Here is a 55,179-nt window from a genome sequence, read left to right as displayed (position 1 = left end):
GGCGCAGACGAGGGCGGTTGCGGTGGCGAGGAGGGGCGCGGAGGGGGCGTACGGCTGGTACGACGTGACGGGCACGCGCCCCTCGGCTCCCCCGCGTTCGCCCACGCGCGCGCACTCCGCGCACCGGACCCCGCCCAGCCACCCCTGGACGGGATGGTGGCCGCCGGGGCAGCGGTCGCGCCACGGCTCGCCGGGCGGGACGGCGAAGCGGTAGGCGGCGCGGGGCAGCAGGGCCCCCGCCGACGCGCCCCACAGCAGGGCGCCGAGCACCAGCACCCCCGTGGTCACCCCGCCCACGCTTCCCCCCTCGGTCGGCCCGCCCCGGGTTCCTACCCCGTTCAGGGCTGGAGCAGTTCCACCTTCACGTCGGCCGGGAAGCCGGTCGTCGGGCCGACCCGGCGGGCGAACTCGGCGACGGCCTCCAGCTGCGGTGCGCCGAAGCTGAAGTCGAGGGTGGTGAAGTACTGCTCCAGGGTGGCCTCGTCGAACTCCTCCCACCGGGCGGCCTGTTCGGCGACCTTGTGTACCTCTTCCAGGGAGAGGTCGCGGGAGGCGAGGAAGGCCTCGTGGACCTTGCGGGTGATGAACGGCTCGTGTTCCAGGTAGTCCCGGCGGGCCGCCCACACCGCGAAGACGAACGGCAGACCGGTCCACTCCTTCCACAGCGCGCCGAGGTCGTGCACCTGGAGGCCGAGGCGGGGCCCGTCGAGGAGGTTGGCGCGCAGGGCGGCGTCGCCGATGAGGACGGCGGCCTCCGCCTCCTGCATCATCAGGCTGAGGTCGGGCGGGCAGGTGTAGTAGTCGGGCTGGACGCCGTACCGCTCGGCGAGCAGCAGCTGGGCGAGCCGGACCGAGGTGCGCGAGGTCGAGCCGAGGGCGACCCGGGCGCCGTCGAGCCGCTCCAGCGGGATCTGCGAGACGATCACGCAGGACATCACCGGGCCGTCGCAGCCGACGGCGATGTCGGGAAAGGCCACGAGGTCGTCGGCGTTGCGGAGGAACTCGACCAGGGTGACGGGGCCGATGTCGAGGTCGCCGCGCACGAGCCGCTCGCTGAGCCTCTCCGGGGTGTCCTTGGTGAGCTCGAAGTCGAGGAGGGTGCCGGTTCTCGCGAGCCCCCAGTAGAGGGGCAGGCAGTTCAGGAACTGGATGTGGCCGACGCGCGGCCGGGTGCGAGAATTGTCCACATCGCGAGACTAGACCCCGTCGGGTACGGTGCTGGGACCGGCCCCACCCTCAAACGGCCTAGCGGGCGTTCAAACATCTGGGTGACGTGATCTTGATCCCTATTGCTTTCGGCTGCCCGGATGCTAGGCTTGCCGCAAGTTGCAGTTTGGTTTCCCTTGCAGTACAGAGCCTGCGGAGCATGTAACCGCAGGCTCTCGTCGTTTTCAGAAGTATGCAGTTGTGCAGCACCGCATCACACTTGCAGGTTCTGGAGCAGGGCAACCCTTTGTGAGCCCAAGGAGGGCTTATGGCTACCGGAACCGTTAAGTGGTTCAACGCCGAAAAGGGCTTTGGCTTCATTGCCCAGGAGGGCGGCGGCCCCGACGTCTTCGTTCACTACTCCGCGATCAACGCCACGGGTTTCCGTTCCCTCGAAGAGAACCAGCAGGTGAGCTTCGACGTGACCCAGGGTCCGAAGGGCCCGCAGGCGGAGAACGTCACCCCGGTCTGATCGACCTGGGAGAACTGATCGCAGCCTAGCGCAGTACCCAAGGAGCCCCGCGCCGTTCGGCGACGGGGCTCCTGCCTTTTCCCGTTCACTTTCCGTTCACGGCCCCTCAGATGTGCTGCATGACCAGCACGAACTTGGTACCGGCCGAAATCGCCTCGTACGAGTGGGATACGTCACCCCGGTACGACATGTAGTCCCCCGGCCCCAGTTCCACGGCCTCTCCGCGCGGCCCCGCCTTCACCGTGCCCTCGCTCACCACGATGTGTTCCACCGTGCCCGGAATGTGCGGTTCGGAATCCCGTACGGTCCCCGGCTCCAGCCAGACGAAATAGAGATCCCGGCGGGCGCCCGGCGGGCAGGCCGAGAGCAGCGAGGCCAGGTAGCTGGACTGGTCGGAGTGGACCATGGGCCCCTGCCCCGCCCGGATCACCTGGACCGCCGGCGCGGGCGGCTCGACCAGCGCGCTGAACGGCACGCCGAGCGCCACCGCGAGCGCCCAGATGGTCTCCATGCTCGGGTTCCCGCCCGCGGCCTCCAGCTGGGACAGCGTGGACTTGGCGATTCCGGCGCGTTTGGCCAGCTCGGACAGGGACAGGCCGGCACGGCCGCGCTCCCGCTTCAGGGACGCGGCGATCCATTCCAGGGGGAGCCGGGCGGGCACCTCGGACATGTGCGTTCGCTCCATCGGTACGATCGTTCGCCTTGACGGACAGGGCGCTCACTGTCCATCGTAGAGAACATGCGTTCGCCACAACGAACACCGCCCGACCGGGACACGGACCGCTCCCTCCTCCGCGACAGCTCGCTCGTGTGGCTGGCCAGCGGCATCGTCGGCGTCTCCTTCGGCGCCGTCTCCGTCGCCGGCGGGCTGCCGCTGTGGGTGCCGGTGCTGATGTGATGTCGCTGGTGGTCTACGCCGGCTCGGCCCAGTTCAGCGCGGTGGGCGTGCTGCTCGCGGGCGGCGGTCCGGTGGCCGCAGTGGCCACCGGGCTGCTGCTCAACACCCGCACGGCGGCCTTCAGCCTCGCCGTGGCCGAGATCATCGGCACGGGCCGCGCGACCCGCTTCCTCGGCGCCCATCTGGTCACCGACGAGACGGTCGCCTTCGCCCTCGCCCAGTCCGACCCGGTACGGCAGCGCCGGGCGTTCTGGAGGTCCGGGCTCGGCCTGTTCGCCGTGTGGAACACCGGCGTCCTGGCCGGCGCCCTCGCGGGCACCGCCCTCGGCGACACCGCCCGCTACGGCCTGGACGCCGCGTTCCCCGCCGTCCTCGTCGCCCTGGTCCTGCCCGCCCTCCGCGCGGACGCGACGGTACGGCGGTGTGCCCTGCTCGGTGCCGCCCTCGCCCTGGCGGCCACGCCCGTCGTCCCGGCCGGGGTCCCGGTCCTGCTGGCCCTGACGGGTCTTCTTCTGCACCGCCGCCCGACCGACCGGGGAGCCGCCGCATGAACACCACGCTCGTCGTGATCCTCGCCCTGGCCGCCGGCACGTACGCCTTCCGACTGGTCGGCCCGGTCCTGCACGGCCGGGTCACGGTCCCGCCCCGCGTCCAGGAACTGGCCTCGGCGGGCGCGGTGGTCCTCCTGGTCGCCCTGCTGGCCACGGGCGCGCTGACCGAGTCCGGCGGCTTCGCGGGCTGGGCCCGCCCCACCGGCGTCCTGGTCGGCGCCGTCCTGGCCTGGCGCCGGGCACCGTTCGCCGTGGTGGTGCTGGGGGCGGCTGTGACTACGGCGGTGTTGCGGATGGTGGGGGTGGCTTAGGCGGCGTGCCGCCAGACCGTCAGGTCGCCGGTGAGGAAGGCGATGTCGGGCATCGCGGTGGACTTCGTCTGGATCACGTACAGCCCGATGTTGCCCTCGTCGTCCTTCATGCAGAACTCGGTGCCGGCCGCCGCGCTGCTCAGCGTCCAACTGTGCTTCGTCGCGTGCTTGAGGAGGAGCCGGCACTCGTCGAGGGTGGTGCCGGGTCGGCCGTAGATCTGAAGGAACACCACGCTGTCACTCTTCAGTTCGCAGCTGTTCGTCTGGCAGTCGAAGCGGATGTCTCCTTTGCGGTTCCTCCGCTGGGGTTCCCGGTCCTTGAGGCTCAGCGAGGTCTTCGCGTCCAGCCAGAGCTGGGTGAACCCTTCTGGCCGCGGGTCCCGCGGAGAGGCCGAGGACCCAACGTCACCGGCCCCCGGGGCGGACGCGCCTGAGGAGCTGGACGAGGAATCCGACGAGGAGACCGGCGCGGACGCCGACGAGGAGGACTGTGGGGCAGATGCCGTGGCGGACGTCCGGGAACCGGCCGTGTTCCGCCCGCTCGCCCGGCCCTTCGCGTCCATCACCGACCACGCCAGGAGCGCCACCAGCAGCGCGCCGCCCGCCACACCCGCGACCGAGATCAGCGCGGCGCGCCGGCGGCGGGCCTTCCGCTGTTCCGGCGTCGGCTGCGGCCAGCCGACCGGCGCGATGAACGGCTGCTGCGGATAGGGCGAGGTGGGCACCGGCGGCTGCGGGTAGGCCGGGGTCGGCTCCGGGACGGGCGCCGGGACCGCGACCTCCGGTCCGGTGATCTCCCGCCACACGGCTGGTCCCCCGCCCGCGTCGGCCTCCGCGCCCAGCCGCTGCCGGCACCACTCCACGACCTCCGCCGGAGTGGCCCGCTCCGCCGGATCGGCGGCCAGGCACCGGGCGAGCAGCGGACGCAACGGCTCGGGCAGCAGGTCCAGGTCGGGCTCCGAATGCACGATCCGGTACAGCACGTTGACGGCCGGACCGTCCCCGTACAGCGGTCTGCCCAGCGCCGCGAACGCGGCCGTCTGCCCGAGCGCGAAGACATCGGTCGCCGCCGTCACCTCGCCCCCGGACGCCTGCTCCGGAGCCATGAAGGAGGGCGTGCCGATCGTGCCGCCCGTCGCCGTGTACGAGGTCCCGTCGGCGGCCAGCGCGATACCGAAGTCGATCACCCGGGGCCCGTCGGCGGCCAGCAGCACGTTCGACGGCTTCAGGTCCCGGTGCACGATGCCCTCGGCGTGGATGGCCTGGAGCGCCTCCGCCACCCCCGCCATCAGCCACAGCACGGCCGGCACCGGCAACGGCCCCCGCCGGGCCACGGCCTCCGTCAGGGACGGCCCTGGCACATACAGCGTGGCCAGCCACGGCGGTACGCCGTCGGCATCGCCGTCGATCAGTTCGGCGGTATACGCCCCCCTGACCCGCCGAGCCGCCTTGATCTCCCTGCCGAACCGCCGCCGGAAATCCGGATCGTCCGCCAGCTCCGGCCGTACGACCTTCAGCGCGACGGGCCGGCCGCCCTGCGTGTGGGACAGGTAGACCCGGCCCATACCGCCCGCGCCCAGCCGCGCGGCGAGGCGGTACCCCGCCACCACGGGTGGGTCGTCCGCCTGGAGTGGCTGGAACACCTCCGTCGACTGGTTCACCGGCCCGTACCCCCCAGTAAATGCGTTGGCCAACGACAGCAGCCTAAGCGGAGTGTCAGAGCGGGCCGCTACGGTCCCTCCCCATGACCGACACCCGCGCCTTCTACGACACCATCGCCGAGGACTACGCCGACCACTTCCGCGACCCCCTGGCAGAACGGCCCCTGGAGCGGGCCCTGCTCAGCGCGTACGCCGAACAGGTCGGCCCCCACGGCACGGTGGCCGACCTCGGCTGCGGCCCCGGCGACGTCACCGCCCACCTGGCCGGCCTGGGCCTGTCCGTCTTCGGCCTCGACCTCTCGGACGCCATGATCGCCATCGCCCGCCGCCGGCACCCCGCCCTGCGGTTCGAACAGGGCTCCATGCGGGAGCTGCCCGTCGCCGACGGTGCGCTGGCCGGGGTGGTCTCCTGGTACTCCAGCATCCACACACCCGTGGACGAACTCCCGGACCTCTTCGCCGAGTTCCACCGCGTACTGGCCCCCGGCGGGCGCCTCCTGCTCGCCTTCCAGGTGGGCGACGTACCGCTCCGCCTCGAACGCCCCTTCGGTCACGACGTGGCCCTGGACTACCACCGGCGCCACCCCGAGCACATGGCAGAGCTGCTCTCCGACGCCGGCTTCACCCTCCGCTCCACCACCGTGCGCGGACCCGAGGTGACCCGAGGCGAATCACCCGTCCCGCAGGCGTTCCTTCTCGCCCAGAAGGAACGCTGACCAAGCGGAAGGGGTCACGGTGAGGTGGGCGGCGAGGGGTTGCTTCGAGTCTCGGATGTGGATGGCGGTGGGGTGGGGGGCCACTTCCACGCAATCGCCGCCTTCGCCGCCGCTGTGGCTGGATTTGAACCAGGTGAGTTCCGCGCTGCTCATAGCGTCTCCAGCTTCTTCTCGATCAACGCTCGCGTTTCCAGGGGCGGAAGTGCCACGGCCCGCATGATCCCATAGCGGTCGGCGATCTTCCGTACCTCCTCGCGATCCGTGATGAGTCGGGGGAACCCTTGGATCTCCGTGTACGCGACCTGCGAGTGCCCCCTGGGAACAAGGAGGTTGAACGCGCCGTCCATGTTGGGGTGCTCCTGTAGACGCGTCGGCATCACCTGAATCTCCACGTTCCTCATAGAGCCAACGTCCAGCAGGCGGCGCAGCTGCTCGGCGTGAACGCGTGGCCCGCCGATCGGTCGGTCGAGCACAACCTCTTCGAGTACGTAGCTGACCACGGGGGCCGGTACGCGCTCGAACACTTGCTGACGTGAGAGTCGGTCGGCGACCCGCTTCTCGATGGTCTCCTCACTGAGGAACGGCCGGCGTTTGGTGAACACCGCCCGCGCGTAAGCCTCTGTCTGCAACAACCCCTGCACCGCGTGGTTGGAGTAGTGGTGCAGCTCCACAGCCTCCGCTTCCATCGCCGCGTAGCTCCGGTACCACTCCGGGTGCCGGGTACGCGCCTTGGCCATCGCTTCCTCGACCTCCGGGATGACGTCTGTGAACAGCCCGTCGGCCTTGAGGATTTCGTCTGCCCTCCGCAGGAACTCCGGCCTCGGCGTCCGCACCCCCCGTTCGATGGCCGAGATCAGATCCGGGCCGTACCCCGCCAGCTGACCGAACTCCCTCTGGTTCAGCCCGGCCTTCTCCCGCAGCAGCTTCAGCTGCTTGCCGATGAGGACGAACACCGCATGCGACCCGTTCGCCTCCGCCGGTGTCTCCGGCCTCCGCTCCTCCATCACGACACCCTCCACGACACCCGTACACCAGACGATCCGCACCCGTACGACTACGCAGAGTCGCCCAGTTTCCCCTGGTCAGGGTAGAGAGAAGTGACCACGCTCGGTGATGTGAACGTAGAAATCTCCACCCCCCAACCGAACTCGTCCAACGGCTCAGTTCGACGCCCCGAGGCGCCCGACTGGCCCGTCGGCTCACCAGTACCTCGCTCGCCACCTGGGGGTATCCCCACGACGGCGACCTCAGCCACACCGCCCAGCTCATCGTGGCGGAGCTCGCCGCCAACGCCGTCACCCACGGTCGCGTACCGGGCCGCGACTTCGAACTGCGGCTCGCGCTGCTCCCGGCCAAGGACACCTTGCGTATCGAGGTGAGTGACGCCCGGGGCGACCGCGCCCTGCGGTTCCTGGACGGGCGGTTGGAGGACGAGAACGGCCGGGGTCTCGTCGTCGTACAGGTGCTGGCGAAACTGTGGGGCGTGTCCGAGCGGGACGTCGGCAAGACGGTCTGGGTGGAGCTGGCGCTCAGCGGAGGGCGGCGACCGTGTCCGCGAAGGCCCGGGCCGGCGGGCTGAGCGCGTCCCAGCGGCGGACGGCCCAGCCGACGGGGAGGGGACGGAGTCCGGGCAGCGGGATCAGGCGCAGCGGGCCGTCGCCGGGGACCGGCAGCCCCGGTACGGCGGGTACGACCGCCCGTCCGATCCCCAGTTCGGCGAGCAGCAGGGCCGTGTCCCAGTCGGCCACGTTCGGCTCGTAGGCGAACCGCACACCCCGCTCGGCGCACGCCGCTTCCAGGTGGGCGGCGGACGTGGAGTTCGGTGGGAGCCGGATGACCCGGGCACCGGACAGCTCCGCCGGGTCCAGGTGCGGGCGGTCGGCCAGCGGGTCGTCCGCCCGGACCGCGAGGAGCCAGGGCAGTTCCACGACCGTCCGCTGTTCGATGCCCCGGACCGGTGGGCCGATGGTGATCCAGGCGAGGTCCAGCGTGCCGTCGGCGAGGGCGTCGAAGCTGCCCCGGCCCGAACTGACCGTACGGAACTCCAGGTTGACCTTGGGGTGTCGGCGGCGGAACGTGACGACCGCGTCGGACATGAAGTGCCGGACGGTCGTCGCGCCGGTGGCCACGCGGACGTACCCGCTGTGGCCGTCGACCAGGTCGCGCAGCTGCCGTACGGCGACGTCCAGGGCGTTGACGCCCTCGGCTGCCGCGGCTTCCAGTATCCGGCCGGCCTGGGTCGGGACGACTCCGCGCGGCTGGCGTTCCAGCAGGGCCACGCCGGTTTCGCGCTCAAGTCGCTTGACGTGCTGGCTGACGGCGGACTGGGTGCGGCCGAGGTCACGGGCTACCGAGCTGAGGCTGCCCGCACGGCACACGGCGATGAACACGCGGAGGTCTTCCAGGGTCACAGGACCCAAGCTAACACTGGGGGTTGATGAGGAAACCCAAGGATTGACTGGGCTCAGCACAGCGCGCGAGGATCGTGAGCGGGCCGCGACCGACCCAGGCGGCAACCCGCTCCCCGCCCCACCGAGTCCGGAGGAGGTGGGACCAGCGAGGAGCGGGTGCCGACCCTCGCGGTGCCGTGAAGTGACCGTCGGGCAACCGTTTCAGCACCGGGGCAGATCACCCCCCTCCCCACCCCGGTCCCCCTTCCCTCAGCCCCCGTACAACCCCTCCACCTCCGCCGCGAAGTCCCGCAGGATCTGTTCGCGCCGTAGCTTCATGGAAGGGGTCAGGTGGCCTGCCGACTCCGTGAAGTCGACCGGAAGTACGGCGAAGCGGCGGATGGACTCGGGGCGCGAGACCATCCTGTTGGCCTCGTCCAGCGCTCGTTGCAGGACCGCACGCAACTCCTCGTCGTCGATCAGGAGTTCCGGCGGTACCGGGTGCTTGCCGATCATCTGGCGCCAGTGCGTGACGCCGTCGCGGTCCAGGGTGATCAGGGCCGCTACGTAGGGGCGGGCGTCGCCCACGAGCATCACCTGGGAGATCAGTGGGTGCTGGCGCAGCCAGTTCTCCAGCGGGGCCGGGGCCACCGACTTGCCGCCCGCCGTGATCAGGAGTTCCTTCTTGCGGCCGGTGATGGTCAGGTAGCCCTCGTCGTCCAGTTCGCCGAGGTCGCCCGTCGGCAGCCAGCCGTCGCGGGTCGCGGGGACCACTCCGCCCGCCTGGGGGTCCCAGTAGCCGCGCAGCACGTGGTCGCCGCCGATGAGGATCTCGCCGTCCGCCGCGATCCTCACCCGTGTCCCGGGCAGCGGCCAGCCGACCGTGCCCAGGCGGGGTTTCAGGGGCGGGGTGACCGTGGCGGCGCCGGTGGTCTCCGTGAGGCCGTAGCCCTCGAAGATCTCGATGCCCGCACCGGCGTAGAACGCGGCGAGGCGCCGGCCGAGCGGGGAGCCGCCGCAGATGGCGTACCGGACGCGGCCTCCCATGGCGGCGCGCAGGCGGCGGTAGACGAGGGGGTCGTAGAAGGCGCGCTGTGTCTTCAGGGCGCGCCCCGGGCCGTTGCCCGCGCCGGTCTGGCGGGCCTCCAGCGCCTCGCCGTAGCGCTCGGCCACGGCCGCCGCGCGGTCGAAGACCGACGCCCGGCCGCCGGCCTCCGCCTTGGCGCGCGCCGAGTTGTACACCTTCTCCAGCATGTAGGGGATGGTCAGCAGGCAGGTCGGCTTGAAGGCGTCCAGGTCCGGGAGGAGGTCCTGCGGGGCCAGGCTCGGGGCGTGTCCGAGGCGGACCCGGGCGCGGACGCAGGCGATGGCCACCATGCGGCCGAAGACGTGGGACATGGGGAGGAAGAGCAGGACCGACGGGTCTTCGCCCTTCGCCTTGAAGACGGGGTGGAGGAGTTCGATCGCGTTGTCGACCTCGGCGAAGAAGTTGCCGTGCGAGAGGGCGCAGCCCTTGGGACGGCCGGTGGTGCCCGAGGTGTAGATCAGGGTGGCGAGCGTGTCGGGGCCGAGCATGCCCCGGCGCACGCCGGTCTCGCCTTCGGGTACGAGTGCGCCCGCCTCGGCGAGCCGGGACACGTGGTCCTTCTCCATCACCCACACGTGGCGCAGATCGGGCAGGTGGGCCAGTTCGGGCCCGATGGCGGCGGCCTGGGAAGCGGTCTCGGTGACCAGCGCGACCGCGCCGGAGTCGTGCAGGATCCAGCGGGTCTGGAAGACGGAGGAGGTCGGGTAGACCGGGACCGTGACCAGGCCGGCCGCCCAGGCGGCGAAGTCGAGCAGGGTCCAGTCGTACGTCGTGCGGGACATGACGGCGATGCGGTCGCCGGGCATCAGTCCTTCGGCGATCAGGCCCTTGGCCACGGCCTGCACCTCGGCGGCGAAGCGGGCGGCCGTCACGTCCGTCCAGCGGCCGTCGGGGAGCTTGCGGCTGAGGACGACCTGGTCGGGGTCGGTCTCCGCGTTCTCGTACGGGAGGTCGGCGAGGGAGCCGTGGGTGACCGGGGGTGCGAACGGGGGGACGGCCACCTCCCGTACGGCCCCGTCGAGCCGGCGTATCTCGGGTTCGACGAGGACCGGGCGGCCGTCGTAGTCGGTGGCGGAGACCGGGGTGCCGGAGGAGGTGGGCGGGGTCGGGTACGACGTGGACACGGGCGGCTCCTCTGGCGTGCGTGCACCTGCGGTGAGCCTTTCACGGAAAGGGGTTACCGCTGGTTAGGCAGGTGATCGTACGGCTCCGCTGTGAGGGGGTTGTGCGGGTTCGGGGATGATCCGGGGCCGGGGATGTGCAGCCTCGGGGGTTATGTGACGGGTGCTCACCTTTGCCTGGCGCCGGTCTTCCTCGCGCTGCGGCCCGGCCTCAGGGGCGTTCCAGGATCGCCGTCACGCCCTGGCCGCCCGCCGCGCAGACCGAGATCAGCCCCTTGCCCGGGCCCTCCCGTTCCGCCAGCTGCTTGGCCAGGGTGGCCACGATACGGGCGCCCGTCGCCGCGAAGGGGTGGCCCGTGGCCAGGGAGGAGCCCGTGGCGTTCAGGCGCGCGCGGTCCACGGGTGGCAGGCCCCGCTTCTCCCAGGCCGCCAGCGTGGCCAGCACCTGGGAGGCGAAGGCCTCGTGGATCTCGATCAGGTCGAAGTCGGCCAGGTCCAGGCCGGTGCGCTCCAGCAGGCGCGGGACCGCGTACGCCGGTGCCATCAGCAGGCCGTCCTCACCGTCCCGCACGTCCCCGTGGACGAAGTCGACGGCCGCCGTCTCGTACGCGGTCAGGTACGCGAGCGGTTCCAGGCCGCGCGCCTCGGCCCACTCCTCGCTCGCCAGCAGGACGAGGGCGGCGCCGTCCGTGAGGGGGGTGGAGTTGCCGGCCGTCATGGTGGGGTCGGGGTGGTCCGTGCCGAACACCGGCTTCAGGGCGGCCAGTTTCCCGGGGGTGGAGTCCGGGCGCAGGTTCTGGTCCCGCTCCAGGCCCCGGAAGGGGATCACCAGGTCCGTGAAGAAGCCCCGCTCGTAGGCGGCGGCGAGGCGCTGGTGGCTGGTGGCCGCCAGTTCGTCCTGGGCGCGGCGGTCGACGCCCCAGGCGCGGGCGGTGACCGCCGCGTGCTCGCCCATCGACAGGCCGGTGCGCGGCTCGGCGTTGCGCGGGATGTCCGGGACCAGGTGCGCGGGGCGGATGCGGGCCAGCGCCTTCAGGCGGGCGGACGCGGACTTCGCCCGGCGGGCTTCCAGGAGGATGCGGCGGAGGTCGTCGTTGACGCCGAGGGGCGCGTCGCTCGCCGTGTCGGCACCGCCCGCCACCGCCGACTCGGTCTGGCCGAGGGCGATCTTGTTGGCGGCGGCGATGACGGCCTGGAGTCCGGTGCCGCAGGCCTGCTGGATGTCGTAGGCGGGGGTGCGCGGGTCCAGCCGGGAGCCGAGCACGGTCTCGCGGGCCAGGTTGAAGTCCCGGCTGTGCTTGAGGACCGCGCCGGCGACGAACTCGCCGACGGCGCCGGGGCCATGGAGGTCGTAGCGGTCGGTGAGGCCGTTCAGGGCGGCGGTCAGCATCTCCTGGTTGCTCGCGGTGGCGTAGGGGCCGTCGGAGCGGGCGAACGGGACGCGGGTGCCGCCGAGCACCGCGACCCGGCGTGCGCGGGGTGGCTCCAGGGGGCTCATGCCGATCTGCTCCTCACTTGTGCCGGTGGCTCACCCGGTAGTGGCCCACCTTGCCTTACCTTCGGTAACGTTACTCCAGAGTAAGCACATTCCAGCTCTTCGGAACCGAACCGCGCGGGAGCCGCAGATGGCCGACCGCTACCTCAGCCTCACCGGCACGGCCCCCGGCCGTTTCCTCACCCGGCGCCTGGGCCTGCCCCAGCCGGCCGAGCTGATCCGGTGGTCACCGGGGCGGCCCGCGCTGCCCGGCCCGCTGCTGCACCTGACCGCCGGGAAGTCCGCCCTCGATCTCGCGCCCGTCCTGGGCCGTACCGGCCTGGCCCTCGGGGACCGCGAGCCCGCCGCCGTCGTCCTGGACGCCACCGGGGTCGGGGACGTCGACACGCTCGCCGAGGTGCACGCGGCCCTCCACCCCGTCGTCCGGTCCGTCGCCCCGAGCGGCCGGGTGCTGGTGCTGGGCGCCCCCCTCGACCCCGCCGACCACCACCAGTCGGCCGCCCAGCAGGCCCTGGAGGGCTTCATCCGCTCCCTCGGCAAGGAGATCGGGCGGGGCAGGACCGTCAACCTGGTCCGGCTGACGGACGCCGGCGCCGCGGAGTCCACCCTGCGGTTCCTGCTCTCCCCCCGAGCCGCCTACGTCAGCGGCCAGGTGATCGAGGTCGGCGGCGGAGAGGCCACCGCACCGGCCGACTGGGAGCGGCCGCTCGACGGGCGGACCGCGCTGGTCACCGGGGGCGCCCGCGGGATCGGCGAGTCCGTCGCCGGGACGCTGGCGCGGGACGGCGCCCGGGTCGTCGTACTCGACGTGCCCGCCGCCGAGGCCGATGCCCGCCGGGTGGCCGAACGGTTCGGCGGCACCGCCCTCGCCCTCGACATCACCGCCGCCGACGCGGGCGAGCGCATCGCCGCCGCCCTCCCCGACGGGCTGGACGTCCTCGTCCACAACGCGGGCATCACCCGGGACCGGCGGCTGGCCAACATGCCGGCGGACCGGTGGCAGGCGGTCCTGGAGGTCAACCTGGGCAGCGTGCTGCGCACCACCGACGCGCTGCTCGCGGCCGGCGCCCTGCGCACCGGCGGGCGGATCGTGGCCACCGCCTCCATCGCCGGGCTCGCGGGCAACGCGGGCCAGACCAACTACGGCGCGAGCAAGGCGGGGATCGCCGGTCTCGTACGGTCCCTCGCGCCCCGCGCGTCCGCCGAGCACGGGGTGACCGTCAACGCCGTGGCGCCCGGGTTCATCGAGACGCGGATGACCGCCGCGATCCCGCTGTTCATCCGGGAGGCGGGCCGCCGCATGAACTCCCTCGCACAGGGCGGTCTGCCCGTCGACGTCGCCGAGACCACCGCCTGGCTCGCCCACCCGGCGTCCGGCGCGGTCAACGGCCAGGTCGTCCGCGTGTGCGGCCAGAGCCTGCTGGGGGCGTGATGACCGCCGTCACCCTGACCGCGCCCCCCGCGCTGGCCCCGCTGCTGGCCCGGGGCGCCCTGCGCTCGCCCTTCAAGCGCCCCGCCCCCGACGCGGCCTTCCCGCGCACCCGCCTGGTGCTGCCCGGCCTCCGCGTGGACCTGACCAGGCTGGCGGCGTACGAGCGGGTCTGCGGCTTCCCGACCGGCGAGCCCGAGCTGCCGGTCACCTACCCGCACGTCCTGGGCTTCCCGCTGGCCATGCGGCTGATGAGCGGACGGGACTTCCCGCTGCCGCTGCTGGGGCTGGTGCACACGTCGATCGAGATCACGCGCGGTGCCCCGCTGGCGGCCGACGGGGAGTACGAACTCGGCGTGTGGATCGCCGGGTTGACGGCGCACCGGCGAGGGACGGAGGCGACGGTGACGACGGAGCTGCGCTCGGGCGGGAGCGTGGTGTGGGAGTCCCGCAGCACGTACCTGGCCCGGCACCGCACCGACCCGGTCACCACACCCGCGCCCCGAGAGCACGCGGACGCCGTGCTGCCCGCCGTCGCCGAGTGGAGCCTCGCCGGGGACGTGGGCCGGCGGTACGGTGCCGCGTCCGGCGACCGCAACCCCATCCACCTGCACCCCCTCACCGCCCGCCTCTTCGGCTTCCCGCGCGCCATCGCCCACGGCATGTGGACCCTGGCCCGCTGTCTGGCGGCCCATGGCACGGACGGCTCCGCCGTGGTGCGGGCGCGGTTCCGGGCGCCGGTGCTGTTGCCGGGGACGGTGGTGTACGGGGCCGACGGGAGCGGGCGGTTCGAGTTGCGGGGTGCCGAGGGCGGGCGGGTGCACGTGGAGGGGGACGTGCGGGGGAAGTGAGGGCCGTTGCCGGGTGCGGCCCGGCGGGGGTCGCTCGCGCAGTTCCCCGCGCCTAGGCCGGATCGGCCGGCGGTGTCCAGACCTGACCGCGCATCAGGTTGCCCAGGCCCGCCCACGCGAAGTTCATCAGGGTGGCCGCTGCCTGGCGGGCCGTCGTCCCCGGGGTTGCGTTGGCCCAGGCGGCCAGGGACTCGGCGGCGCCGACCAGGGCCTCGGCCAGGCCCGCCACCTCGTGTTCCGGGAGGTCGGGGTCGCGGTGGGCCTCGCGGGCCGCGACCGCGACCAGCCGGGTCACGAACGCGACGATCTCCGCGCGCATCGCGGCGACCTCGGCCGCGAAGGGCTCCCCGTGCGTACGGGCCTGGAGGTGCAGCACCGACCAGCCGTCGGGGTGCTCGGCGGTGTGCGCGAAGAACGCCCGCAGACCGTCCCAGAGTTGCCGGTCGGCGGGCAGCCCCGGCCGGACACCCGCGCGCACGGCCTCCGTGAGCGCGGCGGCCTCACGGCGGATGCACGCGGTGAAGAGGTCTTCCTTCGAGTTCAGGTACAGATAGACCAACGGCTTGGACACGCCCGCGAGTTCGGCGATCTCGTCCATCGACGCGGCCATGTACCCGCGCTGCCCGAAGATCCGTACGGCAGCGTCGAGCATCTGCTGCTCCCGCACCGCCCTCGGCATCCGTTTGGTCTTGACGGCACCCATGAGGGCAAGCCTAGTTGGGCCGGCGGCGGGGCTAGCTGGACGCGGTGGCCCCGCCCTGTGCCCGCGAGGTGTCGTCGGCGATGTCCTCCTGGCTGCGGTTGGCGTCCAGGTTGGCCTTCATCCGGTCGACCCTGTGCACGATCTGCACGGAGGCCCGGTCCCGCTCCTTGCGCAGCACCACCCAGCTGATCGGTGCCGAGAGGACCAGGGCGAGCAGCAGGACCCACAGTCCGTTGGACTCGCCGAAGCCGCGCGGGAAGATGCCCGAGTAGACGGCTCCCCAGACGATCAAGAGGCAGCCCGCGAAGATACCGAGGCGCATCAGCGTGTAGCGGAGCATCTCAATCCACTCGTCCGATTCCAAAAGGGGTCATCGTCCAGTGAAGCACGAGCGGTGGGCGATCACGCAGGGGGGTCGGGCTCAGCGGAGCGGGAGCAGCATGATGATGTCGTCGCGGTCGTCGCCGGGCGCGACCCGGATGGCGCCCGGGACGCGGCCGACCTCCTTGTAGCCGCAGGAGCCGTAGAACCGCTCCAGGCCCAGCCCGCCCCGGCAGGCCAGCCGGACCGCCTCGATGCCCTCCATCGCGCGCGCCGCGTCCGCGGCGGCGGCCAGCAGGTCGCGGCCGTAGCCCCGGCCCTGGTGGCGGGGGTGGACCATCACCGTGTACAGCCACAGCCAGTGGGTCATCAGCCGGTGGGTGTTGCGGGTGAGGAAGGCGGCCGCGGCGACCTCGCCGGCCTCGTCGTGACCGACGAGCAGCCGGGTGCGGCCCTCGGCCATCTGCACGAAGTGCCGCACCAGCTCCGGGCGTATCTCCTCGCGGGTCACCGGCGGTACGAAGCCGACGGCCCCGCCCGCGTCGGTGACGTCCGTCCACAGGTCGAGGATGCCGTCGCGCAGGGCGGGGGTGATGGCGGGGTCCACGGTGAAAGTAAGAGGCACATCGGCAGTTTACTTATTACCCAAGGGCGCGTGCAGCCACTTTCAGGTCGGCCACCAGGCCCTGGTACGCCTGCTCACGGTCGTCCGCGCGCAGCACGGCCGACGGATGCACGGTCGGCACCAGCCGCTCCGGCCGGCCGTGGATCTCCTCCTCCAGTACGGTCCCGCGCACCTGGCTCACCCGGAACGACGACCCCAGCAGCGCCCTCCCGGCCGTCGCGCCCAGGATCACGATCAGCTCCGGCTCCACCAGCGCCAGCTCCGCCGCGAGCCAGGGGCCGCAGGCCGTCATCTCGCGCAGGCTCGGCGCCTTGTGGATACGGCGCTTGCGGGGTTCGGCCTGCGTGAACTTGAAGTGCTTGACCGCGTTGGTGACGTAGGCCTCGGAGGGGTCGATGCCGGCCTCCGCCAGGGCCCGGTCGAGCAGCTTGCCGGCGGGCCCGACGAAGGGCCTGCCCTGCCGGTCCTCCTGATCGCCGGGCTGCTCCCCCACGAGCATCACGCGGGCGTCGGTGTCCCCGGCGCCGAAGACGGTCTGGGTGGCGGCGCGGTGCAGGGGGCAGCCGCGGCAGCCTCCGGCGGCTCGGCGGAGGGCCTTCAGGTCGGCGCCGTCGGGAACGAAGGGAGCCGCGTTGTAGGCGTCCTCGGGGGCCTTCGTTGCTGGCATGCCGGGCGAGTACCCCTCGTTCCGGCGGGGAATCGAGGGGTCGTTCAGGCCGTCGCCCGGCTGCGGTGCTTGGGGGTTCTCGCGCAGTTCCCCGCGCCCCTGGTCGGCTCAGCCGGCCCTCGCCGGGAAGTCACACCCGCATCGGCTGCGGCGACTCCCGGCGCGCCGGGTCGGGACCCTCGTACTCGCGGATGATCTCGTACCGCGTGTTCCGCTCCACCGGGCGGAAGCCCGCGTCGCGGATCAGTTCCAGCAGGTCCTCGCGGGTCAGCTTGTTCGGCGTGCCGAAGTTGTCCGCGTCGTGGGTGATCTTGTACTCCACCACCGACCCGTCCATGTCGTCGGCGCCGTGCTGGAGGGCGAGCTGGGCCGTCTGCACACCGTGCATGACCCAGAAGACCTTGACGTGCGGGACGTTGTCGAACAGCAGCCGCGACACCGCGAAGGTCTTCAGCGCCTCCGCGCCGGTCGCCATCTGGGTGCGCGCCTGGAGGGTGTTGCGTACCTTGCCGTCCTTCATGTCCACGAAGTCGTGCTGGTAGCGCAGCGGGATGAAGACCTGGAAGCCGCCGGTCTCGTCCTGGAGCTCGCGCAGGCGCAGGACGTGGTCGACGCGGTGCCGGGGCTCCTCGATGTGGCCGTACAGCATGGTGCACGGGGTCTTCAGACCCTTCTCGTGCGCCAGGCGGTGGATGCGGGACCAGTCCTCCCAGTGGGTGCGGTGGTCCACGATGTGCTGCCGGACCTCCCAGTCGAAGATCTCGGCGCCACCGCCCGTCAGCGACTCCAGGCCCGCGTCGATCAGCTCGTCGAGGATCTCGGAGGCCGACAGACCGCTGATGGTCTCGAAGTGGTGGATCTCCGTCGCCGTGAAGGCCTTCAGGGAGACGTTGTTCGGCAGGGCCTTCTTCAGCTCCCGCAGGGAACGCGGGTAGTACCGCCACGGCAGGTTCGGGTGCAGGCCGTTGACGATGTGCAGCTCGGTGAGGTTCTCCGACTCCATCGCCTTGGCGAGCTTGACGGCCTCCTCGATGCGCATCGTGTACGCGTCCTTCTCGCCCGGCTTGCGCTGGAACGAGCAGTAGGCGCAGGAGGCCGTGCACACGTTGGTCATGTTCAGGTGCCGGTTGACGTTGAAGTGGACGACGTCACCGTTCTTGCGGGTCCGCACCTCGTGGGCGAGCCCGCCGAGCCAGGCCAGGTCGTCCGACTCGTAGAGCGCGATGCCGTCCTCGCGGGTCAGCCGCTCACCGGAGCGGACCTTCTCCTCCAGCTCGCGCTTGAGCCCGACGTCCATACCCACACCTTTCCACGACAACTCGACCCACCGTATCCCTAGACCTCTTCCGGCAGTTCCCCGACCCGGTTCTCCCACTTGGTGGACAGCACGATCGTGGTACGGGTGCGGGAGACGCCCTTCGTCCCGCTGAGCCGGCGGATGGTCTTCTCCAGGCCGTCCACGTCGGTCGAGCGGACCTTGAGCATGAAGGAGTCGTCACCGGCGATGAACCAGCAGTCCTCGATCTCCGGCAGGTCCCGCAGCCGCTGGGCGACGTCCTCGTGGTCGGCGGCGTCGGAGAGCGAGATGCCGATCAGGGCGGTGACGCCGAGGCCGAGGGAGGCCGCGTCCACCGTGGCGCGGTAGCCGGTGATGACACCGGCCGCCTCCAGCCGGTTGATGCGGTCGGTGACGCTGGGGCCCGACAGGCCGACCAGGCGCCCCAGCTCCGCGTACGAGGCCCGGCCGTTCTCCCTCAGGGCCTGGATGAGCTGCCTGTCCACCGCGTCCATGCGATCGAAGCCTTCCGGTGAAAGTCCGTGGAGTGATGAGGGGTACTGCTGCTTGCCTTACGTGCCGGGAGTGCCGCCGCCCAGCTCGCCCTTCCAGCGCCGGTACAGGCCGTGCGCGACACCGGCCGCGTCCAGCACGCGGCCGGCGACGAAGTCCACCAGGTCCTGGATGTGGGTGGCGCCCGCGTAGAAGGCGGGCGAGGCCGGGACGACCGTGGCGCCGGCGTCGTCCAGTGCGACGAGGTGGCGCAGCGTCTGCCCGTTCAAGGGGGTCTCCCGTACGGCGACGACCAGCGTCCGGCGCTCTTTCAGTGTGACGCTCGCCGCGCGCTGGAGCAGATCCTTGGACAGGCCGAGCGCCACACCGGCCACCGAGGCGGTGGAGGCGGGCACGACGATCATGCCCTTCGCCGGGTACGACCCCGAGGACGGGCCGGCGGCGAGGTCGCCGGCGCTCCAGTACCGCACCCCGCTGATGTCCACGTCGAAGGTGCCGGGCTTGCCGTCGGCGCCACGGGCCAGCCATTCCCGCAGGTCGTCCTGCCAGTGCGCGTCCCGGAAGGAGATGCCCGTCTCGTCCAGCAGCGTCAGCCGCGAGGCCCGGCTGACCACGAGGTCCACCGTTTCCCCGGCCTCCAGCAGCGCCCGCAGCACGGCAGCCGCGTAGGGCGTCCCGGAAGCTCCGGACACCCCCACGATCCAAGGCACACGCTGCGTTTCTCCTGCGTTCACACCTTGAGCGTACCGGCGCGCCCGACCGCCCTCAGGCCGGGTGGTGCCGGGGCGCTCACACGGTCAGACCGCGTACGAGGAGATCGAGCAGCGCGCACACGAACAGGGCGATGCCGATGAAGCCGTTGACCGAGAAGAACGCCCTGTTCAGGCGGGACAGGTCGTGGGGCCGGACGATGGAGTGCTCGTAGAGGAAGGCGCCCGCGACGACCAGCAGGCCCAGCCAGAAGAACGCTCCGGCGTGGGTGGCCAGGCCGTACCAGACGAACAGGGCCGTGGTGAGGGTGTGGCAGACCCGGGCGCCCCAGATCGCGGCGGGGATGCCGAAGCGGGCCGGGACCGACATCACGCCGATCTCGCGGTCGGTCTCGACGTCCTGGCAGGCGTAGATCAGGTCGAAGCCGCCGATCCAGACGCCCACGGCGAGGCCGAGGATCACCGCCGTCCAGGACCACTCGCCGCTGATGGCCAGCCAGCCGCCGATGGGGCCCATGGACTGTGCGAGACCCAGGATGGCCTGCGGGAAGTTCGTGAACCGCTTCCCGTAGGGGTAGACCACCATCGGGATCACCGCCACCGGCGCGAGCGCCAGGCAGAGGGGGTTCAGCAGGGCCGCCGCGCCCAGGAAGACCACCAGGGCGATCAGGGCGCCCGTCCAGGCGTGCCTGACCGACATCGCGCCGGTGACGAGCTCGCGGTGGGCGGTGCGCGGGTTCCGGGCGTCGATCTCGCGGTCGATGATCCGGTTGACCGCCATCGCGAAGGTGCGCAGGCCGACCATGCAGATGGTGACCAGGAGCAGACGGCCCCAGTGGATGTTCCGGTCCCACTCGTACATCGCCGTGAGGGAGGCGATGTAGGCGAAGGGGAGCGCGAAGACCGAGTGCTCGATCATCACCAGGCGCAGGAACGCCTTGGTGCGGCCGGGCTGGGGGATGGCGGCAGAGGCCGACGTCACAGTCCGTACTCCTTCCAGCGGCGGTCCACCAGGGCCGCCGTATCCGGGTCCGACAGGACCATGTCGGGCCAGCCGCCGTCGCGGGTGTAGCCCTCCTCGGGCCACTTGCGCGTCGCGTCGATGCCCGCCTTGCCGCCCCAGAACTGCTGGTAGGAGGCGTGGTCCAGGTGGTCGACGGGGCCCTCCACGACCGTGAGGTCACGGGCGTAGTCGGTGTTGCCGAGGGCCCGCCAGGCGACCTCGTGCAGGTCGTGCACGTCGCAGTCGGCGTCCACGACCACGATCAGCTTGGTCAGGGACATCATGTGCGCCCCCCAGATCGCGTGCATCACCTTCTGCGCGTGCTTCGGGTACTTCTTGTCGATCGAGACGATCGCGCAGTTGTGGAAGCCGCCGGCCTCGGGCAGGTGGTAATCCACGATGTCCGGGACGATGATCTTGAGCAGGGGCAGGAAGAAGCGTTCCGTGGCGCGGCCGAGCGGGCCGTCCTCCGTCGGGGGGCGGCCGACGACGATCGACTGGAGCAGGGGGCGCCTGCGCATCGTCACGCAGTCGATCCTCAGGGCCGGGAAGGGTTCCTGCGGGGTGTAGAAGCCGGTGTGGTCGCCGAAGGGGCCCTCGGGCAGCATCTCGCCGGGCTCCAGCCAGCCCTCCAGGACCACCTCCGCGTTGGCCGGGACCTGGAGCGGGACCGTCTTGCAGTCGACCATCTCGATCCGCTTGCCCGCGAGGAACCCGGCGAAGAGGTATTCGTCGATGTCGCCAGGGAGGGGGGCGGTGGAGGCGTACGTCACGGCGGGCGGGCAGCCGAAGGCGATGGCCACCGGGAGCCGCTCGCCCCGGCGCGCGGCCACCTGGTAGTGGTTCCGGCTGTCCTTGTGGATCTGCCAGTGCATGCCGATGGTGCGCTTGTCGTGCCGCTGGAGGCGGTACAGACCCAGGTTCCGGATGCCGGTCTCGGGGTCCTTGGTGTGGGTCAGGCCCAGGTTGAAGAAGGAGCCGCCGTCCTTCGGCCAGGTGAACAGCGCCGGGAGCCGCTCCAGGTCGACGTCGTCGCCCCGGAGGACGACCTCCTGCACCGGAGCGTTGTCGGGCTTCACCTTCTTCGGCGGGACGTGGGCCATCGCGCCCAGCTTGCCGAAGGCCTCGCGGACGCCGACGAAGCCGTGCGGCAGCTCGGGCCGCAGCAGGCCGCCGATCTTGTCGGAGATCTCGCCGTACGACTTCAGGCCCAGCGCCTTCAGCAGCCGGCGGTCGGTGCCGTACACGTTCATGGCGAGGGGCATGTCCGAGCCGCGCACGTTCTCGAAGAGCAGCGCCGGGCCGCCGGACTTCTGCACCCGGTCGACGATCTCCCCGACTTCCAGGTACGGGTCGACCTCGGCCTTGATGCGCTTGAGGTCGCCCTCGCGCTCCAGCGCCCGCAGGAGGGAGCGAAGATCGTCGTAAGCCATGTGCCCAAGTATCGCCGACGTACCGCTTTGTCCCTGCGGCCACCCCCATGAAGGCGGGTCCGCGCGGCGCCGAGGAGTGCCAACATGGCTGGTGTGATTCCCACCATCGATCTGCGGATCTGGACCGAGGGGGACGCGATGCGGCGGGCCGTGCTCGCCCGCACCGTCGACCAGGCCCTGCAGTCCGCCGGCTTCCTGCTGGTCACCGGGCACGGCGTGGACCCCGCGCTGCGGGCCGGGATCCGGTCGGCCGCCCGGCTGTTCTTCCTGCTGCCCGCGGAGGTCAAGCAGCGCTACGCGGCGAGGGTCGGCGGGCGCGGCTGGCTCGGGCCGGGTGCCGAGGCCAACGGGTACGCGGAGGGCACCGAGACCCCGCCGGACCTGAAGGAGTCGCTGACCTTCGCCACCGCCGAGCCGTTCGAGGACCCGGTCGTCAACGCGGAGTGGTACAAGCCCAACGTGTGGCCGGCGGAGGTGCCCGCGCTGCGTTCGCTGTGCGAGGAGTACCTGGGCCGGATGGTCGCGCTGGAGAAGGAGCTGCTGGCCCTGCTGGCGTGCGCGCTGGGGCTCGGCGCCGACTTCTTCACCCGGCACATGGACCATCCGACGTACGGCTTCAACATCAACTGGTACCCGGGGACGGAGGTCGTCGGCGCGCCGGCGCCCGGCCAGTTCCGGATCGGGCCGCACACCGACTTCGGGACCGTCACCATCCTCGACCGGCAGGCGGGCAAGGGCGGGCTCCAGGTGTACACCGACGCGGACGGCTGGCAGGACGCGCCGTACGACCCGGCCGCGTTCACGGTCAACATCGGTGATCTGCTGGCCCGTTGGACCGGTGACCGGTGGCGGTCCGGGCGGCACCGGGTGCTGCCGCCGCCCGTCGACGCGCCCGCCGAGGAGCTGATCTCGCTCGTCTACTTCGGCGAGTGCACCCCGGGCACGCTGGTGGAGTCCCTTCCGGCGCCGGTGGGCCGGGTGGTGTACCCGCCCGTCGACTCGCACGTGTACCTCCGCGAGAAGCTGGACTCGATCACCGTCGAGTGAACCCCCGACCGGTCACCGACGGTTATTCACTTCCGCGTTCGGCTCGCCACCCGTTCCGTTGAAATGAACCGGCCGGGCATGTCCCGCCCGCGTCCCACGGCATTGGCTTCCAGGGGGCCCGTATCCAGGGGCCCCTTCTGCGATGGGAGACGCGTGCGAATCACTGACATCCAGCGCTGCGAGATCCGGCCGGGACGGCTCGTCGAGTGGACGTTGAGCCCGGCGACCGTCGCGGCGGCGACGGCGCTCCCGGAGGACTCCCGGCCGCCCGCCTACATCCAGGAGTCGCACATCAGGACGGCCAAGTCCGTCCGGGAGGACGGGCTCTTCGTGCCGACCTGGCTCGGCACCGCGTTCGACCTGCCCGGCCCGGTCGACCTCGACGTGCTGGAGCGGGCGCTGCGGGCCTGGACCGTACGGCACGAGACGCTGCGCAGCGGCTTCCGCTGGGCCGGCGACGAACTACGCCGGTTCACGCTCGACGCGGCCGACGTGTCCCTGCGCCGGGCGGAGGCGGGCGACTTCCCCGACGCCGGCGACCTCGTCCGCCACCTCCAGGAGCGCTTCGACACGGTCGCGGACGCGCTGCGCTGGCCCAACCTGATCTACACGGCGGTCGTCCGGGACGACGGCGCGAGCGTCTACATGGCCTTCGACCACAGCAACGTCGACGCCTACTCCCTGCACCGGCTGGTCGCCGAGATCCACGAGCTGTACGCGGCGGGCCTGACCGGCGTCGAACCGGACTCCGCCACGCCCGCCGCGAGTTACGTCGACTTCTGCGAGATCGAGCGCGCGGACGCGGACGGCATCGACGGCCGGCACGCGTTCGTGGACCGCTGGCGGGAGTTCATCCACCGCTGCGACGGCACGCTGCCGGGCTTTCCCGTGGACCTGGGCCTGACCCCGGGCGGCCCGCTGCCCACGCAGCGGATGCTGTGCGAGCCGCTGGCGGACGCGGACGCGGCGGCGGCGTTCGAGGCGTACTGCAGGCCGTACGGCGGCAGCCTGGTCGGGCTGCTGGCCGCGACCGGGCTGATCGTGCACGAACTCGGCGGGCAGCCGGTGTACCGGACGGTGGTGCCCTTCCACACCCGGGTGAAGTCGCGGTGGACGGACTCGGTGGGCTGGTACGTGGGCGGCGCCCCGATCGAGGTGCCCGTGGGCCGCACCCGTGGCTTCCCGGACGCCCTGCGGGCGGTCCGTGCCGAACTCCAGGCGAACCGGTCGCTGGCCCGGATGCCGCTGGCCCGGGTGCTGCGCCTGCTCGGCGCGGACTTCCGGCCGACCTCCCCGGACCTGTACTCGATCGTGTCGTACGTCGACGCCCGCGCCATCCCGGGCGCCGAGCGGTGGGCGGAGCTGAAGGCGTACGGGCTGATGCGGGTGTCGTACGGCGACCAGGTGTGCGTGTGGGTGAACCGGCTGCCCGACGGGCTCTGGCTGGCGAGCCGGTACCCGGACACGGACGTCGCGGCGAAGAACATGCGGCTGTACGTCGAGCGGCTGCGGGACCGGATCGCCTCGGTGGCCCACGACAGCCTGCCCGCGGTCTCCTAGAGGCTCAGCCCCGCCCCGGCTCCAGCGCCTCGATCAGGCGTTCGAAGCGGCTCCGCCAGCGCTGTTCCGTCTCCTCCTCGCCCTGGAACTCATGGGTGAAGCGGAGCACGCTGCCGTCCTCCCCGTCCCGCTCCAGATGGAACCGGAGCCGGCCGCCGCCCCCGACCGTGTACTCCGCCATCCGGTCCACGTCCCACGCGGTGACCTGCCCGTCGCCCAGGTCGCGCAGGGTGACCGCGCCGCCGAGCCGGGGTTCGAGCACGTCGGCGGCGGTGAACCAGGACGCCAGCCCCTCGGGCGTGGCCAGCGCGGCCCAGACCTCCTCCATGCGCCGGGGGAGCCGCACCACGAAGTGCAGGATGTGCGTGTTCCCGTGCGTCTGGCTGGTGCCTTGTGCGATGGAACCGCTCATGGAACCAGCCTGCCCCCGGGCCCGGGGATGCGCACGTGGTCACGGCCGCTCCCCCGGGCGGTCCACGACCGCCCGGCGCAGCACCGCCGTGTCGCTGGTGACCTGCCCCTTCTTCCTACCCGTGTAGTCCTCGGTGGCCACACTGCGCTCACCCAGGAACTCATGGGTCCTCCGGTCGAAGATCCACTCGTCGCGGGTCGGGTTGTCGGGGTCCTTGCGGGCGATGGCGACGCCGTGCCGGCCGGCCGCGTCGACGGCGTCCGGCACGACGGTCACACCGGGGATCCGGGCCACCGCCCGGTACAGCGCGGCGCTCCGCCGCGGGGGCACGATCGCGTCCTGTAGCAGATCGCCGACCAGCACGAACATGGCCTGGTTCGGTTCCTGCCCGGTGTACTTCGGCGCGGTCTTCCGCAGCCAGGTGTACATCGCGCCGGCGTCGGCGGGTAGCTTCTCCACGTGCCGGTAGAACGCGGAGACCTCCCAGCGGGGGCCGCCGGGCCTGAGGTCGGGTTCGATCACCATGGGCTTGCTGCCGGCCTCCCGGAGCAGGCCGTTGTGCCGGCCGTCGACGGACATCCAGACCTCTCGCCGGTGCAGCGGCTGGACGGTCGTCGTCTCGTCGGAGGTCTTGGAGTACGACACCTTGCTGTCCACGTAGACGAACTGGTCGTCGCGGACGGTGCCGTAGGCGGTGTCGTGCTCGGCGGCCAGCGCGATGTCCTCCAGCAGCGCCACCGTCGCCCTGCTCGGCGGCCGCGTGCTCGCGCCGCCGCCGGCGGAGGAGGACGGCAGGACGACGAAAGTGACGGCCGCGACCGTCGCCACGGCCGCGGCGGCCAGCGCCGGACGCAGCCACTTCCTGCGCCGCGGCGCGGACTGTTCGCCGGTGCGCCGGATCTCGGTCATCAGATGCTCCTTGCGGAGTCGGTCACGGGCCGGCGGAAGGTCGTGGTCCGGGAACTCCGGAAGCTGGGTCATCGGCGTGCCTCCCTCTGGGGCCCGACCGCGGTGCCGCGGTCACCTCCCGGCTCGGCCCCGCAAGCCCAACGGCGCTACACCGCTTCCGTCGGCGGGGCCGGGACGCGCTCGGCGTGCCCGTCGGCACCGTTCGTTCGCGGCTCTCCCGCGCTCGGACGAAACTCGCAAAGCATCTCGAAACCCCGGAACTCCCCGAGTCCCGCGGACAGATGATGTCCACGCCCTGTTGCCTGTCCGCACGGCGAAGGCCGGTTCCCGTGACCCGTGTCACAGGAACCGGCCTTCCGGTCACGGCGGTCACACGCCCGCGTAGGAGTGCTTGCCGGTGACGAAGATGTTGACGCCGTAGTAGTTGAACAGCCAGCAGCCGAAGGCGATCAGCGCCAGGTAGGCGGCCTTGCGGCCCTTCCAGCCGGCCGTGGCCCGGGCGTGCAGGTAACAGGCGTAGGCGATCCAGGTGATGAAGGACCAGGTCTCCTTCGGGTCCCAGTTCCAGTACCGGCCCCAGGCGTCGCCCGCCCAGATCGCGCCCGCGATGATCGTGAACGTCCACAGCGGGAAGACGGCCGCGTTGACCCGGTAGGCGAACTTGTCCAGGGACGCGGAGGCGGGCAGCCGCTCCAGCACCGAGGAGGCGAACTTCCCGGGCTTGCCGCCGAGCTGGAGCTTGTTCTCGTACGAGTCCTTGCACAGGTACAGGATCGTGGCGACCGCGCCGACGTAGAACACGGCACCGCAGAAGATGGCGGTGGAGACGTGGATGTACAGCCAGTACGAGTGCAGGGCCGGCACGAGCTGGTCGCTGGCCGTGTACAGGACGGTGACCGCGAGGCCCAGGTCCAGCAGGACCGTCGTGACGAGGAACAGGCCGAGCCAGCGCACGTTCTTCTTCAGGGCCAGCAGCGCCAGGTACACGCCGACGGCGACCGTGGAGAAGGTGATGTTGAACTCGTACATGTTGCCCCACGGCGCCCGCTCCACGGAGGCCGCGCGGGCGACGACGCCGCCCAGCTCCACCAGGAACGCGAGCACGGTGAGGGAGATGGCGATCCGGCCGTAGAGGTCGCCCTGCTCGTCACCGCCGTGCGCGCCGGGCCCGTCCGGCACGTCCCGCGCGCCGGACGCCGAGCGGACGACGACCTTCGGCCGTTCCAGCACGGCGGTGCCGCCGGCCCGCTTCACGGTGAGGGCGGGCCCGTCCGCCCTCCGCTCGCTGTCGGCGGTGAGCGCGGCGGCCGTACGGGCGACCTTGCTGCGGCTGCCGAACAGCCACTCGGCGATGTAGGCGAAGAAGGCCAGGGTGTAGACCGCCATCGACGAGTAGATCAGCGTGTTGCTGATGCTCGCGAGGTGTTCGTTGGTCGCGGCGGCGAGATCGGTTGCGGCGGCGAGAGTCACTTCTCAGCCCCTTCGGCAGGTACGACTTGGGGGTCGGGGGTTGCTGCGGAGTCGTCGTCGGGGTCGGGTGCCCCCGGCGCCTGGTCGTAGAGGATTCCGGCTAGGTCGCCCAGTTCCTCGGGCACCTTCGCGGACTCGCTGCGGCCGAGCCCGGCCATCTCGACCACCGTGACGCCGTCGGCACCGCGCACCGCGCGCACCCAGACCCGGCGGCGCTGGATGAACAGGGAGGCGGCCAGGCCGAAGATCGCGGCGAGGGCACCGGTGAGCGCCCAGCCGCCGCCCGGCTCCTGGACGATCTCGAAGCCGGCCCACTCCTTGATGTCCTTCTCGAAGGTGATGGAGCCGGCGCCGCCCGGCAGCGCCATGGTGTCGCCCGGCTTCAGCAGCTTCTTCAACAGCTGGCCCTTGGCGTCCTTGAACGCCGTCATGTGCTTCTTGTCCAGCTGGTACACGCTCTGCGGGATGCCCGAGTTCACGCCCAGGTCGCCGTGGTAGGCGTTCACCGCGAGCACCGGGTTCAGCAGGGCCGGGAACTGCGAGAGCATTGTCCCGCTCCGCGTGTCGAGCGTCGGCGCGAAGAACGCCTGGAAGCCGAGCTGCTCCTTCTTGCCCTGGGGGTCGCGGTAGCCGTCCATCACCTTAACCACGCCGTTGGAGCTGACGTTGCCGTCGAGCGGCAGCAGCGGTACGGCGTCGTGGTAGACGACCTCGCCCTTGCCGTCGCGGACCGTGATGACGGGCGCGTAGCCGTGGCTGACCAGGTAGACCTTGGCGTCGTCGATCTTCAGCGGCTCGTTGACCTTGACGGTCGTCGACCGCTCCTTGCCGTAGGCGCCCTTGCTGTAGGTGATCTTCGCCTCGTAGGTGCGCGGGGTGCCCCGGTTGGGGCCGCTGACCTCGTAGGTGCCCTTGAAGTCCTTCAGGTCGAAGCTGAACGGCACGAGGTCGTCGTTGCGGAACAGGCTGCCGGACTTGAAGTCGTCGTACATCGGCAGCGCGTTGGAGAAGCCGTCGCCCTCCACCATCAGCTTGGTGCCGTCGGACTTGTAGAGCTGGCCCGAGGCGAAGGCGACCAGCAGCACGATCAGGGCGATGTGGAAGACCAGGTTGCCCAGCTCGCGCACATAGCCCTTCTCGGCGGCCACGGCGTCACCGACGACGTGGGCACGGAAGCGGCGCTTCTTCAGCAGCGCGAGCGCGGCCTCACGGACCCGCTCGGGGTCCTCGGTGGTGCGCCAGGTGGTGTGGGCGGGCAGCCGGTTCAGCCGCTTGGGCGCCCCCGGCGGACGGCCGCGCAACTGGCCGACGAACTGCCAGGTGCGCGGGACGATGCAGCCGATGAGGGAGACGAACAGCAGGATGTAGATCGCGGAGAACCACACCGAGCTGTAGACGTGGAACAGGCCGAGCTTGTCGTAGACGGGCGCCAGCGTCTTGTGGGCGGCGCGGAAGTCCTCGACCTTGCTCGCGTCGGCGCCGGTCTGCGGGATCAGCGAGCCGGGGATCGCGCCGAGCGAGAGCAGCAGGAGCAGCAGCAGCGCGACCCGCATGGAGGTCAGCTGCCGCCAGAACCAGCGCGCCCAGCCGATGACGCCGAGGCCGGGCAGGCTCGTCTGCTCCTCCTGCGGCGCGGTGGACAGCTGGGAGCCGGCCGCTCCCAGCTCCTCCCGGTCCTGGCTCGTGTCGGTGTCGGTCTTGCTCATCGGTCAGATCCCCACATTGAAGCCGCCGGACCAGGTCTGCATCTGCTGCACCAGACTGTTCCAGGCGCCGGTCAGCAGCAGCACACCGGTCACGATCATCATCGAGCCGCCGATGCGCGTCACCCACACATAGTGGCGCTTGACCCAGGCGAAGGCGCCGAGGGCCTTGCGGAAGCCGATCGCGGTGAGCACGAACGGCACGCCGAGGCCGAGGCAGTAGACGACCATCAGCAGCGAGCCGCGGGCCGCGCTCGACTCCTGGAAGGAGAGGAAGTTCACCGAGGAGAGCGTCGGGCCCATGCAGGGCGTCCAGCCGACGCCGAAGAGGGCGCCGAGCACGGGCGCGCCCAGCAGCCCGCCCGTCGGCCGCTTGTGGAAGCGGAACTCGCGCATGGTGAACCAGGGCAGGAGCCCCATGAAGAAGACGCCCATGGCGATCATGAGCACGCCGAGCACCTTGGACAGGGTGCCCTGGTAGTCGATCAGGTTGGCGCCGAAGTAGCCGAAGAGCGCACCGCCGGAGACGAACACGGCGCTGAAGCCGAGCACGAACAGGGAGGCGCCGGCCACCATCCGCCCCCGTCTGGCCTCGGCCAGGTCGGTGCCCGCGACGCCGGTCACGTAGGAGAGGTAACCGGGGACCAGCGGCAGCACACAGGGCGAGAAGAAGGAGACGAGCCCGGCGAGCAGCGCGATCGGCAGGGCGATCAGCAGGGCGCCGTGCAGGACCGTCTCGTTCCGGCCCGTCTCCGCGGCCAGCGTCAGCAGCGCGCTCACGTCACTTCTCCGCGAGGACCGGCTTGAGCATCTTCAGCAGGCCCGTGTCGTCGAGCGCCTCCAGGGCCCGCGCGGCGACCTTGCCGTGCCGGTCGATGACGAGCGTGGAGGGGATGAGCTGCGGGTTGAGGGTGCCCTTCTCGAAGCGGAGCATCAGCTTGCCCGTGGGGTCGTACAGGCTCGGGTACTCGACGCCGTGCTCCTTCTCGAAGTTCACGGCCGGGGTGGTGCTGGTGTCCCGGGTGTTGATGCCGACGAACTGGACGCCCTTGTCCTGGTACTCCTTGGAGACCTTGGCGAAGTACTGCGCCTCCTCGCGGCACGGTCCGCACCACGAGCCCCAGACGTTGACGACGACGACCTTGCCCTTGTAGTCGGCGACGTCCAGGGTCTTGCCGTCGATGGTCCTGCCCGACAGGTCCGGGGCCGTGGCGCGCTTGCCGGCCGGGACGGTGTCGATGCCGTTGTTGCCGGTGACGAAGTGGGTGTCGCCACCGCCTCCGGAGGTGCCGCCCTTGCCGCACGCGGACAGGGACAAGGCCGCGGCGGCGGCCACGGCGCTGAGCAGGACGGCGCGGCTACGGGTACTCATGTGAAAAGTTTCGCATGCCTGTTCCGGGGATCTTGCGCACCCCCCTGCCGGGCGGAAAACCGCATTTCAGGGCGTATTTACACGGGACATTTCGGGCACCTGCCCCCGATCGGGCGCCGACTCAGACGGCGTCGGAGGAGGCGGACCCGCCACCCCGCAGGAACTCCTTCCAGCCGCCCGCCGGCCGCTGCCCGACCTCCAGCGTCCGCAGCTTGGCGAGCACCTCGGGCTTCTGCGCGTCCATCCAGTCCACGAACTGCCGGAAGGAGACCAGCCGTACGTCCGCGCCCTTCTCCTTCTCGCGCGCGATGTGCTTGAAGGCCTCCTCGACCGAGTCCATGTAGATGCCGCCGTTCCACTGCTCGAAGTGGTTGCCGACGAAGAACGGCGCCCGGTTCGTCTCGTACGCCCGCTGGAAACCCTGGATGTACGCCTGCGCGGACTGCTTGCGCCAGCCGGGGTAGTTGTAGGCGGGCGCCTTGGTGGAGTTCAGGGACTGGTTGGCGAGCATGTTGTAGTCCATGGACAGGACCTCGAAGGAACGTCCGGGGAAAGGTATCTGCTGCAACGGCAGGTCCCAGATCCCCAGCTTCTTCCCCGGCCACACCTGACGGCCGCCCGGCGAGGAGGCGTCGTAGCGCCAGCCCAGCTTCCGGGCGGTGGGCAGCAGGTTGTCCTGGCCGAGCAGACAGGGCGTACGACCGCCGACCAGCTCCTTGTCGTAGTCGAACGGCAGCGACGGCAGATCGGTCCAGCCGGTGTTGGTCCGCCACTCCTTCACGAACGCCTTGGCCTGCCGGATCTCGCTCTCCCACTGCTGCGGGGTCCAGTTGCCGACCGTGCCGGTGCCGGCGCAGAAGTGCCCGTTGAAGTGGGTGCCGATCTCATGCCCCTCCAGCCAGGCCCGGCGCACGTTCGTCAGCGTGGCCTTGATGTGGTCGTCGGCGAGGTAGCCGATGTCGGAGGCGCCGCGCGGGTTGTTCGGCGGCTCGTACAGCCGCTTCTTGGACTCGGGCAGCAGGTACAGCCCCGAGAGGAAGAAGGTCATGGACGCGCCGTGTTCCTCGGCCAGGTCCAAAAAGCGCGGGAAGAGCCCGTTGCCGACCTCGCCGGCGCCGTCCCAGGAGAAGATCACGAACTGGGGCGGGGTCTGGCCCGGCTCCAGCGGCTCGGGCTTGGCCGGCTGGTGCGGCTGCCTGCCGGTGAACGAGGTGGAGCCGTCACCGATGGGCCGCGCCGGATGCGCGGTGCTCCCCTTCCCGTCCCCGTGCCCCCGCCCGGGCTTGCCCTGGCCGGAACCGTTCGGGTGGCCGCCGCCGTCCGAGGACGTGAGGCTCCCGCAGCCGGCGAGCGAGGCGGCGGCCGCCGCCCCCGCGCCGAGGCCGAGCATTCCCCGCCGGGAGAAGGTCCGGGAGAAGGTGGGCATGGAGATCCCCGATTCGTCGCTGCCTGCTGGACACCCAGTCAGAGGGCAGGACGATCGGGGAGGTTCCGCAGATTCTTATGATTTTCGTAACGACAACCGTGAAAGTGCGCTAAGCGACACCAAACGGACCGTCAGTGACGGCTGATGCCGCTCAGGCGCCGAAGGCCTTCCCCTGGGCGGTGCCCTTCCCCTTCTGGGGCTTGGCGCCGGCGCGCAGATGGACCGGGACCAGATCGATGGCGGGCTCGCTGTAGCCCACGGACACGATCTTGTCACCCAGGTATGTGAAAGTCGTCAGGGAGGCGAGCGTGCACTGCCGCTTGCGCGGGTCGTGCCACAGCCGCCGCCGCTCGACGTACGAGCGCACGATCCAGATCGGCAGCTGATGGCTGACCAGCACCGCCTCGTGCCCCCGCGCCCGGTCCTTGGCCGCGTTCAGCGCGCCCATCATCCGCACGACCTGGTCCACGTACGGCTCGCCCCAGGACGGCCGGAACGGGTTGACGAGGTGCTTCCAGTTGTCCGGATTGCGCAGCGCGCCGTCACCGACGCCGAACGTCTTGCCCTGGAAGACGTTCTCGGCCTCGATCAGCCGCTCGTCGGTGTCGAGATCCAGCCCGTGCGCCTTGGCGATCGGCGTGGCCGTCTCCTGCGCCCGCTCCAGCGGGGAGGCGCAGACATAGGTGACGTCCCGGGGGGCGAGGTGCTCGGCGACCCGCTCGGCCATCTGCCGGCCCAGCTCGGACAGGTGGTAGCCGGGCAGCCGCCCGTACAGGACCCCGTCCGGGTTCGCGACCTCGCCGTGCCGCATCAGGTGGACGACGGTGACGTCCTTGGTGCTGTCGCTCATTCTGCCGTGGCCTCCGCAGCCGCCCGGGCCGCCGCCGGAAGGGCGTCGGCGATCTTCTGAAGGGCCCGCTCGTCGTGGGCCGTGGACACGAACCAGGACTCGAAGGACGACGGCGGCAGATAGACGCCGTTCGCCAGCATCGAGTGGAAGAACGCGGTGAAACGGTACGACTGCTGCCGCTTGGCGTCCTCGTAGTCGCGCACCTGCCGGTCCGTGAAGAACACGGAGAACATGTTGGAGGCGGTCTGCACCCGGTGCGCGACGCCCTCCTTCGACAGCGCCTCGCTGACGAGCGTCCGGATCTGCTCGGAGACGGCATCGACCTTGTCGTAGGCGGCGTCGTCGAGCAGCCGCAGCTGGGCGAGACCGGCGGCGGTGGCGACGGGGTTGCCGGAGAGAGTGCCGGCCTGGTACACGGGCCCGGCGGGGGCGAGGTGGGCCATCACGTCGGCACGCCCGCCGAACGCGGCGGCCGGGAAGCCACCGCCCATGACCTTGCCGAAGGTCATCAGGTCGGGCGCGACGCCCTCGACGCCGTACCACCCGGCGCGGCTGGTGCGGAAGCCGGTCATCACCTCGTCGGAGATGAACAGGGCGCCGTTCCTCCGGCAGGAGTCCTTCAGGGCCTGGTTGAAGCCGGGGTCCGGCGGCACGACGCCCATGTTGCCCGGCGACGCCTCGGTGATCACACAGGCGATCTCACCGGGGTGCCGGTGGAAGGCCTCCTGCACGGCCTCCAGGTCGTTGTACGGCAGCACGATCGTGTCGCCGGCCTGGGCACCGGTGACACCGGGCGTGTCGGGCAGCGCGAAGGTGGCGACCCCGCTGCCGGCCGCGGCGAGCAGCGAGTCGACGTGCCCGTGGTAGCAACCGGCGAACTTGATCACCTTGGACCGCCGGGTGAACCCCCGGGCCAGCCGGATGGCGGACATGGTCGCCTCGGTCCCGCTGCTGACCAGCCGCACCTGCTCGACGGGCTCCACCCGGGCGACGATCTCCTCGGCGAGCGCGACCTCGCCCTCGCCGGGCGTGCCGAAGGACGTACCGCGGGCCACGGCCTCCTGGACGGCGGCGATGACCTCGGGGTGCGCGTGCCCGAGGATCATGGGCCCCCAGGAGCACACGAGGTCGACGTACTCGCGCCCGTCGGCGTCGGTCAGGTAGGCCCCCTTGCCCGACACCATGAACCGGGGCGTGCCGCCGACGGCGCGGAAGGCGCGCACCGGGGAGTTCACACCGCCCGGGGTGACGACGGAGGCACGGTCGAAGAGCGCCTGTGAGACGGGCGCTTCGTAGGGATAGGGCGTTTCGCTCATGGCACTCATGACGTGCGACTACTCCGGCTTCTCGGACTCCGGTTGCGGGGTGACCTCCTCAGGGTAGGCCGAAGGCGGTGCCGAGCCCCGGCCGGACCGCGGTCGACGCCGGGATCGACCGCGGTCCGCGAGGCCGGTCGGGCGCGGCGGGGCGGGATTCGGACGCGGCGGGTCCCCAAGATCACAGCGGTGCCATCCCTCATCTGCGAGACTGAGACCTGATACACAAAGCCCATACGCACGTACTCATCAGGGGCCGGATGATCAGGGCCGGGAATCCCCCGCGTGGACAGTTGTTCCACCGCACGTTTCGGCGGGCGGCCGTGGGGGAGGTCACTGACACGATGATCGGGTTGCGCGGCGGGGGCCACGCGTCCTAGAAAAGCAGTCGGGTGGAGATATGCATCGCGGTGGCGGACTGGGCGAGGGGACTGATGACCTGGGTCCTCGACGTGCCCGGCGGGGAAGGCACCGGCGCGACGCGGAGGAAACGACCGAGACACGTCAGACCGACGCACGACAGACACAGGGTGTACCGAGTGAGCCCGAGCGGTACGACCGGCAGATCGACCGGGATCTCGACCGCCGGCTCGACCAGCGGGCCGACCGCCTCCGGGCGGGGAGCAGGAATGGTGGTCGGGTGGGGGTGACGTACAAATACTTCGGCGCGCCGGACGGCGCGACCGCGGCCCGCGTCCCCATCTCGATGCGTCCCGAAGAACTCGGCGGCGACGAGCTGGGCATGAACGGCATGTTCACCAAGATCAAGCCGGAGACCATGGCCGCGATGGTGCTGACCGGCATCGAGGGCGTCCCCCTGCACAAGGTCCCACCCCTGGAACTGGTCGTCCTGCACCCCGACTACGCGGTCGTCAAACTCCCCATGACGGTCGTCGACCCCCTCCGCGGCATCGGCGAGGAAGCGGTCGGCGCGGCGGCCTTCATCTGGTCGACGGTCCCCGACCGGGGTGGGCCGCGGGACGCGTTCAACGTGTACCAGTTGCTGCACGAGTGGCAGGACTTCAGCCATCGGTTGCATGAGGCGGGGCATCAGCCGTACTGCCTGGTGTGGCCCTGAGCTGGGGTTTCTCGGGGCCGGCTCGCGGCCTGTTCTGGCATCCGGCTCCCGGCACCACTGCCGAGGAGGAGGTCTGGATCCACTACGGATTCACCGGCACAGGCATGTGGATCTCCCCCACCGGCGGCCGGTGGGCGGTGCTTTTGACCAACAAGCTCTACTGTTCCCCGGCCGCGAACCGCTGAACGGCGTCCGCAACGCCTTCCGAAAGCTGGCTTTCGCTCAGGGGCCATCCTTCTGGCGTGGGACGTTTCGCTCGGATGGGTTCGGAGACCCGGTGAGCGGAGGTCGCGTCGCGTGCGGGTTCGGAAGTGAGCTGGCATTCAATTCGTCCACCCGCACTGCCGTCCGGCTTCGATCGCGGGCGGCAGCGCTGTGCTGTGTTCAGGGCACTGTGCCGCGGCCAGTGCTGGTCCAGAGCCGGCGCGCATCCTGTGGCACCTGCCGCGGCAGGGCAGGGGCGGGATGGCGCCCCTGCCCTTACCCCGCCGGCCCTCCGCTGTGAGGTGCGCGTCCTTCGACGCAGCCGCTTCCGGTTGCGGCAGACGTACGGTTGAAGTACCGAGGGCATCACGCACTCCGGCTCCCACGCCGGGTCGTCCTCGGCGAGAGACGAGTGAATCCGGGCCGCCCCCGTGGTCGGCGCGGAGACGGGTCGGCACCATGTCCGCCGCGGTCGAAGCAACTCAGCGAGCTCATCACGGCAGGAGTCGCGCGGATCGCCCGCGCAGGTCCGCCACCCCGCCGAGGAGAGACGTGGTGGCCCTTTCCCGGCTGGACATCCATCGGCGGAACCGAGGAGAGCGCACGCTCGTCACGCTTGCCGGCGACATCGGGCCGGCCACCACGCCGCTGCTGCGGGCCGCAGTGGAGCAGTGTCTGCTGGACGGCGTCACCGAGATCGACATCGACCTGACCACGGTCGGCTCCTGCGACGCCAGGGGCTTGGACGTCCTCCTGTCGGCAGCACGGCGCGCCGGCCGGGTCCACGCTCACCTGCGACTGCACCATCCGTGCGCTCAGATCGCCCGGCTCCTCGATGCCACCGCGGAATCGACTTCGCTGCTCCTCACGGCCCCCGTGAGTCCCGTGCCGCCCACCGCATCCAGCGACCTCGTGAGTACCGCGACGCGGGCACCCGAAGACCCCGCTCGTCGGCCGGACCAGCCGGTCCTCAGGGACGGTATCCGCCTTCGCCGGCTGACCCGCCGGCAGGCAGAAGACATGCGCGAGGACATCGCCGACCTGGCTGCGGAGTCCGTCGCGGGCACCGTCGGAGAGGCATACCACGACCGCGACGACTTCCTGCACCGCTTGGCGGTCACCGCCCACCGCCCCGGCTTCGCCCTGCTGGTCGCCGAGACGACGGTGCTGGTCGGTTGCGCCTTCGGTTTTCCGGTGGGCTCTGACGGCTCCGACGGCCGGCAGAGCGGCGGAACGCTCCAGGAGATCATCCAGCGGCTCACTTCCCGGGCACGGTTCGTCGTCCTCACCCAGGTCGTGGCCCATCCGCACGCTCAACGCCGCGACATCGCCCGCCGGCTGCAACAGCGTCTGCTCACAGACCTGCGCTCCTCCCTCGGGGTCACCCTGCTGCATCCTGCCGACCGGGCCGGACAAGCCGCCTTCTCGTCCTGGGGCTGGCAGATCATGGGTGAGGTCGTCGGGCTGCCCGGCCCCGTCGCCCCCTGCGTGCTGACCTTGTCCGTCGAAGGACAGCCCTTGGCACGCCGGTGATGCGGCAGTGCGATAGTTGCGAGCCACACCGCCTGCCACAGCCGGGAGTAATCTGAGACATACCGAGAACTTCCGGGCGCACAATGACGGTGGCGCCGTTCCCGGCGAGCGACAGACACGGGCAGCCGGAAACCGCACGGCCCGGAACGGGATCGCACGATGAACGCCATCACAAAGCCCGCCGAGGGTACGGCACCAGGTGACGGACACTCCTATCGCATGCCCTTGCCCCGGCTGCGCCTCACGCCGGACGTCAGCCATGGCCCGCTGGACGGCGCATGGTGGCCGCGCTGCGACGCACTGGAACTGGAGCTGCCCGTACTGGTCGGCTCCTTGGATCCGGGCATCGGCACCGTCACCCGCGTGACCGTGGGGACGGCCGCCTGGCCCGATGCCCCGCGGGAGGTGATGGCACCCGGCCACGTGATCGAGGTGGTGCTGACCGATTCCGCCGCCGAGGCGCATGCCATCACCGTGGACTGCGGCACCGTGGGGCGTTGGGAACTGCTGGTGATCCCCCCGGACGAGCCGGCCCGAGTGGCCACCCGGCTGCTGACCGCTGCTGCCGACCCCGCGAACCCACTGCCGGCTCCGCGCCTGCTGGCGCTCGCCGAGAGCGGCCTCGACGGACAGGACGCATGGGAGTCGGAAGGAGGAGCCGGACCCAGGTGAGCAGCCCGGCCGGCTACGCCCGACCGGCGGGCCGGGCATCCACGACCGCATGATGGAGCCATGGCACCGACAGATCCGTTGTCATCCCGGCCCGCCCCCGCCCGAAGCGTGACCGCGGAAGGTGAGGGGATGGCGGCAGGACGGCGCCCGGACCGGTCCGAGAGCCTCGGGGAAGCGCTCCTCGGGAAGATCCTCGACAGCGCGCACGAACTCCCGCCGCATCTCATCGGGCCCCTGGTCGCCGACGTGGTGGACCGGCTCGGTGGCCGCCGTCCGCAGGTGCTGTTGCAGGACTACGGCCAGTTGGTGCTCGTACCGCTGCCCGGTGAGGGACTCACCGGCGGGGAACCCCAGGTGATCGACGACTCCGAGGCGGGCCGCTGCTTTCTCGACGCCGTCCCTGTCGAGGTGCCCCAGGAGGACGGCGTCCGGGTCCATCTGCCCCTGCTGGACGGCGGTGACCAGGTGGGGGTCATGGCGGTGACGCTGGACAGCGTCGATGACGACGACCGCCGCCTGCTGCTCAGAATCTCCGGCCTGGTGGCCGACCTTCTGGTGACCAAGCACGGCTATTCCGACCTGTTCTTCGACGTCCGACGCGATGAGGGGATGAGCGTCGCCGCGGAGATCCAGTGGTCCCTGCTGCCACCGCTGGCCATGATCATGCCCCGGGTCGCCGTCGCCGGGATCCTGGAACCCGCCTACGACGTGGGCGGCGACAGCTTCGACTACGCGCTGAACGGCGACGTCCTCCACGTGGTCATGATCGACGCGATGGGGCACGGACTGGACGCGGCCACGATGGCCACCGTGGCCATCGGCGCCTACCGCCACGCCCGCCGCGCCGGCATCGGACTGCCGGAGATCTACGCGTTCATGGACCGCGCCGTGGCCGAGCAGTTCGGTCCCGAGCACTTCGTCACCGCGCAGATGCTGCAGCTGGACACGACGACGGGACGAGTGCAGTGGGTCAACGCCGGACACCCGCCGCCGATCCTCGTCCGCGACCACCGCGTCGCACAGCGTCTGGTCGCCCCGCCGACCCTTCCCGTCGGCCTGGGCGGTTCGGAGCCTCGGGTGAGCGAACTGGGGCTGGTGCCCGGGGACCGAGTCCTCTGCTTCACCGACGGAGTGGTCGAGGAACACAAGAGCGGCGGGGAGGAGTTCGGGGAGGACCAGCTGATCGACTGTGTGAACCATCTGGAGAGGACCGGCCGCGGCATCCGGGCGGTGACGCGCTCCCTGTCCCACACACTCAAACGGGCGCGGGGCGGACATACCAGCGACGACGCGACGCTGCTCATGGTGGAGTGGCGCGGCTGACCTCTCGTCCCCTCCGTCCCTCACCGTTGCACGGCGGCAGGTACCGCACATCCGCGCGACCACCGCCCTCGCCGCCGGTGAACGCGGAGTAGTGTGGACAGTACCGAGGGCATCTCGCACACCGGCTTCCACGCCGGGTCGTCCCCGGCGAAGCATGAAACCCGGGCCGCCGCAGAGGTGGCCCGGAGACGGGTCCACATCATGTCGGCGACCTTGTACCCCACGCTGCCGGACCCCGAGCCCGTCGCAGCCCCGGCCACGCGTCTCGCGCTGAAGACCGACGGCGCCTCCCGCGGGCTTTTGGACGGAGCCTGGTGGCCACGGTCCCGGGACCTGCTCAGTGAACTGCCGGCGCTCACGGACGTGTTGGACCCCCTGTGGGGCCGCATCACCCGTATCGCCGTCAACCCGGAGCACTGGCCGGTCATCCCCCGCGAGATCCCCGTGAGCGGGCACATCGTCAAGGTCGGCTGGTTCACGTCGGAGATCGACCCGCACAAGCTGCTGCTGCTCTCCTACGGCGCCGGGCGCTGGGATCTCCTCGTCGTTCCGCCCGAGACCGGGGCGCAGTCGGCGGCTCGTCTGATGGCAGCCGGATCCGACCACGGCGGCCCGCTCCTGACCGCGAGCGCGCTGATCGCCGCGGAAGCGGCCCGGCACGCCGTCTCCCCCACCGACCAGGCACTGGACCCGGACGAGGCATGGGAGTACGAGGGCGGCGCCTCGGCGGTGTCCGCGGCCGTCACCGGACAGACCGGTCCGCCAGGGCCGGCCCCCGGTCACGTCACGGCCTGGAGAACAGGCCAGGCCCCGAAGGCGCGGAGCCGTCGGCGCGGACGCCGTTCGTGACCCGCAGGAACTCCAGCTTCTCCGCGTCGGCGGAACCCGCCGCCACCGTGTAGACGACGAGGCGGACGTCGCAGCCCGGGACGGTGAGCACGTCGCAGTCGCAGGTCACCTCGCCGACCTGGGGGTGCACGATGGTCTTGCGGGCCGAGACGTGCGGACCGACCGCACCCTCGTCCCACAGCCGGGTGAACTCCGCACTGGTGGAGCGCAGTTCCGCGACGAGGTCGGTCAGTCCACGGTCGTCGGGATAGTTGACGAGAGCCGTGCGCAGATCGGCCACGAGGGCGGGGCCGAGGGCGTCGCCGTCCTGGAGCACGGGCCAGGACGCGAGCCCCGAGGGCCCCGCGGCGAAGACCGCCCGCACCAGGTTCCGCTCGACGAGCGTCCGTGCGCTGGGGTCGCCCAGCAGCACCGCCCACGCGGGAGTCCAGGACAGCAGGGTCCAGTCGGCACTGAACACGCCCACGGGGAACTCCCCGAGGCGGGCCAGCATCCGTTGGACCCCCGCCGGCACATGCGTGGAGATCGTCCCCTCCTTGGGAGGGAGGAGGCCGGCCAGCCGGTAGGCGTGATCGCGCTCCGCGGGTTGCAGTTGCAGGGCCCTGGCCAGGCTCGCGACGACCTGCGCCGAAGGGCTCGTGGCGCGGCCCTGCTCCAGCCGCACCACATAGTCGACCGACAGCCCCGCGAGCTCGGCCAGCTCCTCGCGTCGCAACCCCACCGCACGGCGTCCGGGCCGCGAAGGCCGCCCGACGTCGAGGGGAGAAAGCCGGTCGCGCCAGCGGCGCAGTGCCGTGCCCAGGGTCTCGTCCACTCGGCCATTGTGTCCGCCGGACGGCCGATGTGCCTGGTACTGGCCGTCCTACCGTCGCAGGGGGCACTGGTTGTCCTCTCGTCACGGGCGGAGAGTGAACGCATGACGACGACATTCATCACAGGAGCCAACAAATCCCTCGGGTACGAGACCGCCCGCCGCCTGATCGAGGCCGGTCACACCGTCCTCGTCGGCGCTCGTGATCCACAGCGTGGCCGGGCGGCCGCCGACGCACTCGGTGCCCGTTTCGTCCAGATCGATGTGACGGACGACGCGTCGGTGACTGCGGCCGCCGCCGACGTCGAGGCTCGCGAGGGCGGCATCGACGTCCTGATCAACAACGCCGGCGTCCTCGGCACACACCACCCCGCCGACCAGATCACGGCCGCTGACGCCAGCGAGGTGTTCGAGGTCAACGTCGTGGGGATCGTCCGGGTGACGCACGCGTTCCTGCCTCTGCTGCGCAGGTCCGCGAACCCGGTCATCGTCAATGTGTCCAGCGGCATGGGGTCGTTCGCGGCCACCCATGACACCGGGCGCGTCGAGGGCCGGGCCATCGCGCCGCTCTACACGGCGTCGAAGGCCGCCGTGACCATGCTGACCACGCAGTACGCGAAGTCCTTGCCGGACGTGAAGGTGAACGCGGCCGACCCGGGCTACACCGCGACCGACTTCAACGGGCACAGTGGCCCGCAGACCGTGACCGAGGGCACCGACGCGATCGTCGAACTCGCCACCATCGGGCCGGACGGACCGACCGGAGCCTTCCGCGACCGCCACGGTGAGATGCCCTGGTGACCCACCTCTGAATCCGGGACGCGCCCGGCACGGACGAGGGTGCCGGAGTGGAGAACTCGTGCCGACGTCTTTCATCCGGCCGGGTATGGGCGCCCAGGGTCGCCTTGATTTGTCGCCGAGCATCTGCTTCGTCTCGGCGTCAGTGCCTCACCAGCCACGGTGCCGAAGGACTCACCCTTCGCCGTGACTACCGCTCCGCATAGCGGAGGAACTGCCAGCCCAGTACGGCAAGGGACAGTGTCTGTGCGAGGGAGACGGCCACAAGTGCAGGACGGACGGCGGGAGAGCACCAGAAACTGGTCACGCAGATCATGGGCAAGGCCACGTATGTGAGCAGATCCATGACGTTCTGCAGCCGCTTGCGCGTGGTGCGGCTCGCATCGTCGCGGTGGTAGGTCTCCCAGCCGAACACTGCGCCGTGAGCCCCGCTGAGCTCGGCCAGCCGCGGTCCCAGCTGGTCGCGGATGTAGCAGCCGACCGCTGAGATCTTCTCGTCATTGACCAGGTAGGTCCAGCCCAGGACCAGGCAGACCACAGGAACGGCGAGCAGGAGTTGTGCCTGCCCGCTCTGGACGGCGATCGCCAGTATTGCGGTAACCGCGGCGAGCGTGAAGTAGAGCAGGTTGTCCCGGAATCCTATCCGTGTCTTCTGCTCCTCCTTTATGCGGTCGTACTCGGCTAGCAGCAGTCTGCTCTCGGTGACATCCTCTGCGGCCACGGGCACTCCTCACCTCGGGTCCCGGCTGGGCTGATGAGTGGACGGGCAGGGTGATCGGGCGCTCCGGCCCCTGCCCGCACCGAAGGCTCGAAAAATTCAGTCGGCAGCACGGAAGGACGGCGCGTTGTCGGGGTTGTTTCGGTCGATCCAACCCTTTCCGTCCGCCGCGATTCCTTCCAGGAGGCGGAAGGTGTGAATGAAGCCAGCCGCACTCAGGTTGATTTCGGAGATTTCCTGGGCGTTCTCGTCCGGCGCGATTTGATGCGTGTCGGCGTCTGCGACACGGATATTCCTGGCCGGCCCGTTGGTGAGGACGAGCTCCAGGTCGTAGCCGACTTGACTGCGTTCCGTGACCTGCACGGAGGACAACGCGTCGAACCGATAGTTGCTTCGGTGTCTGTTTCCCCGTCTGGCGTCGGTGAAATCGAATTCCGCACTGATTTCGCGAACACCGCCTTGCGTGACGAGGAAAACACGGAAACTGTAGCGCGAGTACCGCCAGGGACCTCCCTTCGCACGCCCTCGCTTGCAGGGGTGTGCAGGTGTCACCAGGATGGTGTGCGTGATCAGGTCGCGCCAGGTGAGCTGGTAGTGGCGGAGTGCTTCGTCGACGAACAGCGTTTTGTCGCAGGTGAGCCAGGTCTCCATTTCCATCTCGCTGGGCCGCGTGGCGTCCAAAAACGACTTCCAGTTCTGGTACGCGGCTTGCCGCGCGGCCAGCCGCTCCTGGTACTCCTGGGTTTCCTCGGCCAGCCGGCGCTCCTCACCCCGGGCCTCCAGCCACGAGGACGCAGCCGCACGTCCGGACCAGACCACGCCCACCACGGCCAGGACGGCCAGCCCCATGTGCGACGCACCGGCACCCGAGGCCACCGTGCCCAGCAGGGCCAGAGTCGTGAAGCCGAGAACGATGAGGGCGACCACACACAGCGTCTTCGCCGACGCCGACGTCTGGTTCTGGTGGCGGCGATCGAACAGAGTGCCTTTGCTGTACCGGTCCCGGGCGTCCTCGGCGAGATGGCGAATCAGCCAGGTGACCCGGTCCACGCTGATTCGGCTCTCGCGGTAGAGAACCGCGATCTCGGCTACGAGGCTGTCGCGGATGTGGACAGTAAGACCGAGCCATTCGTGCGGGGCCAGTCCGTGTGGCACACGCACACTGAAGTAGTGGTCGAACGAATGGCGGACGCGGTTGGTGAATCCATCCCCGGGAGAGGCGGGATCGCGCGTGTGCGGTACCTGGAACATACGGTTCCTGGCCTTTAGTTGGTGTTCCTGGTACCACCAGCGGCTACCGAAGTGAGTCGCGGTCGCGCCCGCACCGAGTGCCACCAGTAACTCGATGGCTGCCGCGGCCGGATCCGCGACCAGGGACAAGACGCAGAGAAACGCGGTGACGACGACGAACAGGCCGACTCGGAACGGGATGGCCGCCTGGGCGGCGGCAGCGGTGCTCGGGCGGGGCGGCAGGGCCCGCGGCCCGATGGGGTCGGGTTCGAAATAGGCCCAGACCCGTTGGATCCGGCCGTTGCCGAAGCGAGCCGCCTCGGCCCGCTCGCGGTTCTCGGCCCACAGGCTGTCCTTCAGCCCTCCGGTGAGCACGAGGTCAAGGTGGTGGAGGATCTCGTCCCGTCGGCGAGGTGGCAGCGCTCGCAACCGCTCCACTACACGTCCTGCTTCGCCGTCCACCGTGCTGAGCGTCGCCAGCAGTTCGAAAGCGACGCGCAGAGCGTCTTTCCACTCTCCCTCGGCGTAGTCCCCTACGCGCCCGGAGGCTTCGTGCAGCCACCGGAGTTCTTCGGTGCTGAGGTCGTGGTAGGCGCGTCCACTGAGCATGGCGAGCACCCCGTGGAAACGGACCTCCGCGCTGTCGTGTCCGTGGGCGATCGCGTCACTGATCATGTCGCGAGCACGGCTGGGAATGCCGTCCTGAAGGAACCGCACACCGACCTCGTACTTCTCCTGAGGCGATGCATCAGGATGGACGAAGTAGACGTTGGAGTTGTGTACGGTTTCGGCCTGGATTCCGACGGTGGAGTCGTATGCGGCCGAATTCTGCGTGACATGGCTGCCGTCGATCATGTCAGGTCACCTGCCGCAACAACCAAGGGCGCCAGCATGGCCGCCAGCTCGGGGCAGTCCGCGATCAGACCGCGTAACCTCTTGAGCGCCATGGTGGCCCTCTTGGACCGCTCGGCGGTGTTCTCCCTTGCCGCCCGGCACGCGAAGCCCAGCTCGGCCAGTGCCTCTCGGTAGGTGTCCTCGTCGAGGACGCCCTCGGCATGGTGACGTTTCAGGTTTCCACGGAAGGCTTCCAGTTCCGCGACCAGGTCCGCCGGCCTGGTCACCTTCGTGTCCGCGTTCACGTAGACGCTGCTGCCCTTGACGGAGCCGGCCATGATGCCGACGGTGCTGTTGTGGGCGGTGTTGCTGACGTGTTCTTCGAGTCTGTCGGCTGTAGGCGCCGTGTCTGCCTGGGACATTGCGATCTGCTCCTGCTCCCCCACCAGTTCCACGGCGAGCCGTGTTGCGAATGCCGCTGCGTTCGCCGCGGCTCGTGGCTGCCAGTTGCGGTCGTTGGCGCTGCTCTTCGTGCCGTCCGCTCGGTCGCTGATTCCCCGGATGATGGCCACCGGTGCCCCGTTGAGATGACCGGCCTGCGCCACACCGGCGGCCTCCATCTCGATGGCGAGCGCGTCGTTGTAGTGCTGCCGGATCCACCGCGCCTCGGCCGAGATCTTCGAGTTCTGTACGACCTCGCCGGCGGCGATCGCACCGAAGCGCACCCGCGGCGCGCGCCCATGACCGCGCGTGTCGTCGGCCCAGTCGTTCGCGCGAGCCAGATGCGAGCCGAGTTGGCTGATACCGTGCGCCGTCTCCCATACCCTGGGACGGGCCTTGGTCCCGTCGTCCTCGCTGGTCGCGCCGTGGTAGGCGTACACGTGTGTCGCCATCACCACGTCACCCAGCCTGGCGGTGTCCCACAGCGCACCGGCGACGCCGACGAACAACACGGCCACCGGCGAGAACTCCTGAATCGCACGCTCGGCGATCACTGCGGCGGAATGGTTGCCTTTGTTCGTCAGCCCGAGCGCGATACGGCATGAAGTGCCCTGCACGGTTCCCACCTCGAACAGCGTCCCGCGCTTATGGCGGTGCACCTGCGGACCAGCCAGTTTCCGACGTACGGCCTGGTACTCGACATTGAGGGCGGTGAGAATCACCACCAGGTCTTTCGACATCTATTCCCCTTCTTCTCTCGTGTCCTCTTCCGTTGCGGGCGGCACAGGTCGCATCAATGGTGGGAACAACACCGTCTTCGGTCCGGGCCGGTACAGCCGAGCGGGCCGTCCTCCCGTACTCCTGCGTCCCGATCCGGCGGGAACGATGAATCCCTCAACGGCCTGGACTTTCCGATAAAAATTCCGCGTGTCGAGTTCGGTGCCCCAAACCGCCTCGTACACCTGCTGCAACTCGGCGATGGTGAAGAGTTCTCCGCAGAACGCTGTGGCCAGCGCTGTGGATTCGAGTTTGGTACGCGCGCGTTCGATTCCGTCCGTAACGATCCGGCGGTGGTCGAAGGCCAGTCGCGCCTCACCGGACAGGACGGATTCCGCGGGGACCCACGCGGCATCCGCCGCATCGGTTCCCGCCACCGGTTCGGGGAGTCCGGGTGCGATCGCCAAGTGGGCCACGGAAACGACTCGTCCGCGAGGGTCGCGGCCCACGTCCCCATAGATGCCCAGCTGTTCGAGATGCACCGCCCCCGCAGTCAGAGCGGTTTCCTCACTCAGCTCACGATGAGCGGCGTCCAGGATCCCCTCGCCGGCGTGATTGAGGAATCCGCCAGGCAGAGCCTGCATGCCCCGGAAAGGATCTTCGCCTCGCTCCACGAGCAGGACACACAACCTCCCCTCACGCAGCGTCAGGATCACGAGGTCGACCGTCAACAGCACAGGCGGTGGTGACCACATGTCATCTTGCATGCTGCTTAAGGTACTTGGGTTCCTGTCAGCCTGACAAGAACGGCGCTACGGAGCCTGCGGATGCCGTGTGGCGGGAGAGGTACCGAGCGGTCGACCCATCGCACGTTCCCCAGCCGGGCGTGGCCCTTGAGGCGGCGCGGAAGGGGCACGTGCGTAAGGCGGGAGTGGTCACATGTCCCGTCGCGGGCTGATCAGGAGCAGGGCGACGTCGTCGCTGCGCGACACGGTGTGCCGGGCGTGGGTGATGAGGGTGCCGGCCAGGGCGTCCATGGGCTGGTCCCCCGCGTGGGCGAGCTGGTCGGCGAAGGCCGTGATCGCCTCCTCGATGTCGATGCCGGGGCCGCAGGCGTCGGCGATCACCGCACGCTCCTGTGTGCCCAGCGTGGGAGGGTGCGCGCTGGACCAGTGCAGCACCAGGCCGCCCCACGTCCGTGCGCCGGTGCTGATCGGCGCGGCGACCAGGGCGAACGGATGCGGCAGGACCAGCGCCAGCTGCGGATAGCGGCGCGCCAGCTCCTCCTGGCTGCCGATCCACACCAGGACGCCCTGCCGTACGGCGTCGCTCACCGGGCTCGCGGCCTGCAGTGGAACGCGTGCCCAGGGCGAGGCGATCCGCCGGGAGATCCCGCTCAGCACCGCGAGCTGGAGCACCTGCCCGTCCGGGGACAGGACGTAGACCGCGCCGGCGTAGGCACCGGTCTTGCGTGCGCAGTGGTCCAGGACGGAGTCCACGGCGTCCGGTCCGGAGCCGGGGGAACGAGGTTCAGCGGCCGTGTCGGACACGCTTCACCCCCCTGTGCGGGGACACCGGCGGCGAGAGGGCGGCTCCGGCGGCGCGACTCCGCGCCGGCCGGACCAGGCGGCACTCATATACGGACCATACGTCCAGCGGGCGGTCACGGCAGCGCGCTGTCCCCAAGGTGGCGCGGCCTGTCCGGCCGGGCGGCGGGCGCCGAGGCCGGCGTCAGCGCACCGCGCTGACGACAGGGGCCAGCAGCTCCAGGGCCTCCTCCCAGCGGAAGCGGTCCGCCGCGCCGTCGGCCTTCGGCCGGTGGGGTACGGAGGAGCCGATCAGGACGCCCATCGAGCGCAGGCGGTCCAGGCTCTGCCGGTAGGCGGGGTGAGCGGCCTGGGCGGAGTTCAGGTAGGGCAGGGCGACGGTCGGGATGCCCATGCCGTACGCCTCGCACAGGATGCCGAGAGCCAGGGTGTCGGAGATGCCGGCGGCCCACTTGTTGATCGTGTTGAAGGTGGCCGGGGCGACGGCGATCGCGTCCGGGGGCGGCAGCGGGCGCGGGTCTCCCGGTGAGCGCCAGGCGGAGCGGATCGGGTAGCCGGTCCGGGCCTCGACCGCCTCCGCGTCGATGAAACCGAGGCCCTGGGGTGTGGCGACGACACCGACGTCCCAGTTCGCCTCCTGGGCGGCGGCGATGAGTCTGCCGACGCCAGGCGCGACGCCGCTCGCGCAGACGACGACGTACAGGAAGGGCTTCTTGTCCGGGGCGGTCGGCTCGGTCACGCGGGCACTCCCATTCGGCGGCTGATGCAGCGAAGCGTCGGCAGGCTACGTCGGCGGTGCCGGGAAGGGGAGCCGGGTGCGCGTTCACATCCGCGGGCGCTTGCCCACGCACGCCGGCGGCGAGCACGGGCCGGCGGTCGATCAGCCGCGGGCCGGGCCCAGCTCCCGCCGCGGCGACCGCACCGGGCACCACCCACGCCTCCCCCCACCGCGGCGACCGCACCCGGCCCGCTCGCGCCTCCCCCCACCGCGGCGACCGCACCCGGCACCGCCCGCGCCTCCACCCACCGCGGCGACCGCACCCGCGCCACCCGTGCCACCGGCGCCACCGAGCGCGGCGACCGCGCCAGTGCCAGCCGTGCCACCCGCGCCACGCGCGCCACCGCCACCGAGCGCGGCGACCGCACCCGTGCCAACCGTGCCACCGAGCGCGGCGACCGCACCCCTGCCGCCCCTGCCACCGGCGCCATCACCACCCCCGCCTCCAGCGCCACACCGGCCCACCCCCGCCACACCGGCCGGCCACGCAGCCGCGTGCCCGCCGAGCGGCCGGCCGACGGGCGTCAGCAGTACGGCGGCTGGTTGGTGAGCGAGGCCGCCACCCGCATCCATACCCCGAACTGCCGGTACAGCGCGGGCAGTTCGCCGGTCGCCCGGACCGTTCTGGGGTCTTCGGCGGTCACGCCGGGGATGCCGAGCAGGGTGGCGGCGACCGAGGCGGACTGCCAGCGGACGGTCAGGGTGGCCTCGGCGGTGGAGGGTGCGGGGCGGGGCGGGGCCTGGGACAGCGCCTGGGCGACCGCCTCCTCGATGGCTCCCCGTGCCTCCGCCCCCGGCCGCAGCTCGGCCGCGAACCGGTCACGTGCGTACTTCACCGGGACGGTGACGACCGAGGCGTCCCACTCCGCCATCTCCGCGCACGCCGTGTCGTCACCCGTGAGGGCCACCACGGGCACCCCGAGGGCCGCGGCCGTGGCGTGGGCCAGGCCGATCTCGCCGACCGGGCGGCCGTCCAGCCACATGTCCTCGATCTCGTGGCCCATGAAGCTGTGGCTGAGCACGCCCGGCGCACCGGCCCGGGAGTGGTAGCCGACGCACAGCGCGGCGTCGTACTCCCCGGTCAGCCCCTCCAGCATGCCCAGCTGCTTGGGCCTGCCGCGCACCAGGCGGACCGCCGGGTGCAGCGCCTCGGGGAGCAGGTTGCGCATCTGCCCGTGGGCGTCGTTGACCAGGATGTCGGCCGCGCCGGCCGTCAGCGCGCCCCGGACGGCGGCGTTCACGTCCTCGGCCATCATGGCGCGGCCCCGCTCGTAGTCCCGGCCGCCGGGCTGGACGTCGTCGGCGTCGACGAGTCCGGTGACGCCTTCCATGTCCACGCTGATGTAGATCCGCACGGCGTCGACCCTAACCGACCCTACGTATTGTAGGTTCCCAAGCGCCGACGGCCACCGGGCTGTTCACACGTCTGTTCAACGGGGGACCCATGCAGGACACCACGGAAGCGGAGCCCGGCACGGAGGTCTGCGCCCGCAGTCTCGCGCCGACGCTGACCGTGCTGATCGTCAGCCTGGTGATCGCCGCCGTCGGCGTGTACGAGCTGTGCGGCTTCGGCCTGCACAGCCTGGACCGGCGCCCGCACCTGTTCAGCGACGGCCTCGCGACCGGCGGGGTGATCGTCGCCGCGGTGGCCGCCGGGGCGGCGGTGGGCAACCTGGCCTGGCTGCTGACGGCGGCCCGGCGCGGAGGCCGCGACTGAGCGCCGCCGCGCGAAGGGAGGCTGTGCGCCGCTGTGCGGATTCCGGCCCGCCCGTTACCCTACAAGCTGTAGGGTCTGCGGTGCCCCGTCCCCGTCCCCAAGGGTGACCAGTCACCATGCCCGCACCACAGACGACGTCCGAACAGCGGACGACCACCGCACGACAGCCGTCCCCCGTCCCGCCGCGGATCCCCGCTCCCCGCCGCGCCGTCCGCGTCCTCTCCCCCCGCCTGCTCCGCATCGGCGGTGACCACCGGCTGCGCACCCGCGCCGCCACGGCCACCGTCTGGTACCTGCGCCTGCTGGCCGTGCTGAACCTCGCGGCGGTCGTGTCCCTCCCCTTCCGCGAAGAGGTGCACGAACACAACGCGGGCGAGTACTTCACCCCGTACCTGGCCACCGCCGGCCTGGTCTCGGCGGCCCTCGCCCTGTTCCTCGCGGTGGTGATGCGCCGGCGCAAACGAGCCGCCTGGCTCTTCAACCTCCTCCTCGCCGGCCCCCTCTTCGGCCTCTACGCCGTCGCCCTCACCCGAGCCCCCTACCGCGAGCACGCCTTCAACTGGGTCTCCACCGCCCTCACCGGCCTGTTCGTCGCCGCCCTGCTGCTCGGGCGCCGCGAGTTCGACGCCATCGGCGACCGCTCCAACCCGCGCCTCGCCCTCGCCACCGGCATCGGCGGCACCCTCGTCGGCGGCGGCCTCGGCACGCTCCTGGTCCACGCGACGAACCAGGTCACCGGCGCCGGCCTCAAGGACGAGATCGCCTACACCCTGCTGCGCGGCATCAGCGTCGGCCCGCTCGCCGACCACGTCACCGCCGTGCAGGCCCCCCGCTGGGTGGACGTCCTCGTCAACATCCTGATGGCCGTGGCGTTCCTCGCGGTCCTCTACGCCTGCTTCCGCGCCCCGCGCGGCGCCTGCCTGCTCGCGGCGGAGGACGAACACAGGCTGCGCGACCTGCTGGAGCGTCACGGCGAGCGCGACTCCCTCGGCTACTTCGCCCTGCGCCGCGACAAGGCCGTCATCTTCTCCCCCAGCGGCAAGGCGGCCATCGCCTACCGTGTCGTCGGCGGGGTCAGCCTCGCCTCCGGGGACCCGCTCGGCGACCCCGAGGCCTGGCCCGGCGCCATCGACGCCTGGCTCGCCGAAGCCCGCCGGCACGCCTGGACCCCGGCCGTGATGGGTGCGAGCGAGGAGGCGGGCACCGTCTACGCCCGGCACGGCCTGGACGCGCTGGAACTCGGCGACGAGGCGATCGTGGACCTCGCCGACTTCACCCTCGAAGGCCGGGCCATGCGCGTGGTCCGCCAGGCCCGCAACCGGGTCCGCCGGGCCGGATACACGGTCCGCGTCCGCCGCCACGAGGACATCCCGGCCGAGGAGATGGCCGTCCTCGTGGACCGCGCCGACCACTGGCGCGACGGGGCCACCGAACGCGGCTTCTCCATGGCCCTCGGCCGCCTCGGCGACCCCGCCGACGGACGCTGCGTGATGCTGGAGTGCCGGGACGCGGACGGCGAACCCCGCGCCCTGCTCAGCTTCGTCCCCTGGGGCGAACGCGGCCTCTCCCTGGACCTGATGCGCCGCGACCGCGCGTGCGAGAACGGCCTGATGGAGTACATGGTCGTCGAACTGCTCCTCCAGGCGAAGGGGCTGGGGATCGACCGCGTCTCCCTCAACTTCGCGATGTTCCGCTCGGTCTTCGAACGCGGCGCCCGCCTCGGGGCCGGCCCGGTGCTGCGCCTGTGGCGCTCCACCCTCACCTTCTTCTCCCGCTGGTGGCAGATCGAGTCCCTCTACCGGGCCAACGCCAAGTACCGACCGGTGTGGGAACCCCGCTTCCTGCTCTTCGCCAAGAGCAGCGACATCCCGAGGATCGGCCTGGCGAGCGCCCGCGCCGAGGGCTTCCTCACCCTGCCGGGCCGCTCATAGCCTCCCGGGCCACATGGCGGGCGGCCGCACCGAGTCGACGGCGTCACCGGGGGAGTAGGAGTCCGTGCCGTCGTCCGTCCACCCGGGGTCGTAGACGCAGGGCGCGGTGGTGCCGCCGACGAAGTACTGCCGGTCCGGGTCCCAGGTGAAGGACATCCGCTCGTCCTCGTGGTCCCGCCGCACGAACAGCGACCAGTCCTTGTCCTTCCCGCCCTCGCGGTACGACGAGACCTTCCAGCCGTCGTCCTTGAGCCGCTGGTGCAGCCGGCGCAAGCCGGGGACGGCCTGGCCGGCGGGCACGTGGTCCACCGCCCAGGAGTGGGACATCCGGTAGGCGCCGTCGACGGTCTTGTCCTCCAGGCCCAGCAGCCCTCCGTCGTAGCAGTAGCCGGCGTCCACCGTGTTCTCCGTGCTGACGCCGATGCGCTCGACCCCCGGCGGCACCGTCCGCGTGAACCCGAGGACGTCGTACGCCTCCTGGGAGTGCCCGAAGACCCGGTCCGCCATCTTCTCGGGCGCGACCCGGGGAAGGTCCGTCCCGTCCTCCGCGTTCCAGGTGAGCTGGATGAACAGAGCCACCACCGCGACGAACAGCAGCCCCGCGCAGCCGAGACAGCCGAGGCCGAGGGAACGGGCTGCGGACCCGGCGGGTGCGGGACCCCCGGACGCGGTCCCGGCGTCGGGCGTGGCGGTCGGTGCGGTGGGTGCGGTGGGTGCGGTGGGTGCGGTCTCCTCGGGCATACGGCGACGCTACGGCGGCGGGCCCGGCGGGCGGATGGGCGCACCTACCCGCCCCGGGATAGGTACCCGTACTCACCGGGACACGGCCACGCCCAGGCCCGCCCGCGCCCGTCAGGTACCGCGCCGCCCACGCCCGTCAGGTACCGCTGCCGCCGCCCGGGACGATCCCGCCGCCCACCGTGAAGCCGATGACCGCTCCGCCGCCCTCCCGGCGGAAGGCGAACGGTGCTCCGCCGTGGGACATGGCGACCTCGCGGACGATGGACAGGCCGAGGCCGGAGCCGGGCAGGGAGCGGGCGTCGGCGGCACGGTAGAAGCGGTCGAAGATCCGGACGAGGTCGCCCTCGGCGATCCCCGGTCCCCGGTCCCGCACCTCCACCCGGACCGTCCCCGGCCGCGCCGGCCCCGTGATGCCGATCTCGATCGGCGCCTTGCCGTCCCGGTCGAACTTGGCCGCGTTCTCGACCAGGTTGGAGATGGCCCGCTGGAGCATCCCGGGCCGCCCGTCGGTCGTCGTGTCACCGCTCGCGTGCAGCACGATCTCCCGCCCCGTGCGGCGCCGGGCCAGCCCCATGACGTCCTCGGCGAGGTCGGCGAGGTCCACCCGCTGGGGCGGCTCGCTGTCGGACTGCCCGGCGGCGAGGTCGACCAGCTCGTTGACCAGGTCGGTCAGCTCCCGGGCCTCCTGGGAGAGATCGGCGACCAGGTCCTCCCGGGTGGCGGGCGGGAGTTCGTCGATCCGCCGCAGCAGCGAGATGTTCGTACGCAGCGAGGTCAGGGGCGTGCGGAGTTCATGGCCGGCGTCCTGCACCAGCCTGCGCTGGTCCTCCTCCGACTGCGCGAGCCGCCCCAGCATCCGGTCGAAGGCGCGGCCGAGGCGCCCCACCTCGTCCAGCCCGGCCACCGGCACCTGGATGCCCAGCTGCCGGGTGCGGGCGACGTCCTCGGCGGCCGACGTCAGGATCACCAGGCGCCGGGTGATCCGCCGGGCCAGCCACCAGCCGAACAGGCCGGCCGCCACCACGACCGCCGCCATCAGGATCAGCGTCCGCTGCTGGAGCGCCCTCAGCAGATCCTCGGTGTCACTGAACTCCTGCGCGACCTGGACGGCCCCCCGCCCGTCGCCGAGCGACACGGTGGCGATGCGGAACAGGTCCTCGTCCACCCGTACGTCCTTGTGCTCGACCACCTTCCCGGCCGTCCGCGCGAGGGCCATGGACCGGTCCCGGGAGGTGACCGGCAGCACCGGGCTGCCGTGGTCCATGATCTGCCCCTGCGCGCCCAGCACCTGGACGTCGGTGCGGGCGGGACGGACCAGATCGTGCCCCGGACGGGAGGAGGAGAAGTCCTCCGGACCCATCGTGTGCTGCCGTACCTCGTCCTGGACGTCCTGCACGACCTGCGTGAACACCGACTGCTGGTCCACCCGGACGAGCCGCGCGGCGGAGTTGTACGACATGATGCCGACGAGGATCGTGACCGCGGCGGTGACGGCCGCGAAGGAGACCGCGAAGGTGGTGCGCAGGGAGACCAGCTTCGGCCGGGGCCGGTCCGGCAGCCACCGGCGGCCCACCTAGTCCTCCCGCAGCACGTAACCCACGCCCCGCACGGTGTGGATCAGCTGCGGGGCACCGGGCTCGTCCAGCTTGCGGCGCAGATAGCCGACGTAGACGGCGAGGTTCTTGGAGCCGGGGCCGAAGTCGTAGCCCCAGATGCGGTCGTAGATCGTGGAGTGGTCCAGCACGATGCCGGCGTTGCGCACCAGCAGTTCCAGCAGCTCGAACTCGGTACGGGTCAGTTCCAGCTCGCGCCCGCCGCGCCAGGCCCGGCGGGCCTGGAGGTCCATGCGGAGCCCGGCGGCCTCCACCTGCCGGTCGGAGGAGACCGGTGCCTCCCGGACCGGGCCCTCCGGACCGCCGCCGGGGACGGGCACCGGGCTGGTACGGCGCAGCAGCGCGCGCAGCCGGGCGAAGACCTCCTCGACGTCGAACGGCTTGACCACGTAGTCGTCGGCGCCGGCGTCCAGACCCGCGATGCGGTCGGCGGTCTCCACGAGGGCGGTGAGCATCAGGATGGGCGTGCGGTTCCCCTCGGCGCGCAGCACCCGGCACACCTGGAGCCCGTCGATCCCCGGCATCATCACGTCGAGGACCAGCACGTCCGGCGGGTTGCGGTGCGCCTGCGCCAGCGCTTCCACGCCGTCGGCGACCGCCGTCACGTGGTACCCCTCCAGCGTCAGGGCACGCTCCAGGGCATGACGGATGGCACGGTCGTCTTCAGCGAGCAGCACAGTCTGGGGCACATCCCCAGTCTGCCAAGGCCTCCGGCGGTTCGACCGGGCCCGCTGGACCTGCGATCACCCTTTTTACCCGCCTCTCACCGTCACAGAGGCAACCGCCAGAACCCCCGGAACCCTGGACCGACCGGCTCGCCACCACCCCTACCACCGCACCTCCCGGCGAACCGAGCCGGCACCTGAGGGAGACGGCGACATCTCAGCCAACCGTCCCGACATGCACCCCGACCGGCAACCTCTCGACAGGTCGAGCCGACACCACCACGACCGGCGACCACTCAGCCGACCGAGCCGGCACCCACCCGGGACGGCGACCTCTCAGTCGGCCGAGCCGGGTGGGTGGATGGGTGGGCGAGGTCAGCGCTGGAGTGCCGCGAGTTGTTCGGCGAAGGGCACAACGGTCTCCTCCCCCCGCCGCGGAGCCAACGGCATCAGCGCGGCCAACTCCGCCGCGGCCCGGTCGGTCCGTTCGGCGAGTCCTTCGGCGCCCCAGTCCTCGGAGGCGGCGTAGACCCCGGTGGGGACGACGACGGCCCGCAGGTAGGCGAACAGCGGCCGCAGCGCGTGTTCCAGCACCAGCGAGTGCCGCCCGGTCCCGCCGGTGGCGCCGATCAGCACCGGCTTGCCCACCAGCGCGTCCTTGTCCAGCACGTCGAAGAAGGACTTGAACAGCCCGCTGTAGGAGGCGCTGAACACCGGCGTGACCACGATCAGCCCGTCCGCCCGCGTCACCGCGTCCTGCGCGGCGGCCAGCGCCTTCCCTGCGAACCCGTTGGTGAAGTTGTGCGCGATCTCCACGGCGAGGTCACGCAGCTCGACCACCTCGACGTCCACCGGCGTCGCACGGTTCACCGCGGCGGCGAGCCGGTCGGCCAGCAGCCGCGTGGAGGAGGGGACACTCAGCCCCGCCGACACCACGACCACCTTCATACGCCCGGTCATACGCTGCTCTCCTCCTTCTTCTCCTGCGCGTTCTGCGTGCCCTGCGCGTCCTGGGCGTCCTGCGCGTCCTGGGTGTTCTTCGCGGCGAGCAGCGACCGGTGCGTCGGCGCCTCGGGGACGTCGGCGCCGCGTCCCTTGGCGAACTCCTCGCGCAGCACCGGCACGACCTCCTCGCCGAGCATGTCGAGCTGTTCCAGCACGGTCTTCAGCGGCAGACCGGCGTGGTCCATCAGGAACAGCTGGCGCTGGTAGTCACCGGCGTACTCGCGGAACGACAGCGTCTTCTCGATCACCTGCTGCGGCGAGCCCACGGTCAGCGGGGTCTGCTCGCTGAAGTCCTCCAGCGACGGCCCGTGCCCGTAGACGGGGGCGTTGTCGAAGTACGGCCGGAACTCCCGCACCGCGTCCTGCGAATTGCGGCGCATGAACACCTGTCCGCCCAGCCCGACGATCGCCTGCTCGGGCGTGCCGTGCCCGTAGTGGGCGTACCGGCTGCGGTAGAACTCCACCATCCG

Annotated in this window: 55 protein-coding genes and 3 pseudogenes (1 of these 58 only partly in view); 18 read left to right on the top strand and 40 right to left on the bottom strand. The window is 71.1% G+C overall.

Going from position 1 to position 55,179, the window contains the following annotated elements; all coding sequences use genetic code 11:
- Positions 1-288: the beginning of a prepilin peptidase gene (locus tag ACH4LD_RS24310; RefSeq protein WP_398056608.1), read on the bottom strand. 492 nt of this gene lie to the left of the window's left edge; 288 of the gene's 780 nt are visible here — the first part of the coding sequence; its start codon is at positions 286-288; its stop codon lies beyond the left edge, outside the window.
- 50 nt (positions 289-338) lie between these two features.
- Positions 339-1,187, bottom strand: a complete 849-nt coding sequence (locus ACH4LD_RS24305; RefSeq protein WP_398056563.1) for a menaquinone biosynthetic enzyme MqnA/MqnD family protein — start codon at positions 1,185-1,187, stop codon at positions 339-341.
- 287 nt (positions 1,188-1,474) lie between these two features.
- Here ACH4LD_RS24305 and ACH4LD_RS24300 point away from each other — a divergent pair, with 287 nt between their 5' ends.
- A complete protein-coding gene (locus ACH4LD_RS24300) occupies positions 1,475-1,678 on the top strand; it encodes a cold-shock protein (protein WP_004984723.1) in 204 nt (67 codons plus the stop codon).
- Positions 1,679-1,784: 106 nt separating this feature from the next.
- On the opposite strand, the gene ACH4LD_RS24295 is transcribed toward ACH4LD_RS24300, so the two are convergent.
- Positions 1,785-2,348 carry a helix-turn-helix domain-containing protein gene (locus ACH4LD_RS24295; RefSeq protein WP_398056609.1) on the bottom strand — a complete coding sequence of 188 codons (564 nt, stop codon included), beginning with the start codon at positions 2,346-2,348 and terminating at the stop codon, positions 1,785-1,787.
- Positions 2,349-2,417: 69 nt separating this feature from the next.
- Between ACH4LD_RS24295 and ACH4LD_RS24290 the strand changes: the two are divergent.
- Together ACH4LD_RS24290 and ACH4LD_RS24285 are read left to right on the top strand one after the other, a co-directional pair.
- A pseudogene (locus ACH4LD_RS24290) lies at positions 2,418-3,127 on the top strand (AzlC family ABC transporter permease).
- On the top strand, positions 3,124-3,438 hold the full coding sequence (locus ACH4LD_RS24285) for an AzlD domain-containing protein (RefSeq protein ID WP_398056564.1): 315 nt from the start codon (positions 3,124-3,126) through the stop codon (positions 3,436-3,438). The pseudogene ACH4LD_RS24290 and the gene ACH4LD_RS24285 overlap by 4 nt, the downstream one beginning before the upstream one ends.
- On the opposite strand, the gene ACH4LD_RS24280 is transcribed toward ACH4LD_RS24285, so the two are convergent.
- Positions 3,435-5,099, bottom strand: coding sequence for a protein kinase (locus ACH4LD_RS24280; protein ID WP_398056565.1), 1,665 nt, complete (start codon positions 5,097-5,099; stop codon positions 3,435-3,437). The genes ACH4LD_RS24285 and ACH4LD_RS24280 overlap by 4 nt on opposite strands.
- Before the next feature lie 83 nt (positions 5,100-5,182).
- Between ACH4LD_RS24280 and ACH4LD_RS24275 the strand changes: the two genes are divergently transcribed.
- Positions 5,183-5,815 (top strand): class I SAM-dependent methyltransferase, encoded by a 633-nt coding sequence (locus ACH4LD_RS24275; RefSeq protein ID WP_398056566.1) that lies wholly within the window; start codon positions 5,183-5,185, stop codon positions 5,813-5,815.
- Here the strand turns inward: ACH4LD_RS24275 and ACH4LD_RS24270 are convergent.
- Positions 5,771-5,968, bottom strand: a complete 198-nt coding sequence (locus tag ACH4LD_RS24270) for a DUF397 domain-containing protein (protein WP_078629915.1) — start codon at positions 5,966-5,968, stop codon at positions 5,771-5,773. The genes ACH4LD_RS24275 and ACH4LD_RS24270 overlap by 45 nt on opposite strands.
- Positions 5,965-6,819, bottom strand: a complete 855-nt coding sequence (locus ACH4LD_RS24265) for a helix-turn-helix domain-containing protein (RefSeq protein ID WP_398056610.1) — start codon at positions 6,817-6,819, stop codon at positions 5,965-5,967. Before ACH4LD_RS24265 ends, ACH4LD_RS24270 begins: the two co-directional genes overlap by 4 nt.
- Positions 6,820-7,001: 182 nt before the next feature.
- On the opposite strand from ACH4LD_RS24265, the gene ACH4LD_RS24260 reads away from it, so the two are divergent.
- Entirely contained in the window at positions 7,002-7,394 is a 393-nt protein-coding gene (locus ACH4LD_RS24260; protein WP_398056611.1) for an ATP-binding protein, read from the top strand.
- Here the strand turns inward: ACH4LD_RS24260 and ACH4LD_RS24255 are convergent.
- The 3 genes from ACH4LD_RS24255 to ACH4LD_RS24245 all read right to left on the bottom strand — a co-directional run bounded on the left by ACH4LD_RS24255 (position 7,345) and on the right by ACH4LD_RS24245 (position 11,911).
- Positions 7,345-8,226: a LysR family transcriptional regulator gene (locus tag ACH4LD_RS24255; protein ID WP_207928465.1), complete on the bottom strand. Its 882-nt coding sequence runs from the start codon at positions 8,224-8,226 to the stop codon at positions 7,345-7,347. The two genes, ACH4LD_RS24260 and ACH4LD_RS24255, sit on opposite strands and share 50 nt — an antisense overlap.
- Positions 8,227-8,475: 249 nt before the next feature.
- On the bottom strand, positions 8,476-10,416 hold the full coding sequence (locus tag ACH4LD_RS24250) for an AMP-dependent synthetase/ligase (RefSeq protein ID WP_398056567.1): 1,941 nt from the start codon (positions 10,414-10,416) through the stop codon (positions 8,476-8,478).
- A 208-nt stretch (positions 10,417-10,624) separates the two neighbouring features.
- Positions 10,625-11,911, bottom strand: coding sequence for an acetyl-CoA C-acetyltransferase (locus ACH4LD_RS24245; protein ID WP_398056568.1), 1,287 nt, complete (start codon positions 11,909-11,911; stop codon positions 10,625-10,627).
- A 127-nt stretch (positions 11,912-12,038) separates the two neighbouring features.
- Here ACH4LD_RS24245 and ACH4LD_RS24240 point away from each other — a divergent pair, with 127 nt between their 5' ends.
- Positions 12,039-13,340, top strand: a complete 1,302-nt coding sequence (locus ACH4LD_RS24240; protein ID WP_398056569.1) for a 3-oxoacyl-ACP reductase — start codon at positions 12,039-12,041, stop codon at positions 13,338-13,340.
- Complete coding sequence (locus ACH4LD_RS24235; RefSeq protein WP_398056570.1) at positions 13,340-14,188, top strand: MaoC/PaaZ C-terminal domain-containing protein; 849 nt, start codon at positions 13,340-13,342, stop codon at positions 14,186-14,188. Before ACH4LD_RS24240 ends, ACH4LD_RS24235 begins: the two co-directional genes overlap by 1 nt.
- Positions 14,189-14,240: 52 nt before the next feature.
- On the opposite strand, the gene ACH4LD_RS24230 is transcribed toward ACH4LD_RS24235, so the two are convergent.
- From ACH4LD_RS24230 to ACH4LD_RS24190, 9 genes are all read right to left on the bottom strand, one after another.
- Positions 14,241-14,891, bottom strand: coding sequence for a TetR/AcrR family transcriptional regulator (locus ACH4LD_RS24230; RefSeq protein WP_398056571.1), 651 nt, complete (start codon positions 14,889-14,891; stop codon positions 14,241-14,243).
- Between the two features lie 31 nt (positions 14,892-14,922).
- The gene (locus tag ACH4LD_RS24225; protein WP_398056572.1) at positions 14,923-15,231 is read right to left on the bottom strand and encodes a DUF4229 domain-containing protein; all 309 of its coding nucleotides are present in this window, start codon (positions 15,229-15,231) and stop codon (positions 14,923-14,925) included.
- Between the two features lie 81 nt (positions 15,232-15,312).
- Positions 15,313-15,837, bottom strand: a complete 525-nt coding sequence (locus ACH4LD_RS24220; protein WP_398056573.1) for a GNAT family N-acetyltransferase — start codon at positions 15,835-15,837, stop codon at positions 15,313-15,315.
- A 16-nt stretch (positions 15,838-15,853) separates the two neighbouring features.
- Positions 15,854-16,504 (bottom strand): UdgX family uracil-DNA binding protein, encoded by a 651-nt coding sequence (locus ACH4LD_RS24215; RefSeq protein WP_398056574.1) that lies wholly within the window; start codon positions 16,502-16,504, stop codon positions 15,854-15,856.
- A gap of 130 nt (positions 16,505-16,634) precedes the next feature.
- Positions 16,635-17,801, bottom strand: coding sequence for an aminofutalosine synthase MqnE (mqnE, locus tag ACH4LD_RS24210; RefSeq protein ID WP_398056575.1), 1,167 nt, complete (start codon positions 17,799-17,801; stop codon positions 16,635-16,637).
- A gap of 38 nt (positions 17,802-17,839) precedes the next feature.
- On the bottom strand, positions 17,840-18,295 hold the full coding sequence (locus ACH4LD_RS24205; RefSeq protein ID WP_103812702.1) for an Lrp/AsnC family transcriptional regulator: 456 nt from the start codon (positions 18,293-18,295) through the stop codon (positions 17,840-17,842).
- 57 nt (positions 18,296-18,352) lie between these two features.
- The gene (locus ACH4LD_RS24200) at positions 18,353-19,003 is read right to left on the bottom strand and encodes a UbiX family flavin prenyltransferase (protein ID WP_398056576.1); all 651 of its coding nucleotides are present in this window, start codon (positions 19,001-19,003) and stop codon (positions 18,353-18,355) included.
- A gap of 79 nt (positions 19,004-19,082) precedes the next feature.
- Positions 19,083-19,985, bottom strand: coding sequence for a menaquinone biosynthesis prenyltransferase MqnP (mqnP, locus tag ACH4LD_RS24195; RefSeq protein WP_132787116.1), 903 nt, complete (start codon positions 19,983-19,985; stop codon positions 19,083-19,085).
- Positions 19,982-21,439, bottom strand: coding sequence for a menaquinone biosynthesis decarboxylase (locus ACH4LD_RS24190; protein ID WP_398056577.1), 1,458 nt, complete (start codon positions 21,437-21,439; stop codon positions 19,982-19,984). The genes mqnP and ACH4LD_RS24190 overlap by 4 nt, the downstream gene beginning before the upstream one ends.
- A gap of 84 nt (positions 21,440-21,523) precedes the next feature.
- Between ACH4LD_RS24190 and ACH4LD_RS24185 the strand changes: the two genes are divergently transcribed.
- Together ACH4LD_RS24185 and ACH4LD_RS24180 are read left to right on the top strand one after the other, a co-directional pair.
- A complete protein-coding gene (locus ACH4LD_RS24185; protein ID WP_398056578.1) occupies positions 21,524-22,486 on the top strand; it encodes an isopenicillin N synthase family dioxygenase in 963 nt (320 codons plus the stop codon).
- Between the two features lie 153 nt (positions 22,487-22,639).
- Positions 22,640-24,046 (top strand): condensation domain-containing protein, encoded by a 1,407-nt coding sequence (locus ACH4LD_RS24180; protein WP_398056579.1) that lies wholly within the window; start codon positions 22,640-22,642, stop codon positions 24,044-24,046.
- A gap of 4 nt (positions 24,047-24,050) precedes the next feature.
- On the opposite strand, the gene ACH4LD_RS24175 is transcribed toward ACH4LD_RS24180, so the two are convergent.
- The 9 genes from ACH4LD_RS24175 to hemL all read right to left on the bottom strand — a co-directional run bounded on the left by ACH4LD_RS24175 (position 24,051) and on the right by hemL (position 33,504).
- Positions 24,051-24,458 carry an SRPBCC domain-containing protein gene (locus tag ACH4LD_RS24175; protein WP_398056580.1) on the bottom strand — a complete coding sequence of 136 codons (408 nt, stop codon included), beginning with the start codon at positions 24,456-24,458 and terminating at the stop codon, positions 24,051-24,053.
- 39 nt (positions 24,459-24,497) lie between these two features.
- A complete protein-coding gene (locus tag ACH4LD_RS24170; protein WP_398056581.1) occupies positions 24,498-25,439 on the bottom strand; it encodes a CU044_5270 family protein in 942 nt (313 codons plus the stop codon).
- 297 nt (positions 25,440-25,736) lie between these two features.
- The gene (ccsB, locus tag ACH4LD_RS24165; protein ID WP_398056582.1) at positions 25,737-26,837 is read right to left on the bottom strand and encodes a c-type cytochrome biogenesis protein CcsB; all 1,101 of its coding nucleotides are present in this window, start codon (positions 26,835-26,837) and stop codon (positions 25,737-25,739) included.
- Positions 26,834-28,543: a cytochrome c biogenesis protein ResB gene (locus ACH4LD_RS24160; RefSeq protein WP_398056583.1), complete on the bottom strand. Its 1,710-nt coding sequence runs from the start codon at positions 28,541-28,543 to the stop codon at positions 26,834-26,836. The genes ccsB and ACH4LD_RS24160 overlap by 4 nt, the downstream gene beginning before the upstream one ends.
- Positions 28,544-28,546: 3 nt before the next feature.
- Positions 28,547-29,320 carry a cytochrome c biogenesis CcdA family protein gene (locus ACH4LD_RS24155; RefSeq protein ID WP_398056584.1) on the bottom strand — a complete coding sequence of 258 codons (774 nt, stop codon included), beginning with the start codon at positions 29,318-29,320 and terminating at the stop codon, positions 28,547-28,549.
- Between the two features lies 1 nt (position 29,321).
- The gene (locus ACH4LD_RS24150; protein ID WP_181140420.1) at positions 29,322-29,912 is read right to left on the bottom strand and encodes a TlpA disulfide reductase family protein; all 591 of its coding nucleotides are present in this window, start codon (positions 29,910-29,912) and stop codon (positions 29,322-29,324) included.
- Between the two features lie 121 nt (positions 29,913-30,033).
- A complete protein-coding gene (locus ACH4LD_RS24145) occupies positions 30,034-31,338 on the bottom strand; it encodes a hypothetical protein (RefSeq protein WP_398056585.1) in 1,305 nt (434 codons plus the stop codon).
- Positions 31,339-31,489: 151 nt separating this feature from the next.
- The gene (locus tag ACH4LD_RS24140; protein WP_132787134.1) at positions 31,490-32,188 is read right to left on the bottom strand and encodes a histidine phosphatase family protein; all 699 of its coding nucleotides are present in this window, start codon (positions 32,186-32,188) and stop codon (positions 31,490-31,492) included.
- Positions 32,185-33,504 carry a glutamate-1-semialdehyde 2,1-aminomutase gene (hemL, locus tag ACH4LD_RS24135; RefSeq protein ID WP_132787136.1) on the bottom strand — a complete coding sequence of 440 codons (1,320 nt, stop codon included), beginning with the start codon at positions 33,502-33,504 and terminating at the stop codon, positions 32,185-32,187. The genes ACH4LD_RS24140 and hemL overlap by 4 nt, the downstream gene beginning before the upstream one ends.
- A 640-nt stretch (positions 33,505-34,144) precedes the next feature.
- Between hemL and ACH4LD_RS24130 the strand changes: the two genes are divergently transcribed.
- The 6 genes and pseudogenes from ACH4LD_RS24130 to ACH4LD_RS24105 all read left to right on the top strand — a co-directional run bounded on the left by ACH4LD_RS24130 (position 34,145) and on the right by ACH4LD_RS24105 (position 39,163).
- Positions 34,145-34,582, top strand: a complete 438-nt coding sequence (locus tag ACH4LD_RS24130) for a hypothetical protein (RefSeq protein WP_003974483.1) — start codon at positions 34,145-34,147, stop codon at positions 34,580-34,582.
- 14 nt (positions 34,583-34,596) lie between these two features.
- Positions 34,597-34,802: pseudogene (locus tag ACH4LD_RS24125) on the top strand (serine hydrolase); the annotation flags it as partial.
- A gap of 536 nt (positions 34,803-35,338) precedes the next feature.
- Positions 35,339-36,319 carry an STAS domain-containing protein gene (locus ACH4LD_RS24120; RefSeq protein ID WP_398056586.1) on the top strand — a complete coding sequence of 327 codons (981 nt, stop codon included), beginning with the start codon at positions 35,339-35,341 and terminating at the stop codon, positions 36,317-36,319.
- A 159-nt stretch (positions 36,320-36,478) separates the two neighbouring features.
- Positions 36,479-36,991: a DUF5994 family protein gene (locus tag ACH4LD_RS24115; RefSeq protein WP_398056587.1), complete on the top strand. Its 513-nt coding sequence runs from the start codon at positions 36,479-36,481 to the stop codon at positions 36,989-36,991.
- Between the two features lie 129 nt (positions 36,992-37,120).
- Complete coding sequence (locus ACH4LD_RS24110) at positions 37,121-38,314, top strand: PP2C family protein-serine/threonine phosphatase (RefSeq protein WP_398056588.1); 1,194 nt, start codon at positions 37,121-37,123, stop codon at positions 38,312-38,314.
- Between the two features lie 93 nt (positions 38,315-38,407).
- Positions 38,408-39,163 carry a DUF5994 family protein gene (locus ACH4LD_RS24105; RefSeq protein WP_398056589.1) on the top strand — a complete coding sequence of 252 codons (756 nt, stop codon included), beginning with the start codon at positions 38,408-38,410 and terminating at the stop codon, positions 39,161-39,163.
- On the opposite strand, the gene ACH4LD_RS24100 is transcribed toward ACH4LD_RS24105, so the two are convergent.
- Positions 39,099-39,977 carry a helix-turn-helix transcriptional regulator gene (locus ACH4LD_RS24100; RefSeq protein WP_398056590.1) on the bottom strand — a complete coding sequence of 293 codons (879 nt, stop codon included), beginning with the start codon at positions 39,975-39,977 and terminating at the stop codon, positions 39,099-39,101. The genes ACH4LD_RS24105 and ACH4LD_RS24100 overlap by 65 nt on opposite strands.
- Positions 39,978-40,079: 102 nt before the next feature.
- Between ACH4LD_RS24100 and ACH4LD_RS24095 the strand changes: the two genes are divergently transcribed.
- Positions 40,080-40,775 (top strand): SDR family NAD(P)-dependent oxidoreductase, encoded by a 696-nt coding sequence (locus tag ACH4LD_RS24095; RefSeq protein ID WP_398056591.1) that lies wholly within the window; start codon positions 40,080-40,082, stop codon positions 40,773-40,775.
- A 187-nt stretch (positions 40,776-40,962) separates the two neighbouring features.
- Here the strand turns inward: ACH4LD_RS24095 and ACH4LD_RS24090 are convergent, their stop codons facing one another.
- The 7 genes from ACH4LD_RS24090 to ACH4LD_RS24060 form a co-directional block, all read right to left on the bottom strand.
- The gene (locus tag ACH4LD_RS24090; protein WP_398056592.1) at positions 40,963-41,493 is read right to left on the bottom strand and encodes a hypothetical protein; all 531 of its coding nucleotides are present in this window, start codon (positions 41,491-41,493) and stop codon (positions 40,963-40,965) included.
- Between the two features lie 96 nt (positions 41,494-41,589).
- The gene (locus ACH4LD_RS24085; RefSeq protein ID WP_398056593.1) at positions 41,590-43,575 is read right to left on the bottom strand and encodes a hypothetical protein; all 1,986 of its coding nucleotides are present in this window, start codon (positions 43,573-43,575) and stop codon (positions 41,590-41,592) included.
- On the bottom strand, positions 43,572-44,735 hold the full coding sequence (locus tag ACH4LD_RS24080) for a purine phosphorylase (protein WP_398056594.1): 1,164 nt from the start codon (positions 44,733-44,735) through the stop codon (positions 43,572-43,574). Before ACH4LD_RS24080 ends, ACH4LD_RS24085 begins: the two co-directional genes overlap by 4 nt.
- Positions 44,736-45,479 carry an NUDIX domain-containing protein gene (locus ACH4LD_RS24075; protein WP_398056595.1) on the bottom strand — a complete coding sequence of 248 codons (744 nt, stop codon included), beginning with the start codon at positions 45,477-45,479 and terminating at the stop codon, positions 44,736-44,738.
- Positions 45,480-45,647: 168 nt separating this feature from the next.
- Positions 45,648-46,262: a hypothetical protein gene (locus ACH4LD_RS24070; RefSeq protein ID WP_398056596.1), complete on the bottom strand. Its 615-nt coding sequence runs from the start codon at positions 46,260-46,262 to the stop codon at positions 45,648-45,650.
- Between the two features lie 181 nt (positions 46,263-46,443).
- Positions 46,444-46,998 (bottom strand): flavoprotein, encoded by a 555-nt coding sequence (locus ACH4LD_RS24065; RefSeq protein ID WP_398056597.1) that lies wholly within the window; start codon positions 46,996-46,998, stop codon positions 46,444-46,446.
- 563 nt (positions 46,999-47,561) lie between these two features.
- The gene (locus tag ACH4LD_RS24060; protein WP_398056598.1) at positions 47,562-48,392 is read right to left on the bottom strand and encodes a M55 family metallopeptidase; all 831 of its coding nucleotides are present in this window, start codon (positions 48,390-48,392) and stop codon (positions 47,562-47,564) included.
- An 89-nt stretch (positions 48,393-48,481) separates the two neighbouring features.
- On the opposite strand from ACH4LD_RS24060, the gene ACH4LD_RS24055 reads away from it, so the two are divergent.
- Together ACH4LD_RS24055 and ACH4LD_RS24050 are read left to right on the top strand one after the other, a co-directional pair.
- Positions 48,482-48,754 (top strand): hypothetical protein, encoded by a 273-nt coding sequence (locus ACH4LD_RS24055; RefSeq protein WP_398056599.1) that lies wholly within the window; start codon positions 48,482-48,484, stop codon positions 48,752-48,754.
- Positions 48,755-48,870: 116 nt separating this feature from the next.
- Complete coding sequence (locus ACH4LD_RS24050; RefSeq protein WP_398056600.1) at positions 48,871-50,685, top strand: phosphatidylglycerol lysyltransferase domain-containing protein; 1,815 nt, start codon at positions 48,871-48,873, stop codon at positions 50,683-50,685.
- Here the strand turns inward: ACH4LD_RS24050 and ACH4LD_RS24045 are convergent.
- The 5 genes and pseudogenes from ACH4LD_RS24045 to ACH4LD_RS24025 form a co-directional block, all read right to left on the bottom strand.
- The gene (locus ACH4LD_RS24045; RefSeq protein WP_398056601.1) at positions 50,680-51,426 is read right to left on the bottom strand and encodes a hypothetical protein; all 747 of its coding nucleotides are present in this window, start codon (positions 51,424-51,426) and stop codon (positions 50,680-50,682) included. The two genes, ACH4LD_RS24050 and ACH4LD_RS24045, sit on opposite strands and share 6 nt — an antisense overlap.
- Positions 51,427-51,562: 136 nt before the next feature.
- The gene (locus ACH4LD_RS24040; RefSeq protein ID WP_132787164.1) at positions 51,563-52,999 is read right to left on the bottom strand and encodes a HAMP domain-containing sensor histidine kinase; all 1,437 of its coding nucleotides are present in this window, start codon (positions 52,997-52,999) and stop codon (positions 51,563-51,565) included.
- Complete coding sequence (locus ACH4LD_RS24035) at positions 53,000-53,728, bottom strand: response regulator transcription factor (protein WP_398056602.1); 729 nt, start codon at positions 53,726-53,728, stop codon at positions 53,000-53,002.
- A gap of 351 nt (positions 53,729-54,079) precedes the next feature.
- On the bottom strand, positions 54,080-54,652 hold the full coding sequence (locus tag ACH4LD_RS24030; protein WP_398056612.1) for an FMN reductase: 573 nt from the start codon (positions 54,650-54,652) through the stop codon (positions 54,080-54,082).
- Between the two features lie 8 nt (positions 54,653-54,660).
- Positions 54,661-55,179, bottom strand: a pseudogene (locus ACH4LD_RS24025) (5,10-methylene tetrahydromethanopterin reductase); the annotation flags it as partial.

This window comes from Streptomyces sp. NPDC017676, from assembly GCF_044329325.1.
Lineage (GTDB): Bacteria > Actinomycetota > Actinomycetes > Streptomycetales > Streptomycetaceae > Streptomyces.
Note: the sequence above shows the minus strand (reverse complement) of the source record. Positions and strands in the feature narration are given on the sequence as shown.

Excerpts from the sequence above, each read along its gene's own strand:
- ACH4LD_RS24145 (WP_398056585.1), bottom strand. The coding sequence starts at position 31,338 with ATGCCCACCTTCTCCCGGACCTTCTCCCGGCGGGGAATGCTCGGCCTC.
- ACH4LD_RS24275 (WP_398056566.1), top strand. The coding sequence starts at position 5,183 with ATGACCGACACCCGCGCCTTCTACGACACCATCGCCGAGGACTACGCC.
- ACH4LD_RS24225 (WP_398056572.1), bottom strand. The coding sequence starts at position 15,231 with ATGCTCCGCTACACGCTGATGCGCCTCGGTATCTTCGCGGGCTGCCTC.
- ACH4LD_RS24160 (WP_398056583.1), bottom strand. The coding sequence starts at position 28,543 with ATGAGCAAGACCGACACCGACACGAGCCAGGACCGGGAGGAGCTGGGA.
- ACH4LD_RS24110 (WP_398056588.1), top strand. The coding sequence starts at position 37,121 with ATGGCGGCAGGACGGCGCCCGGACCGGTCCGAGAGCCTCGGGGAAGCG.
- mqnE (WP_398056575.1), bottom strand. The coding sequence starts at position 17,801 with ATGGACGTCGGGCTCAAGCGCGAGCTGGAGGAGAAGGTCCGCTCCGGT.
- ACH4LD_RS24230 (WP_398056571.1), bottom strand. The coding sequence starts at position 14,891 with ATGGGTGCCGTCAAGACCAAACGGATGCCGAGGGCGGTGCGGGAGCAG.
- ACH4LD_RS24265 (WP_398056610.1), bottom strand. The coding sequence starts at position 6,819 with ATGGAGGAGCGGAGGCCGGAGACACCGGCGGAGGCGAACGGGTCGCAT.
- ACH4LD_RS24215 (WP_398056574.1), bottom strand. The coding sequence starts at position 16,504 with ATGCCAGCAACGAAGGCCCCCGAGGACGCCTACAACGCGGCTCCCTTC.
- ACH4LD_RS24030 (WP_398056612.1), bottom strand. The coding sequence starts at position 54,652 with ATGAAGGTGGTCGTGGTGTCGGCGGGGCTGAGTGTCCCCTCCTCCACG.
- ACH4LD_RS24285 (WP_398056564.1), top strand. The coding sequence starts at position 3,124 with ATGAACACCACGCTCGTCGTGATCCTCGCCCTGGCCGCCGGCACGTAC.
- ACH4LD_RS24055 (WP_398056599.1), top strand. The coding sequence starts at position 48,482 with ATGCAGGACACCACGGAAGCGGAGCCCGGCACGGAGGTCTGCGCCCGC.
- ACH4LD_RS24240 (WP_398056569.1), top strand. The coding sequence starts at position 12,039 with ATGGCCGACCGCTACCTCAGCCTCACCGGCACGGCCCCCGGCCGTTTC.
- ACH4LD_RS24295 (WP_398056609.1), bottom strand. The coding sequence starts at position 2,348 with ATGTCCGAGGTGCCCGCCCGGCTCCCCCTGGAATGGATCGCCGCGTCC.
- ACH4LD_RS24170 (WP_398056581.1), bottom strand. The coding sequence starts at position 25,439 with ATGACCCAGCTTCCGGAGTTCCCGGACCACGACCTTCCGCCGGCCCGT.
- ACH4LD_RS24050 (WP_398056600.1), top strand. The coding sequence starts at position 48,871 with ATGCCCGCACCACAGACGACGTCCGAACAGCGGACGACCACCGCACGA.
- ACH4LD_RS24140 (WP_132787134.1), bottom strand. The coding sequence starts at position 32,188 with ATGAGCGACAGCACCAAGGACGTCACCGTCGTCCACCTGATGCGGCAC.
- ACH4LD_RS24245 (WP_398056568.1), bottom strand. The coding sequence starts at position 11,911 with ATGAGCCCCCTGGAGCCACCCCGCGCACGCCGGGTCGCGGTGCTCGGC.
- ACH4LD_RS24300 (WP_004984723.1), top strand. The coding sequence starts at position 1,475 with ATGGCTACCGGAACCGTTAAGTGGTTCAACGCCGAAAAGGGCTTTGGC.
- ACH4LD_RS24095 (WP_398056591.1), top strand. The coding sequence starts at position 40,080 with ATGACGACGACATTCATCACAGGAGCCAACAAATCCCTCGGGTACGAG.
- ACH4LD_RS24080 (WP_398056594.1), bottom strand. The coding sequence starts at position 44,735 with ATGTCGAAAGACCTGGTGGTGATTCTCACCGCCCTCAATGTCGAGTAC.
- hemL (WP_132787136.1), bottom strand. The coding sequence starts at position 33,504 with ATGAGCGAAACGCCCTATCCCTACGAAGCGCCCGTCTCACAGGCGCTC.
- ACH4LD_RS24115 (WP_398056587.1), top strand. The coding sequence starts at position 36,479 with ATGAACGCCATCACAAAGCCCGCCGAGGGTACGGCACCAGGTGACGGA.
- ACH4LD_RS24235 (WP_398056570.1), top strand. The coding sequence starts at position 13,340 with ATGACCGCCGTCACCCTGACCGCGCCCCCCGCGCTGGCCCCGCTGCTG.
- ACH4LD_RS24175 (WP_398056580.1), bottom strand. The coding sequence starts at position 24,458 with ATGAGCGGTTCCATCGCACAAGGCACCAGCCAGACGCACGGGAACACG.
- ACH4LD_RS24190 (WP_398056577.1), bottom strand. The coding sequence starts at position 21,439 with ATGGCTTACGACGATCTTCGCTCCCTCCTGCGGGCGCTGGAGCGCGAG.
- ACH4LD_RS24185 (WP_398056578.1), top strand. The coding sequence starts at position 21,524 with ATGGCTGGTGTGATTCCCACCATCGATCTGCGGATCTGGACCGAGGGG.
- ACH4LD_RS24045 (WP_398056601.1), bottom strand. The coding sequence starts at position 51,426 with ATGCCCGAGGAGACCGCACCCACCGCACCCACCGCACCCACCGCACCG.
- ACH4LD_RS24085 (WP_398056593.1), bottom strand. The coding sequence starts at position 43,575 with ATGATCGACGGCAGCCATGTCACGCAGAATTCGGCCGCATACGACTCC.
- ACH4LD_RS24205 (WP_103812702.1), bottom strand. The coding sequence starts at position 18,295 with ATGGACGCGGTGGACAGGCAGCTCATCCAGGCCCTGAGGGAGAACGGC.
- ACH4LD_RS24150 (WP_181140420.1), bottom strand. The coding sequence starts at position 29,912 with ATGAGTACCCGTAGCCGCGCCGTCCTGCTCAGCGCCGTGGCCGCCGCC.
- ACH4LD_RS24075 (WP_398056595.1), bottom strand. The coding sequence starts at position 45,479 with ATGCAAGATGACATGTGGTCACCACCGCCTGTGCTGTTGACGGTCGAC.
- ACH4LD_RS24270 (WP_078629915.1), bottom strand. The coding sequence starts at position 5,968 with ATGAGCAGCGCGGAACTCACCTGGTTCAAATCCAGCCACAGCGGCGGC.